The following is a 57,671-nucleotide window of genomic DNA, read 5'->3' as shown; positions in this document are numbered from 1 at the left end:
GCTTGCTGCGGTCGACCTTGGAGCCCACGTAGTCCGCGAGGAGCGGGAGGGCGAAGAGGTGGTCCACGGGGCCGTCGAAGAAGCCCTGGATCTGGTCGGTGTGCAGGTCGACGGTGAGGATGCGGTGGGCACCCGCCGTCTTCATCAGGTCCGCGACCAGGCGGGCCGAGATGGGCTCACGGCCGCGGTGCTTCTTGTCCTGGCGGGCGTAGCCGTAGAAGGGGACGATCACGGTGATGGAGCGGGCCGACGCGCGCTTGAGGGCGTCGATCATGATGAGCTGCTCCATGATCCACTGGTTGATCGGAGCCGTGTGGCTCTGGATCACGAAACAGTCCGCACCGCGCACCGACTCCTCGAAGCGGACGTAGATCTCGCCGTTCGCGAAGTCGAAGGCCTTCGTCGGGACGACCCCGACACCCAGTTGCTGGGCGACCTCCTGGGCAAGCTCGGGGTGGGCGCGGCCGGAGAAGAACATCATCTTCTTCTCGCCGGTCGTCTTGATCCCGGTCACAGCACTGTCTCCTCAGAGGGTTATCAACTGGGTGTGCGTTTATCACGGTACGCCGTGTTCGACGCACCCGTTTCCGGTCAGTCTTCGCTCTCGCCCTGGCGGGAAGCCGTTTCCGCGGCCTTCGCCGCCGCGCTGCCGGGGCGCTTGCGGGCGACCCAACCCTCGATATTCCGCTGCTGGCCACGGGCCACGGCCAGCGAACCGGGCGGTACGTCCTTGGTGATCACGGAGCCGGCGGCGGTGTACGCGCCGTCCCCGACCGTGACGGGTGCCACAAACATATTGTCCGAACCCGTCCGGCAATGCGATCCGACGGTGGTGTGGTGTTTGTCCTGCCCGTCGTAGTTGACGAACACGCTTGCCGCACCGATGTTCGTGTACTCGCCGATCGTCGCGTCCCCGACATAGGAGAGGTGCGGGACCTTCGTGCCCTCGCCGATCGACGCGTTCTTCGTCTCGACGTATGTGCCGATCTTGCCCTTCGCGCCCAGGCGGGTGCCGGGGCGGAGGTAGGCGAACGGGCCTACGGTCGCCTGTGCTCCTACGTGTGCGCTGTCGGCGACTGTGTTGTCGACGCGGGCACCGGCCTCTACGACGGTGTCCTTCAGTCGACTGTTGGGACCTACCTCCGCACTTTCCCCGATGTGCGTGGTGCCGTGCAGCTGGGTGCCCGGGTGGACGATCGCGTCCTGGCCGAACGTGACGTCGACGTCGATCCAGGTCGTCGCCGGGTCGATGACGGTGACCCCGGCGAGCATGGCCTCGGTGAGCAGGCGGTCGTTCAGGATGCGGCGCGCCTCGGACAGCTGGACGCGGTTGTTGATGCCGGCGATCTCGCGGTGGTCGCCCGCGACGGAGGCGCCGACCCGGTGTCCGGCCTCGCGCAGGATGCCGAGGACGTCGGTGAGGTACTCCTCGCCCTGGCTGTTGTCCGTGCGCACCTTGCCGAGGGCGTCCGCGAGCAACTGCCCGTCGAACGCGAAGACTCCGGAGTTGATCTCGCGGATCGCGCGCTGCGAGTCGGAGGCGTCCTTGTGCTCGACGATCGCGGTCACCGCGCCGGAGGCGCCGTCGCGGACGATGCGGCCGTAGCCGGTGGCGTCCGGAACCTCGGCGGTCAGGACCGTCACCGCGTTGCCGTCGGCGGTGTGGTTGGCGGCGAGGGTGCGGAGAGTCTCGCCGCGGAGGAGGGGGGTGTCTCCGCAGACGACCACGACGGTGCCGTCGACCGTGCCGAGTTCTTCGAGCGCCATGCGTACGGCGTGACCCGTGCCGTTCTGCTCGGCCTGGACCGCGGTCCGTACGCCGGGGTCGGTCTCGCCGAGGTGGGCGGTCACCTGCTCGCGGGCGTGGCCCACGACGACGACCAGGTTCTCCGGCTCCAACTCGCGGGCGGCGGCCAGCACATGGCCGACCAGGGTCCGGCCGCAGAGCTCGTGCAGGACCTTCGGTGTGGCCGACTTCATACGGGTGCCCTCACCCGCTGCGAGGACGACGACGGCTGCCGGGCGAATGGCGCTCACGGATTTGCCCTTCGGCTTCGGAATGCTGGGGGGTGGACATTCGCAGGATACCGGGGCGTTTCATGGGGGACATGAGAGTGGGCCCTGACAGTGCTGTCAGGGCCCGAAGTGGGGTACTGGAGAAGGTTGTTGCTCCCCCGCCAGGACTCGAACCCGGACAAATGGCACCAAAAGCCACGGTGCTGCCAATTACACCACGGGGGATCAAACTCGTAGAACCGGACAATTAGTCTGGTCGCCGAGTGGGCACAGAACACTATGCCGTACCGGATGCCCTCCGTGCGACGGGACTTGTCGTGGGTGATCGGTTTCGTGGCTGTTCGATTACGCGCTGTGGTGTTGATCGATACGTGTCGTGGCGGAGGTTCGGTACGCGCCGTGGCGGAGGCACGTCGCGGAAACTCGCCGGAAAAGCGGGCCTGAACGCCCGTAGGCTGGAGGCATGACCACGACGGGGGAAGACCATGCCACGGCCCGGGGAGGGCCGTGGTGGTGGACCAGGTGGCGCAGTGCGGTGCTGGACACGGGGCTCGCGGCGGGGTCCGCCGCGGAGTGCGGGGCGGAGGGGGTTCGGTTCGCGCACGACGCGGGGATTCCGGCCGCGGTGGGAGTCGTCTTCGGGGTGCTGGCCGGGTCGGCGCTGATCGTCCGGCGGAAGTGGCCGATCGCCGTTGTGCTGGTGTCCATCGCCATCACCCCGGCCCAGATGGGTTACCTGATGGGCATCGTGGGGCTGTACACCCTGGCTGCTTCTGAGTTGCCGCGCCGGATCATCGGGTCGCTGGCCGGGATGTCCTTCCTCGGCATGCTGATCGTCATGTTCGTGCGGGTACGGCAGGACATGCAGCGGGGGACGTGGGAACTGGGGGACTGGTTCGTTCCGTTCGCTTCCATTACGACGGCGGTCGGGATGACCGCGCCGCCTGTTCTGCTCGGTATGTACGTGGGTGCCCGGCGGCGGCTGATGGAGAGTCTCCGGGAGCGGGCGGACAGTCTGGAGCGGGAGCTTCAGCTTCTCGCGGAGCGTGCCGAGGAGCGGGCCGAGTGGGCCCGGGGTGAGGAACGGACCCGGATCGCGCGGGAGATGCATGACGTCGTCGCGCATCGGGTGAGTCTGATGGTCGTGCATGCGGCGGCGCTGCAGGCCGTTGCCCGGAAGGATCCCGAGAAAGCCGTCAAGAACGCGGCGCTCGTGGGGGACATGGGGCGGCAGGCGCTCACCGAACTGCGGGAAATGCTGGGGGTGTTGAGGAGCGGGGACAGTCGGGACGCGCGTGAGCGGGCGGCTGTGCCGCTCGTCGCGGTGGGGGTTGCGGCGGCGGCTGCGGCTTCTCGGGCCGTGGAGGACGAGGGGGCGGGGGACGGGCCTTGTCTATCTGACGTGGACGAGTTGCTCGGGCAGTCGGCGGCGGCCGGGATGGCCGTTGATCTGTCGGTGGAGGGTGAGAGTCGGTCGTACGCGGCGGAGATCGAGCAGACCGCGTATCGGGTGGTGCAGGAGGCGTTGACCAACGTCCATAAGCACGCGGCCGGTGCGAAGACGCATGTGCGGCTTGCGCATCGGGTGTCCGAGATTGCTATGCAGGTCGAGAATGAGCCGCCGCCGGAGTTGGCGTCTGCGGCGGCTGCGCGGTTGCCCTCTGGGGGGAACGGGCTGGTGGGGATGCGGGAGCGGGTGCTTGCGTTGGGTGGGGTGTTTGTTTCGGGGCCTACGGACGCCGGGGGGTTTCGGGTTTCGGCGGTTATTCCGGCTGCTTGAGTTGTCGGGTGCGGGTTCGGTGGGGGCTGGTCGCGCAGTTCCCCGCGCCCCTAGGTGGTGCGGGGTGCGGCTTTGTGGCTGGGTGCGGGTGCGTTGTGGTACGCCGGGCTTTTGTCTTGGGTCGGCGCCGCGCCGGGGGGTCTCCGTCCTCGGATCGGCGCGGGGGCGTTTCTCAAGAGTGTGGTGGTGTTGAGCGCCGACCGCTGCGGGCGGACACCCCCCGACACGTCGCCTTCTCGCCGTACGCGGCTTGCGCGTCGCTTGGCTCCGGTCAGCCCGCTGTGAGTCGTACCGGCTCTATGCCCGAGATCAGGGTGGCTAGGGCCTGGTCGATGTCTGGGCCCAGGTACCAGTCGCCCGTGTGGTCCAGGGCGTAGACGCGGCCCTCGGTGTCGATGGCCAGGAGGGACTGGGTGTCCGGCTCCTCGCCCAGGGGGCTGACGTCGGTGTCCAGGGCTCGGCCGAGGTCGCCGAGGGTGCGGGCCATGTGGAGGCCGTGCAGTGGGTCCAGGTGGAGCGCCACGGGGGAGATCTGGCGGCCGGGGCCGGAAGGTGTGATGCGCAGGCCGCCGAACTCGGCCCAGGCCTCGACCGCCGCCGGGAACACGGCGTGCTGGTGTCCCGCGGGCGAGGTGTGGTCGCGCAGGGTGTCCGCCCAGATCTCGGCCTGCTTTATGTCCCAGCGGCCGGGCTGCCAGCCGGCGGCGCGCAGGGCGGCGTCGACGGGCACGGAGAAGCGCGTGGAGTAGTGGCGGTCGCGGTCGGCTTGCATCTGCCTTCGATCGTCGGCGTCAGGGACGGTGGTGCGGTGGTGCGGAGTTCGTGCGGTTGTGTCGTGGTGCGGTGGTGCCGAGTTCTTGTGGTTGTGCTGTGGTGCTGTGGTGCTCAAGTTCCTTGGGGTTTACGGGGGTTGGGTGTCAGGCCGGTTCCGTCGTGGGGTCTACGACTCTGACGCCGAAGTGGGCGCTCAGGGCTGTGCAGGCTTGGCAGGGGGTTGCGAAGCTGCCGTGCAGGGGGTCGCCGTCCTCGCGGATGCGGCGGGCGGTGAGCTTGGCCTGCTTGAGGGTTTTGCGGGCCTCGCCGTTGGTCATCGGCTTGCGGGCGGCGCGTTTGCTGCGGGCCTCGTCCGCCGCGGTGATGTGGCGGGAGATCAGGATCGCCTCGGCGCAGCGGCCGGTGAAGCGGTCGCGCTGGGTGCTGGTGAGGGTGTCCAGGAAGTCCTGCACCAGCGGGTGCAGCGCGGGCGGCTGGTCGCCGCGGGCCGCGGTGCCGGTGAGGGTGGTGGCGCCGCGGACGGAGAGGGCGGCGGCGACGGTCGGAAGTATGCCGTCACGGCGGTGATTGAGGGCCGGTGTGTGCCGTGCCTCGGTGGCGCTCCAGCCGACCCGGGGGTCGCCGGAAGGTCCGGTCTGCGCCCCGGTGTGCGGTCCCGTCTGCGTCGCGTTCATGATCGTCATCCCCTCCCGAGCATCCCCCGGCGGGTCACAGAGTGCCAAATGCCGTGGCTGGTGCGGTAGCTGGGGCGGTGCGACACGCCAGGGCTTCGGCGGGCTGTCACGACGGGGTGACGGCAGGTCACGGAAGTGAAGGTCCGGTGACGAGTGCGGTGCGTTCGGTGACAGGTGCGGTGGGCGGGTGCGGCTCACCGCTGCCGGTGACCGGTGTCGCCGTACGGCATAGGCTGTCCGCACCGCGATCCACGCGTGGAGACATGCGGGGAGACGGTCGAACGTAGACGTCAAGAAGAACAAGAAGAAGACGAGACAGTCGATACGGGGCGTAGTGGGGCTAGTTGGATATTTGGCCCGCTGTGAATCGTACTGAATGCCGCAGGGGGCAACCGCCATGACGACAGGTCGGCTCGGGCAGCGAGCCGTGCCACCGAACGCGGCCTACGCCGGGCAGGTCGTGCACTTCCCGGACCCGGTCCGGGCGGCCCGTCACCCGCGAGGGGTGCGGATGGACGAGCACGGCTATCCCGACTTCTCGCCGTACGCGCGTGCTGCGGCCGAGATCGCCGAGCCCCCGGAGGGGTTCGGAGTCGACGAGCTGAGGCTGACGGATTACGTGTCGGCGAATGCTGCGCTTGCCGCGACCGGTCATGAGTTGTGGGACACCGTGCCCGCGGTGGCCACCCCGCACGGCTGGACCTGGCACCACGTGGTCGGCACCCGGCGCCTCGAACTCGTCCCCGTCGACGTGAAGGCGCTGCTGCGCCACCACGGCGGGATCGCCACGGCCGCCGTCGACCACACCAAGCGTGGAACCCGCCCGCTCCAGGAGACCCGCCCCGCGCACTTCGGACTGCCGAAGTCGACGCTGGCGGTCACCGAGGCGCAGGTGCAGGGTGTCGAGGAGGACCTCGGCTACCGACTCCCGGGCGCCTACCGCTCGTTCCTCAAGGCGGCCGGCGGCTCCGCGCCCATCGGCACCGCCCTGGACGCCGAGTTGGGGCTCCTGGTCGACCAGCCGTTCTTCACGGTGCGTGACGAGGCCGCCGTCAACGACCTTGTGTATGTCAACAAATGTCTGCGCGACCACCTCACCAAGGACTATCTCGGCGTCGGTTTCGTCCAGGGCGGCTTGCTCGCGGTGAAGGTCAAGGGGCAGGCGATCGGCTCGGTCTGGTTCTGCGCCTACGACGATGCCCGCGACGTCGATCCGTCGCAGGCGCCGGCCGACCGCGTGGAGCGGTTGTTGTTGCGTGCCGGGGACGATTTCGACCAGTTCCTCGCCCGACTCGCGGGAAATCCCCCGGAGTTGGAGACGGTGGCGAATCTGATGGTGGACGGCGGGTTCGCCCAGTCCGTTCCGGTGTCGTCCGCGGCGCCTGCGGTGGGGGAGTGAGCTGAACGATGGTGACCTTCGCACAGGCGCAGGAGCGCGCCGAGGAGTGGATCAACGGCGAGGTGCCGTCGTACCAGCATCGCGAGGTGCGGGTACGGGAGTTCGACCTCGGTTTCGTGATCTGGGCCGAGGACCGCGCCGACGGACCGCGTTCGGACGGCGGCGCGCAGCGGATGGTGCTCGCCCGCGACAGCGGCGAGGCCACGCTGTGGCCCTCGCTGCCGGTGGGTGAGGTCATCCGCCGCTACGAGGAGGAGTACGGCCGCGCCGACGAGGTCGCCGACGCCGTACCGGCGGCTCCGGCCGCCCGGGTGGACCTCAACCAGACCTCGTTCCTGCTGAGTCCGCCGGAGTGGTTGCAGGAGGCCGCCGACAAGCTGGGGATTCCGGACAGGCGAGGGAGTTCTTCGTCAACTTCGGCCGGTGGGGCGGGGGTTGGGGCTCAGGGATCAACTCCGGCTGCAGGTGCGGGAGTTGGGACTCCAGGTTCAACTCCGGGTGCAGGTGCGGGGGTTGGGGCTCATGGTTCGTCCGCTCATGGTTCGGCGAGGAGTTCGCTTCCGGAGACTCAGGCCGGGGTGCCCGCCGCTTCCGCTTGGCCGGATGCCGGGGGGTCCGGGGTGTCGGACGACGCGCCCGCCGTGCCTGCCGGGGCTACTCCCTGGGCGGGGACCGACACCAACGCCGATGCCGGCGAGGACCGTTCGGTGCCGCTGCCCGCGACCGTCTTCGCGCCGCCTTTGAGCGAGCCCGAGGACAACACCCCGCCCGACGCCAAGACCGCGCTGATCTCCGGGGGCAGTCAACTCCCGCGTACGGCACTGTCCCCGGCGCTGGACGGGTCCGACTCCGACTCCAATTCCCATTCCAACTCCGGTGGTGGTGCGCCGGGTTCGTCGTCGTACGGGTATCCGCAGGGGCCCGGTGCGCCGGGTGCCGCGTCGGCTCCTGGTGGTGCGCAGGGTGCGCCTCCGCCGGCTCCGTCGTCGTACGGGTATCCCCAGGGGCCCGGTGGCAATGTGCCTCAGCCTCCCGGTGGGCCCGGGGTGCCGGGGCGGGCGCTCGCGCCCAATGCCGGGGACATCGCCGACGCCGCGACCAGCAAGGCGGCGCCTCCGCCGCGCCGGGGCGGTGGGTCGACCACGCCTCCTCCGCCGGGTGCGCCGGGGACTCCGGGTGCGCGGCCGGGTGGTGCGCCTGCCTCGCCTCCGCCGGCTTCTCCGCCGCCGCCCGGTGGGTATGTGGCGACGCAGATGGTGTCTGGGCTCGGGCCGGAGGGGCCTGGAGGTTCGGGCGGTCCCGGGGGTCCGGGTGCTCCGCAGCCGCCGGGTGTGCCCGGCGCGCCGAATACTCCCGGGGGTACTCCTCCGGGTGAGGTGCACCATGCCGCGACGATGTTTGCCGACCCTGGGCAGGGTGGGCCTGGGGCTGCCGGGCCGCGGCCTCCGCAGTCGCCGGGTGCCCCTGGGGTACCCGGGGTTCCGGGTGCGCCCAAGCCGCCCGGGGTTCCCGGCGCTCCCGGCAGCCCCGGTTCGCAGGGGGGTGCCCATGGTGCCGTGCATCACGCGGAGACCATGCTCGCCGGGCCGCCTGCGGGTGGGCCCGGTGTGCCTCCGCCGCCGCAATTCCCGGGCGCGCCCGGTGCGTTGGGCGCTCCCGGTATGCCGCCGGGTGCTCCGCCGCAGCCGATGGCGCCGGGTGCGGTGCCTCCCGGTGCGATGCCGCCGCCGGGGCAGCCCGTGCCCGGTCAGGGGATGCCTCCCATGCCCGCGCCGGGGCAGCCGTTCCCGGGGCAGCAGCAGCCTGCCTACGGTTATCCGCAGCAGGGGCAGCCGACCGTAGGACCGGGTTATCAGGCCGTGTTGCGGTACCGCGCGCCGGACGGGTCCGAGCAGCAGCTGATCCGGCGGTCCGCGCCGGGGACGCCGCACCCGGAGTGGCAGATCTTCCACGAGCTGCGCGGCATGAACATCCCGCCGGACCAAGTCCTCGAACTGCACACGGAGTTGGAGTCCTGCGAACTGCCGGGCGCGTACTGCGCGCGGATGATCCGCGAACAGTGGCCGCAGGCGCGGATCGCCAGCATCGCGCCGTACGGTACGGATCACGCGAGCCGGCAGCAGGGGATGCGTGAACTCCTCGCCCACCAGGGCGAGTTGCACCAGGTCGCCGACGGGCCGGCCCGACTCGCCCCGGTGCGGGCGCCGTTGCCGCCGGTGCAGCCGACGCCGCCGATCCCGCCGGAGGCGATCGCGCAGGAACTGGCGGGCGCGTTCGGGCCGGGAGTCTTCCGGTTCGAGCAGGCGGCGGTGTCCCGGCAGGGCGTACCGCCGGTCGTCGCGCACACGCTGGTCGCGGCGGGGCTGCCGATGGACATGGGCCCGTTCTTCTGGGCGCAGGCCCAACCGGGTCGCCCCGTACCGACGTTGGCCGAACTCGCGCAGGAGCGCGGGGTGCGGCCGTCCGCCGACGCGGGCTCGTACCTCGTCATGGGCAGCGACTTCGGCCGCGCGATCTGCGTCCAGTACGGCACGGCCAACATCGTCGCCGTGCCCGTGGAGGCGGGGCCGGGCGGGGCGCCCGTACCGCCGCAGTTCGTGAACACGGGGCTGCCGGAGTTCGCGCGCTGTCTGGCGCTGCTCGGACGGATGTGGCGACTGCGGTACGGGTTGAACCAGGAGCAGGCGGGCCGTTGGACCGTCGACTTCCAGGCGCAGCTCGCTTCGCTGGATCCGGCGGCGTTGGGGTCGCCGGAGAGCTGGTGGTCCGTGTTGCTGGAGCAGATGTGGGACGGGTTGTTGTGACCCCGATCCGCTGAACAGGCTGTATTGAGCTGTGTTGAAGGGCCGGGCCCGGTCGTGTGATCGGGGTCGGCCCTTTTGCGTTGCCTGATGCCCGTTACCTGTCTGCGGAGTGTCGCGTTATGAACACTTCCGCCCGATCCATCAAGATATGCGGCAAATCATCATGTCGTGTCCGTCGGATGGAGAGGGGTTCCAGGATGAGCAGCGCATCGGTGTCACCACGTGGCTTCGTGGCCGTACGGGGGCGCGGCTACCGCCCCGACCAGGTCGACGCGTACGCGGCGGCGATCTCGCAGTACCGGGACGCCGCGTGGGAACGGGCCGCGCGGCTGACCGTCCTCGCCAAGGACATGGAGGCGGAGGCCGAGCGGATGCGGGTTGCCGTTTCCCGGCTGGCTCCGCAGACGTACGAGGCGCTGGGAGAGCGGGCGCAGCGGTTGTTCCAGCTGGGGGTGGAGGAGGCCGCGGCTCTACGGGATTCCGCGCGGCGTGCGGCGGAAGCCGAGGTTGCGCAGGCCGAGGCGTGCGCCTCGGGTGTGCTTCAGGGGGCGCGGGAGCAGGCGGATGCGCTCCGCGCGGAGGCGGATGAGCGGGCTCGGCAGTTGCTGCTTGCCGCCCGTGCCGAGGCCGATGACATTCGGATCGGGGCTCGGCGGGAGGTGAAGGAGGGGCGGACCGAGGCGTTGTCCGCGTTGCGTGAGGTGCGGCAGCGTACCGCCGGGATGTTGGGGGAGCAGGCGAAGGAGCACGAGGAGCGGTGGGCGTCGGCCGAGCGGGAGGCGTCGTCCCGGGCGGCGGCTCTGGATGCGGAGTATGCCGAGCGCGTCGCTCTTGCGGAGGCTGCGTTGGGGGAGGCTCAACAGGCTTTTGCCGAGGCGGAGTTGTCGGATCGGCGGCTGCAGGAGGAGGCGGCCGCTCGGGCGGCTGAGGTGGTGGCGGAGGCTCGGGTGCGGGCGGAGCGGGTTGCTCGGGATACGGAGCGGGTGCTGCGCGAGCATGGGGAGACCTGGGATGACGTGCAGGCGCATATGGATCATGTGCGGAGTAGTTTGACGGCGCTTACTGGGCGGGCTGCGGCGGAGTGATGTGAACTGGGGCGCGGTTGTGGTTGTGTGCGGGCCCGGTGGGGGCTGGTCGCGCAGTTCCCCGCGCCCCTAGGTAGGTCGGGGTTGGTCGGCGGTTTAAGTCACGGGTGATCCGCGCAGCACGGTGTCGGGTTGGGGACCTCGAAGGGGGCCAGGGCGTTGCCTGCCGCCGGGACCAGGGCCAGGATCAGTTGGCCCTCGCGCCATTCGGGGCGTACGTGGTCCTGGGTGTGTACGGGTGTGACAGGGTCCGGAGCTTCGCCCCACGTGGCGCCCACCACGAACACCCCGTCGATCGCCGTCAGTTGCAGGAGGTCGGCCACCGTGACCGTGCCGGTGAGTTGATCCGAGCCGGGGAAGAGAACGGCTCGGCCGGACCGGCGTGCGGTGTGTTCGGCCGCGGCCAGGGCGGCCGCCTCCGCGGGACCGTGTCTACGGTCGTCCAGGGCCGCGCCCATCTCCGTTGCCGTGAGTCGTTGCCAGGCATCCTCCGCTGAACCCTTCTCCGGCAGGGCAAGCGAGATCGCCGTCCCCCTCCGCGTCTCCGTCCGGATCAGGTGGGTGCAGGCGACCGTCCCGGGTGGAAGGCCCAGTGTGATCGCCAGGTCCCGGATCAGGTGGTCCGCCTCGCGGAGGGTCGCCGTGCCGGCGTCCACCCCTATGACGGGGTGGACGCCGGACGGGTCGTACGGGGTGGTCATGAGGGGAGGACCCACATCGGGTTGGAGTAGAACCAGAGGTCCTTCCACGGGTCGGCGTCGCCGAGGACGTCCATCGCGGGGCCTACGGGGTCTACGGATGCGCCGTTGATGCCTACGGCGGTGCGGTTGCCGTCGGTGCCGCGGAGGCGGACGTAGACCGGCTTGTCGAGGCGGCCGAGGGAGTACGTGAGGCGGACGGTGCCGGTGGACTTGTCGACCTCGAAGGACTTGACGACCTTTGTCTTCGGGGTGGCGAAGGTGTCCTTGTCCGTTACCGGGCCGGTGACGTCGCCCTGGATGACGTCGACTCGGGCCAACTTGGGCTGGAACTGGGCCCAGTTGGGGCCGTTCGCCAGGCTGATCCTGATGGTCAGGTCCACCTGTGCGCCTCGGCGTACGTGCAGCGCGCCGCCGAGGGTGACCTCGCGGCCGCCGTAGGACAGGCGGGCGTCCAGGCCGCTGATCAGGCCGCCGTGGTCGACCCAGACGCGGCCCGCGCGGATGCCGTCCATGACCGCCTTGTACGAGAAGGAGGCCGCGCCTACGTGCGTGCGGGAGTACTGGCCGGGCCAGAAGTCGGTGTCGGTGAGGCTGATGCCGGTGCCGTAAACGGGGTCCTCGTAGCGGCCGTTGGCGTTGAAGTCGCCGCCCGGGCCGCGTACCGCCGTGTCCGCGTAGACGTTGTGGGAGTCGGAGTTGGCGGTGATCCACCACGGCTTGCCCTCGGCGAGGAGGCTGTCCCACAGGCCGCCGACCGTCGATGTCATCCAGTCGAAGCCGCCCCAGGTGCGGTAACTCTCCAGCGGGTACCCGGGGAAGGAGTCGGCGCTGGGGCTGTTGTCATAGATGCCGCGTCCGCTGCCCGGGCCGTTCGGCTTCGGGATGCCGCCCGCCTGGTGGCCGGGGGCGCCCTCCATGCCGACCGCGATCGTGGGCTGCGCGTCGCGCCAGCCGCGGATCTCGTGCGGGGAGTCAATGCCCTTGCGCGCCGGGTGGTTGGCGAGGAACAGCGCGTCCTTGACCTTGCGGCGGCGGACCTGGTCGGCGAGGAAGTTGACGCCCGCGATCGCGAGGGCCTCGTTCGCGGGCGAGTTGCCGCTCGCGTTCTTGACGCTGCCGTCGAAGGAGTTCTCGAACTCCTTGAGTACGGCTACCTCGTTGGAGCCGGGGTGGACGAACACCGTGCCGTGCTCGGCGCCCGGGATGTTCCACTCCAGGCCCTGGAAGACGAGGGTGTCGTCGGTCTGGTCACGGGCGTCGACGATGTCCGGATTGACCTTCTCCACACCGATCTTGGCGTGCGCGACGCTGCCGTGGTCGGTGATGACCATCCAGTCCAGGCCGTGCGCGTTCGCCTGGCGTACGTGGTCGATGACCCGGTACTTCGCGTCGCTGCTGTACTGCGTGTGGATGTGGTGGTCGCCGGCCAGCCACAAGTAGCCACCGCCACGCGACTTCTGGGACGCCTGCTGGGTCGCCTGCTGCACCGACGCGGCTGCCTCCCCCGCACCGGCGAGCACGCTGCCCGCCGCAAGTCCCGCGCCCAGCAGGCCCGTTCGGCGCAGCATGCCTCTGCGCGAGAGCTGACTGGGCGTCAAGTCGGAGTCGGGTATGGACGTGTCGAGGGCGGGCGGCAGTGACGAGGTGTCGCCGTCTCCGTGATGGTGGTGGTGACCGTGGTCGCCGTGACTGTGGCCGTGGCTCATGCTCAACTCCCGCTGATGCAGGGGGACCTTCACGCTCGGACGTGCAGAGTCTGGAAAGGAGCGGTGAACAGCGGGAGTCGAGGTGGTGGTGTGGCAAAGAACGGGTCATGTGCAGCTCACGAGGGGCTCATGGCTGACTGTTGTGCTGGTCATGCGAAACGGGAGGGTCAATCCCGGCGGGTGCAAATGTGCGGGTTTCGCACGGTGTTGACCAGGCGGCTCCGATGCTGCTGTATGCGCCGGGGAATCGTTCCAGCTTGCTTCGGTCGGCCGAGGTGAACGGGGCGGGTGACAAGGTGCCTCATGCAGGGCCGCTGGGATGCACCTTCTCCAATCCGGCGCATTGCGCATTTCATCCTTACCGGCGCATCCGCTGGTGAGCGCGGATAGGAGTCCTGCGCTCTGGTGAGCCTTCTGCCGCCAGTAGAAGGAATACAGGAGGTGAACGGTGTCCTTGGTGCCGTCGGCAGACCTTTTCAGGTCGATTGAGTTGCAGGTTTCGCAGCTCCTTCGTGGGCAGTTGGTCTGTCCTCATCAACTGGGCGAGAGGTGCTCGGTGAGCGAGCACCTCACTCTTTCGGAGGCGAAGGAGGCAGCTGCGCGAGATGCCGTCGATAGTGCGCTGCGCGACGCCTTGTGGCGATGTGTCGGGCGCGATGCCCAAAGCGACGTGCCGAATCTGGCTCGGCGGAGTCAGTTGCTCGCGTTGTACTTCGTTGTGCCCTACCTGCGGAAGTCGGCTGCGAAAGTATCGACGAGGCTGTGCGTCGATGTGGCAGACGTGAGGTCGGCGATGGTGGTCGGTGCGTTGTATGGCTTGGCCGCCGCAGCCGACAGTGACGACATCCGCGACCAGGTGGTCCGAGCCGCTTATGCCGCCGCGTGGGCCGTGGAACGGGCGGATCCGGCGGAGCGGACGAAGGATCCGCAGAGTCTTGTCGCCGGCGCGGGCATCCACCACGACGACTACTCGCCGCTGCGGGATGAATCAGGCATCGAAGCAGTTGGCGAGATGGACGCGTCGTTGCGGGAGCGAATCAGTGGCGAACGTACGGGTGCGACCTTGCATCGTCTCGGCATCCTGGACAAGTTCCTGGCCGCCGGTTCGGAGGGGATGGCCGAAGGCGAACTCGGCGTATCCGAGGAATCCGGGGAGAACGAAAACGTGGAGGAAAGCGAGTGAGCGCGAAGCGGATGTCGCAGTGGTTTGCCGACCCCATGCCCTTGCGGATGGTGGCAGATCTACTCGGACTTGATGCATCCAAGGCACCTGGGCTGGTCAGGGCAGGTCGATTCCCCTGCCGTGTCACCAAAAGGAAGGGGAAATACGAGGCAACCGTTGCAGATGTGATGGAGGCCATGGGGGTTGACGACCCCGTTGTCCGGACTCGCGATCTGTTGGCCGGAGCTGAGTTCGCGAAACGGTGGGACTGAGTCGGGAGGACGGGGCTGGCCACGGAGAGGGGGCGTGCGCATGGGCGGGCGCTCCCAGCCCCAGACAGGCCGCTGCGCTGCACCAACTGGTCGAGATGGAGGAGTAGTTCCAGGCACGGCGTGAACGACAGCGTCGCTTGCGGCTCGTCCATCGCAAAGGGACCGGGGCTGGAGGACCTTCCCCCGGCACGCTGCGAGAAGCCCTCACCGCGACTGGTCGACTCTTCTCGGCCACATGCGTCCATCGACGTCTCCGGGTGAAGGAAGCAGTGGGACCTGGGGCGATGGCAGATATGACGTCAGCTGTGCCAGTCGCCCAATGAGTACAGGCCGCGACTCTCCGCGAAGAACTCGGCAGGTGCAGCTCAGGGGCCGTTGCCACCAGTCAGAGTGCGCAGGACATGGATCGCAGCTATTGCTCCGTGGGACGAGCCGACGCGAACGTACCCTTCGATCGCGCTCACTTCCTCCTCCGTACCGCGCCCGCCAGGATCCAGCCCTCCAACGCGTCGTAGCGGCGGCGCTGTTCCTCCTCCTTGCGGCGGCCCGAGGCGACCGTGCCCAGCCAGCCGCAGGCGAAGCCGAGGGGGATCGTGACGAGGCCCGTCGTGGTGAACGGGAACCAGTTGAAGTCGGCGTTCGGGAAGGCGGCGGTGGGCGAGCCGGAGACCAGGTTCGTGCCCGGCATCAGGAGCAGGACCGCGAGGGTGCCGCCAACCAGCGTGCTGAGCAGGCCTGTTCGGGTGTAGCGGCGCCAGAAGAGGCTGTAGACGAGGGCGGGCGCTATCGCCGAGGCGCCCAGGCAGAAGGAGAGGGTGACGAGGGGTTGCAGGCCCCTGTGCTGGATCAGTGTCGCGAGCACGATCGCCGGAATCCCCACCGCCAGCGCCGAGTAGCGGGCCAGCGTCATCTCGCGGCGGACCGGCATCTCCTGGACCCGGGTCGCGAAGACGTCGTGGGCAAGGGAGTTGGCGCAGGCGAGGATCATCCCGGCGACCGAGGCGAGCAGGGTGAGGAAGACGGCCGTGGTCACGGTGGTGAAGAGGAGGGTCTCCGTCGGGGAGAGGTCGGGCCCGAACACCGCCCGTGAGCCCAGGAGATAGGCCGTGTTGCCCTGCGGGTCCGCCCGCGCGATCGTCGCCCGGCCGATCAGTGCCGTGGCGCCGAAGCCGATGATCGTCACGATCACCACGAACAGCGCCACCCCCGACACCGCCCACGACATCGACCGCCGCACCTGCCGCGCGCTCGACGCGGTGTACATGCGCATCGTTATGTGCGGCAGGCAGGCGCCGCCGATCACCACCGTCAGCTGTGAACTGATCATGTCCAGGCGGGGACTTGGGCCGCCCGCGAACTCGAGTCCCGAGTGCAGAAAGGCCGGTCCGGCCCCGCTCCGCTGTGCCGCCGTGTCGAAGAAGGTGCCCAAGTCCCAGTGGAAACGGTTCAGTAGGAGTACGGCGATCACGGCTCCCGAGCCGAGCAGCATCACGATCTTCAGGATCTGGATGAGGGCGGTGCCCTTCATGCCGCCGATCGCCGCGTAGCTGATCATCAGCGCGCCCAGGCCGATGATGCAGCCGGTCTGCAGGAAGTCGCTGGAGAAGCCGAGGATGAACGCCAACAGCTGTCCCGCGCCCGCGAGTTGGACCAGCATTAGCGGCAGCAGCGCGATGATCGTCACCGTGCACGCGACGATCCGTACCGAACGGCCCGGCATCCGGCGGGCGAGCGCGTCGCCCATCGTGAACCGGCCCGCGTTGCGCAGCGGTTCGGCCAGCAGGAACATCAGCAGGAGCAGGGAAAGGGCTGTGCTCAGGGCCAGGACCACGCCGTCGTAGCCGAACAGGGCGATCACTCCGCCCGTGCCCAGCACGCTTGCCGCGGAGATGTAATCACCGGCTATGGCAAGGCCGTTGCGCAGCGGGGAGAGGGAGCCGTAGCCCGTGTAGAACTCGTCGAGGTCGTCGCGGTCGGGGCCCGTCATCACGCAGAGCAGGAGGGTGATCGTGGCGACGGTGGTGAAGGCGACCAGTGACATGGTCTGCGAGGAGTCCCTGAGGCCGGTCATCCCGGTCACCGTGGTCGCGGTGGCTGTCCCGGTCATCGTGCCGCCTCCCGTCTCGCGTCCAGTTCGGCCTGTCTGCGGAAGCGGTCCGCGAGGGGGTCGACGCGGCTGCGGGCCGTGCGCTCGTAGAGCGCTATCGCCAGCCAGGTGACGGGGAGTTGGACCAGCGCGAGCAGCAGGCCGGTGGGCACGCCGCCGGCGCCGGTGCTCGTCATCAGGGCGGGCGCGAACGCGGACAGGCCGAGGAAGAGACAGAAGTAGCCGAGCGCGGCGGCGGTCGCCACCCGGCGCTGACGGCGGTACGCGCCGCGCAGGATGCGCAGATCGCTGTGGTTGCCGAGGGCGGGGCGAGGGGGGAGACGGCGGCGCTCGGGTGGAGGCGGGGGTGGTTGCCAGGGGTAGGTGACGGTGGGTGGGGAGGGGGGTGGGGGTGGTGTCGGGGGTGGTGTGCGGTCGTACGGGATGTAGGGGGCGGGGTCGGGGTCGTACGGGGTGTAGGGGGAGTTGGCGGTGGTGTCGGGGTCGTACGGGGTGTACGGGTCGGGTGACGAATGCGCATCAACCGGGCGGTACGCATCGTGCGGAGGGTACGGGTCGTAGGACATCCCGTGCTCCTTGCGTGGCTCGGGTCCGTGGCGGCGGACCGCAGGGAGTTGGGCGGAGCGGGTCACGCATGTTACTCGCCGGTTGGGGGATGTGGGTGCTTTTCGCCGAACTGGGCGGTCGGTGCGCGGTCGTTGCGTGCCTGGCGCGTCAATCGGGCGCTGACCTCGGGTGTTGTCCGGGTTGACGGGTTTCCCGGGAACGTCGCAGGCGGGCCCGGCGGTGCCGTCCGCACGGTCGAGCGAAGTGATCACTCGATCGTGAGTTTCTCCTCTCGTCCGCCCGATGTGTCGCGATCCTGACAGGAGGGCGGGTGATCGGAGTCGCCCGGAAGTACTACGGGTGGGGAGTGGCATGACGCGAGCGCCGGAACGGCACGAGGGTCTGGACGAGCGGGCGTTGTTGCTGGTGGCCGGGTTCGCCGGGCTGACGGTGAGCGCGGTGGGGTCGGCCGTGGGGTCCGTGGTGGGCTCGACCCTGGGGGCCGTACGGGGGCTGCTGCGCCGCTCGGACGCCGCGGAGCTGGCGGCTGACGCCGAGCACGAACTCGCGGCGCGCGGGCGCCTGGTGCTCGACCGGTACACCGCCGTGCCCCCGGCCCACTTGGAGACCCTCGCCCGGCACGCCCTCGCCCGTCAGGCCGCCGCCGATGGCGTCTGAGCGCTGGGAACCGGCCGCCTTCAAGAGCCGTGTCGACCGGGTGCTGCAGCGGTTCGTGGCCGAGGAGGCCGAGCGGTTCGCGGAGATCGACCCGGCGCTGGAGCCGGTCGCCGGGCAGCTGGAGGCCGCGGTCGTGGACGGCAAACGGCTGCGGGCGGCGTTCTGTTACTGGGGCTGGCGCGCGGTGGGGCAGCCCGACAGCGACGCGCTGGTGCGGGCGGCGGCCTCGATGGAGCTGGTGCACGCCGCCGCGGTCGTGCACGACGACCTCATCGACGACAGCCCGCTGCGGCACGGCCGCCCCACCGCCCACATCGCGCTGCGCACCGCCGTACGCCGTCGTCCCCGAGCCGTCGCGGCCGCCCGCTCCCTCGCCATGCTGGTCGGGGACCAACTGATGGGCATGGCCGGGCAGTTGTTCACCACCAGCGGGCTGCCGGCCGCGTATCTCGGGCGGGCCCGCCCGCTGTGGGCCGTGCTGGCACGGGAGTTGATCGCCGGTGAGTGTCTGGAGATCCTGCGGACCGGCGCCGAGCCGGACACCGCCGCTTCCCTGAAGGTGATCCGGTACAAGACCGCCAAGTACACCGTGGAACAACCCCTGTTGATCGGCGGCGCCCTCGCCGGAGCCGGCGCTCGGCTGCGCGAGGGGTACTCCGCGTACGGGCTGCCGCTGGGCGAGGCCTTCCAGTTGCGGGACGATCTTCTCGGTCTCTTCGGGAACCCGGAACACACCGGCAAGGCCAACGCCGACGACGTACGCGGCCACCGGCCCACCGCCCTCCTCGCGGAGACCTGGCGCGCCGCGGGCGCCGAGGACCGGGAGCGGTTGCGTGCGCTCATGGGCCAACGCGGACTGGACGGCGTGGAGTTGGACACGGTGCGCGAGACGATGCGCCGGCTGAAGGCGCCCGGCCGCGTCGAGGGCATGATCACCGCCCGGGTCGAGGAAGCGCTCGACGCCCTCCAGGAAATGAACGTCCCCGCCCCCGCCGAGGCCGCGCTCACCGCGCTCGCGCACTCGGCGACGGTCCGCCTGTCCTGACCCGTGACCGCGAACTCCCAGGAGCCCACCGTGACTTACACCGAGACGTCGATGGACGGCCTGCGCCGGGCCGGTGACGAACTCGCCGACGCGACCGTCGCCGCGCTCTTCGAACGCGGGGAGGTGGGCAAGTTCAACACCCTCATGCGCTACGTGTCCGTCGCCGGAGCCCCGCTGCCGGACGGCCTGCCCGCTGTGGCCCTGGAGTACCTCAACGCGACGAGTGCGCCGCCGAGTTGGGTCGACTGGGACGAGATGGAGCGGGCCCGGCTGTTCTTCATCGACAACAACGTGCACATCTCGACCGCGCTGTCCTTCGCCTCCATGCCCGCCTGTTACGTCGTCCCGCCGGTGGCGAAACTCCTGTCGGCCAGCCACGGGCTGCAGTACCCGTCCAAACGCATGGCGGAGACCGGGCAGTTCACCGTCTATCTGATGCAGCCCGACGCCTTCGAGTCCGGCAGCCGTTTCCTCCCCGCCGTACAGAAGGTCCGCCTTCTGCACGCCTCCATCCGCCACCACCTCCTGCGCGAAAACCGTTGGGACGCAGGGGAGTTGGGCACGCCGATCTGCCAGGAGGACATGATCGGCGGGCAGATGTTCTTCTCGATGCTCGTCCTGGACAGCCTGCACCGCCTCGGCATCCACATGTCGACGGAGGGCGCGGAGGCCTACTACTACGCCTGGCGTGTGGTCGGCGCGATGCTCGGCGTCGACCAGGAAGTGGTCCCCAAGTCCCTTGAGGAAGCACGGCAGTTCCTCGACCTCTACATGGTTCGGCACATGGGCCCGTCCGAGGAGGGCGCCCACCTGACCCGCCAGCTCATCGACCTCTACGAGGAGGTCGTCCCCGGGACTTTCTTCGACCCGATCGTCTCCGCCCTCATCCGCCACCTTGTCGGCGACACCTGTGCCGACTGGCTCCAGGTGCCGCGCACCCGCTGGGACACGCTCGTCAAGGCCGTGCCCCACCTCCTCGGCGTGCTGGAGACCATCGAGGACCACTCCCCGCTCGGCGCCTGGGCGTTGGACCGCCTCGGCCACCTCACCACCGTCCTGGAACTGTCCTCCCTCACCCGCGGCCGCGTCATGCACTACGCCATCCCGGAACAGCTCAAGAAGGACTACGGCGTCCCCAACTCGGTTTCTCCCACTCGCCGTTGGACTCCGCCCGCCGCCACCGTCTCCTGAACTACCCGGCCCCTCACTGCTCCTTGAGGACCGGGAACCGTCGCGGTGCCAGGAACAGCAGCACCAGGAAGGCCACCGCGGCGGCGACGCCCGCGCCGATGTACACCGCGTGCACCGCGTCCGCGATCGCCCGCCGGGTCGCCTCGGGGACGGCACCCCCGTCGAGGCCCCGCGTCACCGAGTCCAGGTCGCTCGCGCCGCCCAGTCGGGACGCCAGCACCCCGTTGGCGACCGCCCCGAAGACGGACGCCCCGATCGTCTGACCGGTCTGGCGGCAGAACAGCACGGACGCGGTCGTCACACCCCGCTCCTCCCATCCGACCGTCGACTGCACCCCGACGATCAACGGGAGTTGGAAGAGCCCGAGGGCCGCGCCGAGCAGCAGCATCAGCACCATCGGCTGCCAGGCCGCGCCCGGATACGGCAGGAACGGGAACGCGAACAGGATCAGCGTCGCCGCCCCGATCCCGAGCATCGCCGTATTGCGGAAACCGATCCGCCGGTACACGTGCTGGCTCAACGCGGCCGACACCGGCCAGCTCAACGTCCAGACGGACAGCACGAATCCGGCCGCCACGGGTGCCAGCCCGAGCACCGACTGCGCGTAGGTCGGCAGGAACACGCTCGGCGCCACCATCAGCAACCCCAGTGCGCCCAAAGCCAAGTTGACGGCCGCGATCGTACGGCGCCGCCACACCCACCCCGGGATGATGGGCTCGGCCGCCCGGCGTTCGATCGTGACGACCACTCCGGCCAGCGCAAGTCCCGTGGCGAACAAGGCGATTGAGGGTGCCGAGAGCCAGTCCCACGCGACGCCGCCCTGCACGAGGGCCGTGATCAGTACGCCTCCGCACGCGAACACGGCCAGTGCGCCCGCCCAGTCGATGCGGGGGCGGGAGGTGCGGGCGCGTTCCGGTTCGTGGAGGTGGCGGACGATCAGCCACAACGCCACTGCCCCGACAGGGAGGTTGACGAGGAAGATCCAGCGCCAGCCCGCGTACGCGGCGAGCAGTCCGCCCACTCCCGGGCCCGCGACCGCCGACACCGCCCACACCGTGGACAACTTCGACTGGATCTTGGGGCGTTCCTTCAGCGGGTACAGATCGGCGGCGAGCGTCTGCACCGTGCCCTGCAACGCCCCGCCGCCCAGGCCCTGTACTACCCGGAACGCGATCAGCGCGCCCATGTTCCAGGCCACCGCGCACAGCAGCGAACCCGCGAGGAACACCGCCGCGCCGGTGATCAGCACCGGCTTGCGGCCGAAGGTGTCGGACAGCTTGCCGTAGACGGGCAGCGTGACCGTCACGGCCAGCAGATAGCCCGAGAACAGCCAGGAGAAGACGGAGAAGCCGCCGAGGTCGCCGACGATCTGCGGTACGGCGGTCGAGACGATGGTGGAGTCGAGGGCGGCCAGGGCCATCGCCAGCATGAGGGCGGCGACGACCGCGCGCTTGCGCCGGTCGGGAGGGGCCGGCGTGGGCTGCTCGGGAGGCGTGGGCGTGGGCTGCCCGGCCGCCTCGGGTCGTATCTCGGTGTCGCTGTCCCTGTCCCCCTGGTCCACAGGATTCCTTTCCCCTTGCATCTATCTGCCGCGCACCAGCTTCCCACTTGACCCTCACGTAGCGGCAGGGCGGAACCTGGCCGGGTCACTGGGTGGACCGGCCCCCGAGATCGACTCCACCCGACGGTGGAGAGCCCCTAGGGGTCTCTCCGTACTACGACCCGGGGACGGTTCGTACCGACGGAGGAGGAGAAGGGCAGGGGGTCGTCCTTAACCTGGCTTTATGCCGCTGGGGGGCGGCAGGCCGAACCCAGGAGGGTGGGGTTTTCCCCCGGGAAAGACTGCGCTGAGCACCAGCGCGCCGGACCCCCTCCCACCGACAGACTCATCGTCGTCACCAGTTGACGTAACCAGTTGAACCGCATCGACCGGGCACCGGCACGCTCTGCTGCCGACCGACTTAGGAGACATACCATGACATCGGCTGTGACCATTCCCAGGCACGGGGGTACTGGAGGGCGTACGGCCGTTGCCGCGCGAGCGCGGCAGGTCGTCAAGGCGTACGGAGCCGGGGAGACCCGTGTCGTCGCCCTCGACCATGTCGACGTGGACATCGCCCGCGGTCAGTTCACCGCGATCATGGGCCCCTCGGGGTCCGGCAAGTCCACGCTCATGCACTGCCTCGCCGGGCTCGACACCGTGACCTCCGGGCAGATCTACCTGGACGAGACCGAGATCACCGGCCTCAAGGACAAGAGGCTCACCCAACTCCGCCGGGACCGGATCGGGTTCATCTTCCAGGCGTACAATCTCCTGCCGACGCTGAACGCGCTGGAGAACATCACCCTCCCGATGGACATAGCCGGCCGCAAGCCCGACCAGGGGTGGCTGGCGCAGGTCGTGGAGACGGTCGGTCTGTCGAGCCGGCTCAAGCACCGGCCCAACCAGCTCTCCGGCGGTCAGCAGCAACGCGTCGCCGTGGCACGGGCGTTGGCGGCCCGCCCCGAGATCATCTTCGGCGACGAACCGACCGGAAACCTCGACTCCCGTGCGGGCGCTGAGGTGTTGGGCTTCCTGCGCCGGTCGGTGGACGACCTCGGGCAGACCATCGTGATGGTCACGCACGACCCGGTGGCCGCGTCGTACGCGGACCGCGTCCTGTACCTCGCGGACGGCCGGATCGTCGACGAGATGTTCAAGCCGACCGCCGACGCCGTCCTCGATCGCATGAAGGACTTCGACGCGCGGGGGCGTACGTCATGACCGTCATGAAGACCTCCAGGCGCAACTTCTTCGCGCACAAAGGGCGGATGGCGCTCTCGGCGATAGCCGTCCTGCTGTCGGTCGCCTTCGTCTGCGGCACGCTGGTGTTCACGGACACGATGAACACGACGTTCGACAAGCTCTTCGCGGCCACCGCGTCCGATGTGACGGTCCTGCCGAAGGCGGCCAAGGCCGACGGCGGCACCCCGCAGAACGGACTGCCCGAGTCGCTGCCGGCCTCTGTGCTGGCGCGGACGGCGAAGGCCTCCGGCGTCAAGTCCGTTGAGGGCGGCGTCAGTTCGATGAACGTGACCGTCGTCAACAGCGCCAACAAGAACATGGGCTCTTCGACCGGAGCGCCCACCATCGCGGGCAACTGGACGAAGAACGACCTGCGTTCAATGGAGATCACCTCCGGACACGCCCCGCGCGGCCCGACCGAGACGATGGTCGACGCCGACACCGCCGACAAGCACCACCTGAAGCTGGGCGACTCGCTGCGCACCATCTCGCAGACCGGTGACTTCACCGCGCGGATCGTCGGCATCGCCACCTTCAAGGTGACCAACCCCGGTGCGGCCGTCGTCTACTTCGACACCGCCACCGCGCAGCGCGAACTCTTGGGCGCCACCGGCCGGTTCACCCAGATCGGCGTCACCGCCGCGAGCGGTGTGACGGACAGTCAGCTCAAGCAGAACGTGGCGCAGACCCTCCAGTCGTCGGGGACGTACAAGATCCAGACGGCCAAGGAGAACGCCGACGAGAACCGCCAGGGCGTCGGCCAGTTCATGAACGTCATCAAGTACGCCATGCTCGGCTTCGCCGGGATCGCGTTCCTGGTGGGCATCTTCCTGATCATCAACACCTTCTCGATGCTGGTCGCCCAACGGACCCGCGAAATAGGCCTGATGAGGGCGATCGGCTCCTCCCGCGGGCAGGTCAACCGCTCGGTGCTGGTCGAGGCGACCCTGCTCGGGATCGTCGGTTCGATCCTCGGGGTCGGCGCCGGTGTCGGGATCGCCGTAGGCCTGATGAAGCTGATGAGCGCGGCGGGCATGGACCTGTCGACCCGGGACCTGACGGTGAAGTGGACGACCCCGGTGCTGGGCCTGCTCCTCGGCGTGATCGTCACCGTCCTCGCCGCCTACCTCCCGGCCCGCCGGGCGGGCAAGGTCTCCCCGATGGCCGCACTGCGCGACGCCGGTACGCCGGCCGACGGCAAGGCGGGCTGGGTGCGCGGCCTGATCGGTCTGGTCCTGACGGGTGCGGGTGTCGCGGCTCTGTTCGCGGCGGCCACGGCCAAGAAGGCGACGGATGGTTCGCTGGTACTAGGGGCGGGTGTAGTGCTCTCCCTGATCGGCTTCGTGATCATCGGTCCGCTGCTGGCCAACGGGGTCGTACGGGTCATCAGTGTGGTCCTGCTGCGGGCCTTCGGGCCGGTGGGGCGCCTGGCCGAACGCAACGCGCTCCGCAACCCCAGGCGTACGGGTGCTACGGGTGCGGCCCTGATGATCGGCCTCGCGCTGGTCGCCTGTCTGTCGGTGGTCGGCTCCTCGATGGTCGCCTCGGCGACGAGCGAGCTGGACAAGTCCGTCGGCGCCGACTTCATCGTCCAGGGCAACCAGCGGATCGTGCCGCAGGCCGAGAAGGCGATGGAACAGGCGCCGGACCTCGTCCACGTCACCCGCTACAAGGACATCGACGCCACCCTCACCTCGCCCGACGGCCAGAAGGACACCGACGGCATCACCGCCGCCGACCCGTCCTACGCCCAGGATCTGCGCCGCGCCACCACGGCCGGCGACCTGTCCGCGGCCTACGGCACCAACGCGATGTCGGTCGGCTCCAAGTACGCCAAGAAGCACGGAGTGCATGTCGGTGACACCCTCTCCGTCGCCTTCAAGGGCGGCGAGACGGCGAAGCTGAAGGTCGCGGCGATCACGGACGACGACGTGGCCATCGACCAGGGGGCGCGGTACACCAGCATCGCCACGATGCAGAAGTACCTCCCGGCCAACAAGGTCCCGCCGAACGAGATCATGTTCGCCAAGGCCAAGGACGGCCAGGAGAAGCAGGCGTACGCGGCCCTGAAGAAGGCCATGGCCCCCTACCCGCAGTACCAGGTACGCGACCAGACCGACTACAAGCAGGAACTCAAGGACCAGATCGGCCAGCTCCTGAACATGGTCTACGGTCTGCTGGCTCTGGCGATCATCGTGGCGGTCCTGGGGGTCGTGAACACCCTCGCCCTGTCGGTCGTCGAGCGGACACGCGAGATCGGCCTCATGCGAGCGATCGGCATGTCCCGTCGCCAGCTCCGCCGGATGATCCGCATGGAGTCGGTCGTGATCGCCCTCTTCGGAGCGTTGCTCGGCCTGGGGCTGGGGATGGGCTGGGGTGCGACCGCCCAGCAGCTGCTCGCTCTGGAGGGGCTGAAGGTCCTGGAGATTCCCTGGGGCACGATCATCGCGGTCTTCATCGGTTCGGCGTTCGTGGGACTGTTCGCCGCTTTGATCCCGGCGTTCCGGGCGGGGCGGATGAACGTCCTCAACGCGATCGCCACGGAGTAGCCGACCGAGCCACCGAGCCACTGTCCACAGAGCCACTGTCCAACGGGGGCAGGCCCGGCGCCGAGAAGTCACGGGGGACTTCTTGGCGCCGGGTTTGTTGTTTTTGTTTTTAGGGGGGTCACTTTGTGGCGGACCGAGTCGGGTGGTGGGTGGGCATAGGCCCGGGGGTCCAGGGGGCGGAGCCCCCTGGGCGTCAATACCAGCGCGGGGTGCCGGAAAAGCGAGGTTATCCACAGCCCCGGCGCCAGCCGACGCACCGACGTACGCTGGATACCCCCCGGCCCACCCTCCGCGTCGGGCCCTTCGTGTTGCCCACCCTCAGACGGAAAGCCCTCCATGAGCCTGCACGGTCTGCTCGACGCCGTAGTCAAGGACCCCGCCCTCGCGGAAGCCACCCGCGCCGCGACCGACGGCAACCGCATGCACGTCGACCTGGTCGGCCCCCCGGCGACCCGCCCCTTCGCCGTGGCCGCGCTGGCCCGCGAGACCGGCCGTACGGTCCTCGCGGTGACCGCGACCGGACGCGAGGCCGAGGACCTGGCGGCAGCCCTGCGCTCGCTGCTCCCGTCGGACGGAGTCGTGGACTACCCGTCCTGGGAGACTCTCCCGCACGAGCGGTTGAGCCCGCGCAGCGACACCGTGGGCCGCCGCCTCGCCGTCCTGCGCCGCTTGGCCCACCCGAGGGCGGACGACCCGGAGACGGGCCCGGTCTCCGTCGTCGTGGCGCCTGTGCGGTCCGTGCTGCAACCGCAGGTCAAGGGGCTCGGAGACCTGGAGCCGGTCGCCCTGCGGACGGGCCAGACCGCCGACCTGAACACGATCGTGGACGCGCTCGGCGCCGCCGCGTACGCGCGCGTGGAGCTCGTCGAGAAGCGCGGCGAGTTCGCCGTACGCGGCGGCATCCTGGACGTGTTCCCGCCCACCGAGGAACACCCCCTGCGCATCGAGTTCTGGGGCGACGACGTCGAGGAGATCCGCTACTTCAAGGTCGCCGACCAGCGCTCCCTGGAGGTCGCCGAACACGGCCTGTGGGCACCCCCCTGCCGTGAACTCCTGTTGACGGAAGACGTCCGCACGCGTGCGCGTGCCCTCGCCGAACAGCACCCCGAACTGGGCGAGCTGCTCAACAAGATCGCCGAGGGCATCGCCGTAGAAGGCATGGAGTCGCTGGCTCCGGTGCTCGTCGACGACATGGAACTGCTGCTCGACGTGCTCCCCAAGGGCGCGATGACCGTCGTATGCGATCCGGAGCGGGTACGCACGCGTGCGTCCGATCTGGTCGCCACCTCGCAGGAGTTCCTCCAGGCCTCCTGGGCGGCCACCGCCGGTGGTGGCGAGGCGCCCATCGACGTCGGCGCGGCCTCCTTGTGGGCCATCGCGGACGTACGGGACCGGGCGCGCGAGCTGGACATGATGTGGTGGTCGGTGTCGCCGTTCGCGGCGGACGAGGAGCTCGACGCCGACACCCTGAAGCTCGCGATGCACGCCCCGGAGACCTACCGCGGCGACACCGCGAAGGCTCTCGCCGACACCAAGGGCTGGCTCGCGGACGGCTGGCGCACGGTCTTCGTGACGGAGGCCCACGGCCCCGCCGCCCGCACGGTCGAGGTCCTCGGTACCGAGGGCGTCGCGGCCCGCCTGGAGACGGACCTGGGGACCATCGAGCCCTCCGTGGTCCATGTCGCGACGGGTTCGATCGACTACGGCTTCGTCGATACGGCGCTCAAGCTCGCCGTCCTCACCGAGACCGACCTCTCCGGGCAGAAGGCCGCCGGCAAGGACGGCGCCCGGATGCCGGCCCGCCGTCGCAAGACCATCGACCCGCTCACCCTGGAGGCGGGCGACTACATCGTCCACGAGCAGCACGGTGTGGGCCGTTACATCGAGATGGTGCAGCGCACGGTGCAGGGCGCCACGCGCGAGTACCTGGTCGTCGAGTACGCCCCCGCCAAGCGCGGCCAGCCCGGCGACCGGCTGTACATCCCCACCGACCAGCTGGAGCAGATCACCAAGTACGTCGGCGGCGAGTCCCCCACCCTGCACCGCCTCGGCGGCGCCGACTGGACGAAGACCAAGGCGCGCGCCAAGAAGGCCGTCAAGGAGATCGCGGCCGACCTCATCAAGCTGTACTCGGCCCGGATGGCCGCCCCGGGGCACGCGTTCGGCCCGGACACGCCCTGGCAGCGCGAGCTGGAGGACGCGTTCCCGTACGCCGAGACCCCGGATCAGCTGACCACGATCGCCGAGGTCAAGGACGACATGGAGAAGTCGGTCCCGATGGACCGGCTGGTCTGCGGCGACGTCGGCTACGGCAAGACCGAGATCGCCGTACGGGCCGCCTTCAAGGCCGTCCAGGACGGCAAGCAGGTCGCCGTCCTCGTCCCCACGACGCTGCTCGTGCAGCAGCACTTCGGGACGTTCACCGAGCGGTACTCGCAATTCCCGGTCAACGTACGGGCGTTGAGCCGCTTCCAGACCGACACGGAGGCGAAGGCCACCCTGGAGGGCCTGCGCGAGGGCTCCGTGGACCTCGTCATCGGCACCCACCGCCTGTTCTCCTCCGAGACCAAGTTCAAGGACCTCGGCCTGGTCATCGTCGACGAGGAGCAGCGCTTCGGCGTCGAGCACAAGGAGCAGTTGAAGAAGCTGCGCGCCAACGTCGACGTCCTGACGATGTCCGCCACCCCGATTCCCAGAACCCTGGAGATGGCGGTCACCGGCATCCGCGAGATGTCGACGATCACGACGCCCCCGGAGGAGCGTCACCCTGTGCTGACGTTCGTCGGCCCCTACGAAGAGAAGCAGATCGGCGCCGCGATCCGCCGCGAACTCCTGCGCGAGGGCCAGGTCTTCTACATCCACAACCGCGTCGAATCGATCGACCGCGCGGCGGCCCGATTGCGCGAGATCGTCCCGGAGGCGCGCATCGCGACCGCCCACGGCCAGATGTCGGAGCAGGCGCTGGAGCAGGTGGTCGTCGACTTCTGGGAGAAGAAGTTCGACGTCCTGGTGTCGACGACGATCGTCGAGTCGGGCATCGACATCTCCAACGCGAACACGCTGATCGTGGAGCGCGGTGACAACTTCGGTCTGTCTCAACTCCACCAGCTCCGGGGCCGGGTGGGCCGTGGCCGCGAGCGCGGTTACGCGTACTTCCTGTACCCCCCGGAGAAGCCCCTGACGGAGACGGCCCACGAGCGCCTCGCCACGATCGCCCAGCACACGGAGATGGGCGCGGGCATGTACGTGGCGATGAAGGACCTCGAAATCCGCGGCGCGGGAAACCTGTTGGGCGGCGAGCAGTCCGGCCACATCGCGGGCGTCGGCTTCGACCTGTACGTCCGCATGGTAGGCGAGGCCGTCGCGGACTATCGCGCCTCCCTGGAGGGCGGGGTCGAGGAGGAGCCGCCCCTGGACGTCAAGATCGAGCTCCCGGTCGACGCCCACGTCCCGCACGACTACGCCCCCGGTGAGCGCCTGCGCCTCTCCGCCTACCGGTCCATCGCCTCCGCCAACACGGAGGAGGACATCAAGGCCGTACGCGAGGAACTCGTCGACCGCTACGGCAAGTTGCCCGAGCCGGTGGAGAACCTGCTGCTGGTCGCGGGCCTGCGCATGCTCGCCCGCGCGTGCGGCGTCGGCGACATCGTCCTCCAGGGCACCAACATCCGCTTCGCACCGGTGGAGTTGAGGGAGTCCCAGGAACTGCGCCTCAAGCGCCTCTACCCCGGCACCGTCATCAAGGCGGCCGCCCACCAGGTGCTGGTGCCACGCCCGAAGACGGCCAAGGTGGGCGGGAAGCCGCTGGTCGGGCGGGAGTTGCTCGGGTGGGCGGGGGAGTTCTTGGCGACGATCCTGGGGTCGTAGGTACTCGTAGGAGAGGGCCGGTCGGCCGGGGCGCAGGGAGCCGTAAGGGGACCGGTCGGGCTGGGCGTAGGGGGTCGTAACGGCGCCCGCCCGTCGGTCGCGTCAGGCTGAGCTCGCGCGGAACAGCATCCCCGCCATCACCCGGAACACCTCCTCCGGATCGCGCTCGCCCACCGCCCCGTCCAGGTTGTGGCCCAGTAGCAGCGTCGCGAAGCCGTGTGCCAGGGACCACGCGGCGACACCGGCGAGGCGGGCGTCGGGGCCGCGGCCCTCGGGGGGTACGGCGGAGACGGCGTGGCGCAGGGCGTCGGTGGCGAGGGCGCGGGCCGTGGTGAGTTCGAGGTCGCCGGCGCGCAACAGCTCGGGCGCGAACATCACTTGGAAGTGCGCGGGATGCTCGCGCGCGAAGCGTACGTAGCGGACGCCCGCGTCCTTCAGGTCGGCCGCCTCCCCGACCGCGCTCGCCAAGAGCCCGAAGCCCTCCGCCGCGATCGCCGTCAACAGCCCCGTGCGGTCCTTGAAGTGATGCGCCGGCGCCGCGTGCGAGACACCGGCACGGCGGGCGAGATCCCGCAGGCTCAGCGCGGACGGGCCCTCGGCGGCGATGACGTCGAGCGCGGCGGTGAGGATGGCGCGGCGCAGATCGCCGTGGTGGTAGGGGCGGCGGCTGTCACCGGAAGTCTTGGCTGTGCTCATGGTCAGCAGCGTACGCGGAATCTAGGCATTGACAAGTTCGGGCGGGTGGGGCAATCTAGTCAGTGTCAAGTTGTGGAATTGCCGGGACGCGACGAGGAGTTACGCCATGTCGGAGAACGTGCGGGGAGCGGAGACCGCGGAAAGTCCCGCTGTCGCGGAAAGTCCTGTCCCCGTGGAGCTCGGCCGAGTGCGCCAGCTCTGGCATCTGCTCGAACCGCTGCACGCGGTGCTGTATTACGCGCCGGAGGTCTTCGAGGAGGCGGCCGCGCTCGGATACGACACCGGGGAGCGCTGGCCGAGCTACTTCCCGTTGCGTGCCGCGCCGTTGGGGCCCGTCGGCAGTGAGCGCGTGACCTCCGCCTTCTACAGCTTCAGCCCCCGCATGGTCGCCGAACACATGGACTCGGCGTGGAGCGTCGCGAGCCCGGACGCCGTCCTGGAGGCGAGGCTGCGCGGCATGGACCGGGCGTACCGCGCGATATTCGGTGACCGCGTCGACAGCCCCGAACTGGCGGAGGCCGCCGCCCTCGCCCGCCGCGCCGCCGAGGCGGTGAACACTGCGGGCCGCCCCCTCGCCGCTGCCAACGCCGAGTTGGCCTGGCCCGCGGAACCCCACCTCCAGCTTTGGCAGGCGGCGACGATCCTGCGCGAACACCGCGGCGACGGCCACCTCGCCGCCCTCCTCGTCGCCGGCCTCGACCCGGTCGAGTCCCTGGTCTCCTTCGCCGCGATCGGAGCCGCCTCCGTCCAGCGCTTCGAGAGCCGGGGCTGGAGCCCGGAGGAGTGGGCGGCGGCGCGTGGACGGCTGGTCGCCCGAGGCGTCATAGACGACAGGGGTACGGCGACCCGGGCGGGCCGCGATCTGCGCCAGGAGGTCGAACACCGCACCGACCAACTGGCCTCCGCGCCATGGCAGTTCCTCGGCCGGGCCGACACCGACCGACTCGCCGACCTGCTGGGGGAGTTCTGGGTCGCCGTACTCGGGTCCGGGCTGCTGCCCTCGGAGTCGACGTTGGGCATCGGCAAGGTCTGAGGGAGGGCGGAGGGCGGAGGGGGGAGGGGGGAGGGGGGAGGGGGGAGGGGGCCTGACGGTCTGGCGGTCTGGCGGTCTGAGAGAGCGTGAAATCCGGGGCGGAGTAAGGGGAGTAAGGAGAGGGGGTGAGGGAAGCCGGTACTTCGGCCTGTTCCACCGGTTCGATACAGGCGAGTTGCGTGCCGTACGGGCTTAGGTCCCGTATGCCCGGGACGCGTCCGCCGCTACCGTGGGACCAGGCAATATCCGCCCTCTCAGGGGCGGGGCCGGGTGAGCAAGGGGAGGGGCGCACGTGATGCGTCTGAGGGGTGGGGCGGCCATTGCCGCCCTGGTCATGTTGTCGGTCGCCGGATGCAAGACGGACACCACGGGAACGGGAGACTCCGGGCCCCAGGCGACGGCCGGTGGAGGTGCCGGCACGGGTTCGGGCGGGGGCGCGGCCCTGACCGCCGCCGAGGCTCTGCCTGTGAAGGGGCGTGCGCCGAAGACCGGTTACTCCCGTGAACGGTTCGGCACCGCCTGGGCCGACACGGACTCCAACAGCTGCGACACCAGGGACGACATCCTCAAACGGGACCTGAAGCAGGTGAAGTTCACCGACGGCGACTGCAAGGTGTCGTACGGCGTCCTCGAATCCGATCCGTACTCCGGCAAGGAAGTCATCTACAGGCGCGGCGCCAGCCTCGTCGACATCGACCACCTGGTCGCCCTCTCCGACGCCTGGCAGAAGGGCGCCAAGTACTGGGACGCCAGCAAGCGGATAGCTCTCGCCAACGACCCGCTCAACCTCCTCACCGTCGGCGCCAGCCCCAACCGCAGCAAGGGCGACGGCGACACGGCGACCTGGGTGCCGCCCAAGGCGTACCGGTGCACGTATGTCGCGGCGCAGGTCGCCGTGAAGAAGAAGTACGGGCTGTGGGTCACCTCGGCGGAGAAGGCCGCGATGGTGAAGGTCCTCTCCACCTGCTCCAAGCAGGCCTTGCCGACCGGGGGCAACCCGACGAACGCGCCGGCGAGGTTCCATGCGAACTGAGCAGACACGGGCGCGACTTGGCGGCCTCGACTTGGCGGCCTCGATTTGACGAACTGGACCCGCGGCTACGGCACGCCCCGTGAACGTGCCGTAGCCGCGGGAGATTTGGTGGGTCAGCGGCTCAGTGGCCCCGGGGTCAGTCGCTCAGCTGCCCAGCTTGTCCAGGTCCAGGATCTTGCCGGTGGGCTTGGTCGCCGCCACCGGCTTCTCGTACTCGCCGAACGTGAGCGTCCCCGGGTCCTTGGCGGAGACGCTGTCGATGCGCAGCACATAGGGCTTGCCCTGGGTCGCCACGTACAGCGTGTAGGTGTCCTTGCCGTCCTTCTCGTGCAGGGCGATCGCCGGAGTGCCGTCGAGCGTGGTCGTCTTGCCGCGCGTCGCGTCCGAGTTGCCGTCCGCGGCGTCGCCGAGCATCGAGTTCAGGTCGCAGAAGCTCGCGATGTCCTTGGCGTCCTCGCCCTTCGCGGACATCTTGGTCCACTTCCCGGCCATCATGTCCACGACCGCATCGGTGTCCGCCTTGGACTCGCCGTCGCTCTGCGCCCGCAGGAACGCCTCGTCGTACTTCATGTAGATGGTGTCGCCGACCTTGATCATGTCGGCCTTGCCTTTGCCGTCCAGGCTCAGCGTGCCGGCGCACTCGCCCTTCTTGTCCAGCGCCATGTCGATCAGGATCGTGCCGCCGCTCTCGTCGTCGGGTATGTCGCCCTTCAGTCGTAGCGACGAGGCGTCGGTGGTGGCGGTCAGGGACCGGTCGGCGATCTCGCCACCGGTCAGCCCGGCGAACGGTCCCTTCGGCTTGCTGTCCGCCTTGACCTCACCGGGCAGACACCCGGTGAGTCCGGCGGCGGCCACGGCGGTGAGGCAGAGAGCGGCAAGTGCGGTACGACGCATGGCAGTTCCTTGGGTGAAGTGGTTGGAGGTGAGTGGTGAGAGGTCCGGCGGTGACCAAGTGAGGGGGTGCCCCGAAGCGGGGTCCGGTGAGGTGCCGGGCGGGCCGAAGGGCAGATGGGTGCGCGGGCGGGCGGAGTGCCGTCGGCGCAGTCGGCGTGGGACGGCAGCGCCCGGCGCGGGGCGTCGCTCGGGAGGTCGAGTCCCGTTGCGCGGCGCGAGGGTGGTGAGAGTGGTGAGGCAGAGGAGAGCGGTGCAACCGGCGAGAGGGGCGCGTGCGTCAGCCCGGCTCGGGTGTCAGGCCGTCTTCGTCCAGTCCTTGCAGCCGGTCGTCTTGAAGTAGGCGTCCTTCGCGGTGATCGTGACGACGGCCGTGCCGGTCACGTTGTCGTTCGCGAGGACCGAGTCCGGGTCGTGCTCGGCGTCCTTCGCGCGCTCCCAATAGCACAGGTCGTCCGTGTTGCCGGTGGACCTGTAGGTGCCGGGGGCGATGTCGGCGCCGACCTTGAACATGCCGCCGTCGCCGGCCATCTTCGTGGCGGGGGAGCCCTGAGCCTTCGGGGCGACGGCCTGCCAGTCCTTGCAGCCGCTCGACTTGAAGATCTTGTCGGTGGCCTTGACGGTGACGTAACCGGCGCCGCTCACCTTGTCGTTGGCGAGCAGCGAGTCCGTGTCGCCGGAGGCGTCCTTGGCCCGCTCCCAGTAGCACGTGCCGTCGGTGTTGCCGCTGGTGCGATACGTGCCGGGCTCGATGTCCGCGCCGACCCGGAAGTCGCCGTCCCCGTCGAACGCGGCCTTCTTCTTCGCGGCGGCGGCCTGGGTCCGGGCCGAGCCCTTCTTGGTGGCGGCCCGGTGTTCCGCGGACGCCGAAGAGCCCTTGGCGCTGCTGCTGGCACCACTGCCGGACCCGTTGGCCGACCTACTGCCCGCCCCGCTGCCCGAACTGCCGCCCCCGCCACTGGTGTTGGCGTTCGCCGACACGACCCCGATGACGACGACCCCCACGACAGCGCTCAGCGTGAGCCTGCCCTTCATCCCCATGGCTGTCCCCTCCCCGATGCGGCGGCCGCCTCCCTCCGGCGGCCGTTCGTTCGCTGGGTCAATAAGAGCAGAGGCTGTGAACCGAGTCAACACGATTCACGGGGCATGGTGTGTACACGGGCGTGAAGGGGTAGATCATGCATGCGTCGGTATGCTCGGCGTCACAGACGAACGGCGGGCGCGACCCGGCCACAAGACGCGACTGCGCGACAACTGCGCGACAGAGGCAACGCGGACGCGACGAGGCCGGCGCAACGAGGGGAGTGGGGCGAGTGCAGGACAACGCGACAGAGGTGACCGCCGCCGGTATCGCACGGCTCGCCGGCGTCGGCCGTGCCGCCGTCAGCAACTGGCGCCGCCGTCACGCCGACTTCCCCAAGCCGGTCGGCGGCACCGAGACCAGCCCCGCCTTCGCCCTCGCCGAGATCGAGTCCTGGCTGCGCAAGCAGGGGAAACTCGCCGAAGTCCCGTTGCGCGAACGGGTCTGGCAGCAACTCGTCGGCCACCCCGAGGGCCCGGTCACCGCCCTGGTGTACGCGGGCTGCGCCCTGCTGCTCATCCACGAACGCCCCACCGTCTGGCTGGACGTGAGCGCCGGTTCGGACGAGCGGATGGCCGCGATGCTGCCGGGCGCGCTGGAGCAGGTGCTCGTGCCGCGCTTCGGTGCGGTGCGCGGCCGCGGTGTTCACAGGGGGCGGGAGGGAAGCGCCGCCGCGGCTGTGAACACACCGGCCTCGGCGTCCGCGTCCGCCTCTGCCTCGCTCTCCGCTCCGCCGGTCTCCGCGTCCGCCTCCGGGCCGCCGTCCTCGGTGCACACCCCGTCGGCCGTGAACGCTGTGAACACGCCGAACACGCAGGCCGCCCCGAACACCCGGAACGCTGTGAACACCCCGGCCGACCCGACAACACCCCCGGCCCCCGTGAACACCGCACTCCCTGTGAACACGGCCCTCGCCGCGAACGCCGCCCCCGCCGTTCACACCCCCACCGGCCCCCAACTCCTCCCCTCCGCCCCCCTCCTCCGCGGCACCGCCGAACTCGCCGCCGAGCTGGGCGCACGCCAGACCTTCGAGTTCCTGCTCGGGCGGCATCTCGACGCCAACCCGCGCCAGTACACGCTCACCCCGACCGAACTCGCCCGCCTGATGGCCGAGTTGGCCCAGTCGGCAGGCCCGGCCGGCACCGCGCTCGACCCCGCCTGCGGCACCGGCGCCCTCTTGCGAGCCGTCACCCCCCGCCCCGGGCAGGAGCTGTACGCCCAGGACAACGCCCCCGACCTCGCCGCGCTCACCGCGCTCCGGCTCGCCCTGCGCGCACAGGTCACCGTCCGCGCCACGACCGGCGACACCCTGCGCGCCGACGCGTACCCGGCGCTGCGAGCGGACGTCGTCCTGTGCCATCCGCCGTTCAACGAGCGCAACTGGGGCCACGACGAACTCGCCTACGACCCCCGCTGGGAGTACGGCTTCCCGGCGCGCAACGAGTCCGAACTGGCCTGGGTGCAGCACGCGTTGGCCCGGCTCAAGGACGGCGGTACGGCCGTGCTGCTGATGCCGCCGGCCGCGGCCTCCCGGCGTTCCGGTCGCCGGATCCGCGCCGACCTGCTGCGGCGCGGGGCGCTGAAGGCGGTCGTAGCGTTGCCGATCGGGGCGGCGCCGCCGTACAACATCCCGCTGCACCTGTGGGTGTTGCGGCGGCCGGAGCGGGCCGCCGCGCAGCCCGAGGTGCTGCTGGTGGACACCGGGCGGTTCGCCACCGAGGGGCGCGGCGGGCCGGACTGGCAGGCTGTGCGGGGGGCGGTGCTCGACGCCTGGAAGGCGTTCGACCGGGCAGGGCGGCTGGACGAGAAGCCGGGGCTGGCGCGTTCCGTGCCGGTGATCGAACTCCTCGACGACGACGTCGACCTGGCCCCCGCCCGCCATCTCCCGCCCGCGACCGCGGCCGACGGCGCCGACGAACTCACGGCCGTCCGCGAGCGGCTCGGTGAGACGCTCCGGCTGACCGCCGACCTCACTCCACCACCCGTAGAGCACTCCACCGACTCCGAGCGGCCCACGCGCTGGCCGCACACCACGATCGGTGAACTCGCGCGCGGGGGCGCCCTGGTGATGCGTACCGGCGGAAACGGCGGCCACGCGCGTGTGCCCGTTCTCACCGACCACGACGTCCTCGCCGGAACGGCGCCTTCCGGTCTCCTCCCCGAGAGTGACGAGGACGCCGTCCTCACGGAGGTGGGCGATGTCGTCGTCCCGGTGCTCGGCGGCGGTTCCATGGCGCGCGTGATCGACGACACGACCGCGGGCGCCGCCCTGGGCCGCAGCCTCGTCCTCCTGCGGCCGGATCCCGGCGCGCTGGACCCGTGGTTCCTCGCCGGCTTCCTGCGCGGCACCGCCAACAACCGCCAGGCCAGCAGCTACGCGTCCACGGCGACCCGACTCGACGTCCGCAGGCTCCAGTTGCCCCGCCTCGCCCTGGACGAACAGCGCCGCTACGGAGCACGGTTCCGCGCCCTGGAGGACTTCGAGCGGACACTGCGGCAGGCGGGCCGGCTCGGCGAGCAGCTCGTGCGCGGCATGTACGACGGCCTCACGGACGGCACGGTCATGCCTGAGTAGGAGTTCGTGTCCGCCTCAGTAGAAGTGTGTACGGGTCTGAGTAGGAGTGCGCACCCGCCGGCACCTGCGATGCAGTACGGGAGCGATCACTATGTGATCGGCACGACAACGGTTCGGTACAACCCGGGACCGCTTGTCGGTGTCGGCCTATACGCTCGAAGCGACAATCGGACGACCGGTGTTGCCCGTATCCCGGAGCGCACCGGCCGCGAACCCGTACGCCCTCCGAAGGCACCAGGAGCAGCCATGCAAGGCCACGGCTACCCGCAGCCGGCGAAGCCACCGCCGCCCACCGGGGCGCTGGTCCTCGTGCGCGTGCTGTTCGTGGGGATCTCGTTGTTCTGCATCGGGTTCCTGGCCTGGACGATGCTGCTGCGGCTGGCCATCGTGACCCGCAAGTCCCTGGACTGGGGCCTGTTCGTGGCCGCGCTGGCGGCGGACATCCTCAGCCTCGTGCTGCTCGGCTCCGAGCCCGGCGAGGACGTCCACACCGCCGGCGGCTATCTGGGCATCACCCTGCTCCTGGGCACCCTGGTGGCGTCGATCGCGTACTACCTGGCGGCGGACATACGCCACTTCCAGCAGCTCCGTGAGGGCGCCTACGCCGGACAGCCGTCCCCGGCGTACGGCTATCCGCAGCCCGCGCAGCCCCCGTCGCCGTACACCGCGACGACCTCGCCGCAGCACACCCCGCCGCCGATGCCGCACACGCCCGTGCCGCAGCAGCACACCCCGCCGCCCATGCCGCACACGCCCGTGCCGCAGCCGCCGATGTCCACCCCGCCGCCGGGACAGCGCCCCGCGCCCGCCCGCATCGACCAAGTGCGGGCCGAACTGGACGAGTTGAGTGACTACCTGCGCAAGCACGACGAGGGCGGAAAGTGACCGCGACGGCGGGACGGGTCGTCGCGGACCGCTATGAGCTGTCCACGCTGATCGGGCAGGGCGGCATGGGCCAGGTCTGGACGGCCTACGACCGGCGCCTGGACCGGCGCGTGGCGGTGAAGCTGCTGCGCCCCGACAAGGTGGCCGGTCAGGAGGCCGACGAGCTGCGCCGCCGCTTCGTGCGCGAGTGCCGGGTGACCGCCCAGGTCGACCACCCCGGGCTGGTCACGGTGCACGACGCGGGCAGCGAGGGCGAGGAGTTGTTCCTCGTCATGCAGTACATCGACGGCGCCGACCTCTCCGACCACCTCGCCGAGCAGGACCCGTACCCCTGGCAGTGGGCGGTCGCCGTCGCGGCCCAACTGTGCGCCGTGCTCAGCGCGGTGCACGCCGTGCCGATCGTCCACCGCGACCTGAAGCCGCGCAACGTGATGGTGAAGCAGGACGGCACGGTCACCGTCCTCGACCTGGGTGTCGCCTCCGTGATGGACGCCGACACCACCCGCCTCACCCACACCGGCACACCCATCGGATCGCCCGCCTACATGGCGCCCGAGCAGGCGATGGGCGGCGCGGTCGGCCCGTACACCGACCTGTACGCGCTCGGCGTGGTCCTGCACGAACTCCTCAGCGGGGACGTGCCGTTCGCGGGTTCCACAGCCCTCGGCGTACTGCACCGGCACCTGTACGAGCCGCCGGTGCCCGTCCGCCACATCCGCCCCGAGGTCCCCGAGTCCCTCGAAGCGCTCGTCCTGCACCTGCTCGCCAAGGACCCGCAGCACCGCCCCGGCTCCGCGCAGGAGGTCTACGAGCGGCTCGCGCTGCTGCTGCCCGCGCGCGGGATGCCCAGCGGGGCGCCGCTCGACCCCACGCGCCCGTTCCTGCGCCCGCACGCCCCCTGGCCGGACCGCGCCCGCACCCCCGCGCCGCAGCCCGCCCCGCTCGCACCGCCCGCCGCCGAGAAACGCGATGTCGCAGCCGCCGTCGACGAGGTCAAGCGGCTGCTCGGCGAGGGCCGGATCACCCAGGCCGTCGACATCCTGGGCGCGATCCTGCCCACCGCAGCCGAGCAGCACGGCGTGCACTCCCCGGTCGTCCGCACCCTCCGCAAGCAGTACGCGGCCACACTCATGGACGACGGCCAGTACCGGCGCGCGCTGCCCGAACTGCGCCGCCTCGCCGACGAACGCGCCGCCGAGGCCGGTCCGTCCGACCCGCAGTCCCTGCGCTACCGCTACGAGGCCGCCCAGTGCCTGGAGTCGCTCGGCGACCCGGCGGCGGCCCTCACGGAGTACCGCGCGCTGCTGCCGTACTACGAGAACCAGTACATGGCCGGCGACCCCGAGCTCGCCCACGAGGTCCGCCGCCGCATGGGCCACCTGCTGCTCGCCCTCGGCGACCGCGGCGCGGCCCACGAGACCCTCGCCCGCCTCCTGGTCGACGTCGAACGCAGGCACGGCCCCGGCCACCCGCTCGCGGCGGACATCCGGCGGACCCTGCAGTGGCTGGGGCAGGTGCGCGGCTAGTTTTTGCCGTTCCCTGGGAGAACGTTGTGATCTTCTGGGGGCGGAGTTTCCCGAACGCATGAGCTGCACCGGATAGGTTGCGGTTCACTTTTGCCAGATTCGTACGAACCAGCACGTGTAAACCAGGGGTGGGGTCTTTCATGTCCGAGCACAGGCAGTCGAAGAAGCGCAGATACATAGCCTGGGGCGTCGCCGGAGCAGCCGTCGTCGCCGGCGGCGGTATCGCCGCGACGAACTCGATGGCCGCCACCACCTGGCCCGCCCAGAAGACCTACACCGGCCGCGCCTTCGACACCTGCGCCGCCCCCTCCCTCGCCGCGATGAAGGCCTGGCACACCGACGGCGCCTACGGCGCAGCCGCCGTCTACATCGGCGGCAAGAACCGCGGCTGCAGCCAGCCCAACCTCACCGCCTCCTGGGTCAAGTCCCTCACCACGGTCGGCTGGAAGTTCATCCCGCTCTACGTCGGCTCGCAGCCGTCCTGCGGCTCCGGCGGCTCGGTGAAGATCAGCGCCTCCACCGCCGCGGCCGTCGGCAAGTCCGAGGCGGACGACGCGGTGGCCAAGTCCGCCGCGCTCGGCTTCAAGGCCGGCAGCCCGGTCTACCTGGACATGGAGTCGTACGACATCACCAACACGGCCTGCAACAACGCCGTGTTGACGTACGTCCGCGCCTTCGACAAGGAACTGCACGCCAAGATCTACCGCAGCGGCCTCTACGGCTTCTCCAGCTCCAGCGCCAAGGCGATCGCGACGGCGACCAACAAGACGGACCTGCCGGGCAACCTCTGGTACGCGCTCTGGGACAAGACGTACACCACGACCTCGGACTGGCCCTGGGGCTCCACCCAGTTCACCAACCACAGCCGCGCCCACCAGTACCTGGTCAACAGCAAGGAGACCCGCGGCGGTTACACGATCACCGTGGACCGCGACACGTGGGACGCGCCGGTCGCGATCACCGGCTGAGTCCCGCGCCCGAGCCTCACGCGTGCGTGCCGGTGCCCGAAGTCCTGGTGAATCGTTGGTCGAATGGGTTGGCCCCAGGCGACCCACTGCCTACCATCGATCACCGCAAGACTTTGTGCACCGTCGCACAATCTCCAACGGGAGGCTCCCTTGCACCGCCGCCGTCGCACCGCGCTCGTCCTCACCGCCGTGATCGCCGCCGCGGCCCCCGCCCTGACCGCCTGCGGAAACGATGCGCACCCAGGTGCCGCGGCCGTCGTGGGCGGCCAGCGCATCACCGTCGCGCAGCTGCAGAGCAGGGTCAACGAGGTGCGCACGGCCCAGCGGTCGTCCGTACAGAACCAGGCACAGTACGAGCGCGCCGTCGCCACCACCGGCGGCCTCACCCGTGAGACGCTCTACGGCATGGTCTTCGACCGGGTCGTCCACCGCGCCGCCCAGGACGCCGGAGTCACCGTCACCCGCAAGGACATCCAGGACATGCGGGCCGGCCTCGCCCAGCAGGCGGGCGGCTCCAAGGCCCTGGAGGCGACCTGGCTCGCCCAGTACGGCGTCCCCCCGCAGAGACTCGACGAGAACCTCCGCCTCCAGGTGGAGGGCCGCAAACTCGCCGCGAAACTTGGCACCGACACCACCCAGCCGGCCTTCTGGAAGGCCCTCTCCACCGCCTCCAAGGAACTCCACGTCGACCTGAATCCGCGCTACGGCACGTGGGACGTGGCCAAGAGCAGCCGGGTGGACGCGAAGACGCCGTGGGTGCGGGAAGTTACTGCGGCGGGGACTCAGCAGTCGGCGTGACGGGCGTGACCGGTGTGACTCGCGTGACCGGTGTGACCGCCTGGCCGGCGTAACGGTACGGCGGGGTTGAGCGCCGGTGAGTGTGCGGTACTGGCGGGAGCGCCGACGGGCCTGTGGACAACAGGGCCGCTCGTCGGCCTGTGGATAACTCCGGGGCTGTCGGCGGCGTGGGTTACGTTCGGTGGGTGAACGCAACCAGCTCCGCCCCCGATGGCAACCCGGCCTCCGCCCCCGGCCGCATCGTCCTGCTCACCACCAGCCACCGCGTCGCCCCCGGCCTGCTGTCCTGGCCCGCGTGGCAGGCGCTGCACGACGCCGACCTGGTGTTGTGCGGGGACGGCGCGCATCCGCAGCTGCCGTATCTCCGTGAAGCGGGGATACGGGTGGACGAGGAGTCCCCGACCGCCGAGGAACTGGTCGCGGACTGCGCGGACGGCTCCACGGTGGTGGTCGTGGCCACTGGCGAGGGCGAGCCCACCCTCACCGACGGCCTGGCCCGCCTGGCCGGCTCCGGCCGCGTCCAGATGCCGGACCTGGAACTCCTCCCCGCCTCCTACGACCTCCCGGGCGCCCGCCTCCTCGACCTCGTCCAGGTCATGGACCGCATCCGCGCCGAGTGCCCGTGGTCCTCGCAGCAGACCCACGAAGGCCTGGCGAAGTACGGCATCGAGGAGGCATACGAGCTCGTCGACGCGATCGAGGAGGGCGACCGCGACGAACTCCGCGAGGAACTGGGCGACGTCCTCCTCCAGGTCGTCTTCCACGCCCGCATCGCCGAGGAGGACCCCGACGCCCCCTTCTCCATCGACGACGTGGCCGCCGGCATCATCACCAAGCTGATCCACCGTCACCCCCATGTCTTCGGCGACGAGACTGCTTCAACTCCCGAGGACGTGAAGGCGCATTGGCTCCGCACGAAGGCCGAGGAGAAGCGCCGTACCTCTATTACCGAGGGCATCCCCATCGGCCAGCCCGCCCTGGCCCTCGCCTCGAAGCTGGCATCGCGTGTGCGGACGGCGGGACTTGAGGTGACGTTGCCTACGGGGGACGCCGGCATAGGGATCGGGTACGAGTTGCTGGCGCTGGCTGTGCGGGCTGAGGCGGACGGGGTGGATCCGGAGGCGGCGTTGCGGGCGGCGGGGCGGGCTTATCGGGATGCGATCAGGGAGGTGGAGTCGGGGAGCGGGGCCGGACGGTGAAGGTGAAGTAGGGCGGGTGAGGTCGCTCCGAGGGGCGGATTCGGGGGCGTGGGCTCAGTACCGTGGGGAGTGTTGGGGCAGGGACGGGTTCGGGTGTGGGGGAGTGCGTGGACGACGGGGAGTTGGAGCGGCTGGCTGACGAGGCGGCCGATGTGTTGGCGATGGGATTGGGCTCGCCTGACTGGGCCGCGGTCCAGAGCGAGTTTGTGACCTGGTTCAGACGGCGCGGACTGGACGCGTATGCGGGGGCTATCGGCGCTGTCCAATGGGGGAGGAGACGATCCCCCAGCGAGGAGCGGATGGCACTGTGGCGTCGCCAGCTGCGCGAGGGAATCGGGAGGCCGTCCGACGTCGCGGCGGCCAGCGAACTCCGCTCCCTCACCGATCGGTTGCTCCCGTCCGTGCTGCTGGCGCCCAGCGACGGAGCACTTGTCGACATCGGACGGCCGGCGCCCCTGCCCCTACCCCCCGAGCCCACCGGCGGAGACCTCCTCGACTTCCGCCTCAGCACCTTCAACGGGCAGGTCGTCGGCGTCCAGCACGTGAACAACACGTACGGCGCAGTCCCGCCTTCGGGTGACGCCCAACCAGGCCCGCTCGACTGGCCGTTGGTGAAAGACGTCGAGCCGCGTACACACGGGGTCCGGCCGACCCGCCGGGTGAAGGGGCTGCCCGCGTTGCCGCCGTACGTACGCAGGGACCAGGACGGGATGGTCGACTCGGCTTTGGAGCAGGCGCGTTCGGAGGGCGGATTGGTGGTCGTCCTTGGTCCGGCGTACTCGGGCAAGTCGCGTACCGCCCTGGCTGCGATGGCTCAAGTACTCCCCGAATACCGCGTGTTCGCGCCCGCCCAGCATGAAGACCTACGGAAGCTGCCCGCGCTGCTGCGGGGCCGGGCGGAGCGGTGTGTCGTCTGGCTGGACGACCTCGACGTGCATCTCGGGAACGGTGGTCTGGAGCCGAGACTGCTGGGCCAGTTGACCGGGCTCGAAGCGGTCGTACTGGCGACGATGCGGGAGGAGGCCTACGCCAAGCACGCCCGGAGGACGTCCGCTCAGAGCCGGCTGCTGGGCCTGGCGCAGCTCGTTGAACTTCCTCGCGTCTGGGGGCCCGCCGAACGGAAGCGTGCTGAGGAGATGGGTGATCCCCGGCTCGTCGAGGCTGCCCGCGAGAGCGGCACGGTGGGAGTCGCCACCTACCTCGCCATCGGCCCCCGCCTCTGGAACGACTGGCAACTTGCCCCGAACCGGGAGCGGCACCCTCGCGCCCACGCGCTGGTACGGGCGGCCGTGGATCTGGCCCGGTGCGGGCTGAAGGGGCCTTTGTCGCAGGACCTGTTGGTGATGATGCACGAGAGGTACGACGTCGAGGGGCTGGAGCGGGAGTCTCTGGAAGACGCCTGGGAGTGGGCCGGGCGGAAGCGGTACGGGGTGCTGCGCCTGCTGAGGTGGAGCGAACGGCCGAAGGGATCGTTCGCGGACGTGTTGCCGTATTTCGTGTACACGGCTGACCAGGACGAGACGTTCCCGCCCGTCGCCGACTGGGTGTGGGGGTACGCGCTGGAGGAGGCGCGGGCCAACCCGGCGATGTACGAAGTAGAGAGCGTTGCCGCCAGGGCACGGACGGCATATCTGAGCAAGGCCGAGACGGGGGACGCGTCGGCCATGCACGCCCTCGGCCTGCTCGAAGAGAGCCTTGGGGAGGGGGAGAAGGCCGAGTCGTGGTTCCGACGGGCAGTGGAGGCGGGGTGGGTCGAGTCCGCTGGGTACCTTGGGCGGCTGCTTGTGGAGCGCGGCGAGAGCAGGGAGGCGGAACCCTTCCTGGAGTCGGCCGCCGAAGCCGGGGACGGTGACGCGGCAATGCTGCTCGGAAAGCTCTTGTTGGAGCGAGCCGAAGGGTGGATGTGGGACGGGGCCGAGGCGGGGAACCCGGAGGCCATGCACCGCTTGGGCGATGTGCTGTTCGGAAAGGGGGATGTCGAGGCCGCCGGCGGTCGCTACTTCGAGGCGGCGACCGTGGGATATACCGGGGTCGCCCTGAGCCTGGGTTTGTGGCATCTCCTGCGCAACGAGCGTGACGAAGCCGAGGTGTGGCTGGGTCGCGCGGCGGGAGACGGCAATGAGCGGGCAAGTTACCCGCAAGCACTGTTGAAGCGCGAGCCTGCGGCCCTGGCGGATGTCGCGACCTACTTCAGCGACACCGACGACTGGCCCCTCGATATTGCCCACTACGGCGTCGTACTGGAGAAGCAGGGCGACCTCGACGAAGCCCGTGCCCAATACGAGAAGGCCTACGAGTCCGGCGACTCCTACGGTGCCTACCGACTCGCCACCCTCCTCGAAAAGCAGGGCAACCCCGAAGAAGCCAAGCTCTGGTACCGCAAAGCCGCCGACATGGGACACCCCGCTGCCCTGAATGCCCTCGCCGAGCGCACCCCCACCCCGGATACCGTCAAGGAGTGACAGACCAGCCCAGCCACCCCACCCCGCCGGATCCCGGGACCCCCGCCCCCGAACTCTTCACCTGGGAATTCGCCACCAACCCCTACCCCGCCTACGCCTGGCTCCGCGAACACGCCCCCGTGCACAAGACCCGCCTGCCCAGCGGGGTCGAGGCCTGGTTGGTCACGCGTTACGGCGATGCCAAGCAGGCGCTCGCCGACCCGCGCCTCTCCAAGAACCCCGCTCACCACGACGAACCGGCGCACGCCAAGGGCAAGACCGGGATTCCGGGTGAGCGCAAGGCCGAGTTGATGACGCATCTGCTGAACATCGACCCGCCGGACCACACGCGCCTCCGACGACTGGTCAGCAAGGCGTTCACACCCCGGCGGGTGGCCGAATTTGCGCCCCGGGTGCAGGAGTTGACGAACGATCTGATCGACCGGTTCGCAGCGGAGGGCTCCGCCGACCTCATCCACGACTTCGCCTTCCCGCTCCCCATCTACGCCATCTGCGACCTCCTCGGCGTCCCCCGCGAGGACCAGGACGACTTCCGGGACTGGGCGGGCATGATGATCCGTCACGGGGGCGGGCCGCGAGGCGGAGTCGCGCGGTCCGTCAAGAAGATGCGGAGCTATCTCGCCGAACTCATCCACCGCAAGCGCGAGGCTCTGACCGACGCCCCCACCCCGCACCTTGACGCGAACCTCTCCGGCGCCCCCGCTCAGCAACCCGGCAGGAACCCCTCCGACACCCCCGCCTCCGCCCCCGCCCCCGGCGAAGACCTCCTCTCCGGCCTCATCCGCGCCTCCGACCACGGCGAGCACCTCACCGAGAACGAGGCCGCGGCGATGGCCTTCATCCTCCTCTTCGCCGGGTTCGAGACGACCGTCAATCTGATCGGCAACGGCACGTACGCCCTCCTCACCCACCCCGACCAGCGCACCCGCCTGGAGAAGTCCCTGGCCGCGGGGGAGCACGACCTCCTCGAAACCGGCGTAGAGGAACTCCTGCGCTACGACGGCCCGGTGGAGCTCGCCACCTGGCGGTTCGCCACCCGGCCGCTCACGCTCGGCGGGGAGGACATCGCGGCCGGCGACCCCGTGCTCGTCGTACTCGCCGCCGCGGACCGTGATCCGGAACGGTTCGCCGATCCCGACGTGCTCGATCTCGGGCGGCGTGACAATCAACACCTCGGTTACGGCCACGGGATCCACTACTGCCTCGGCGCCCCGCTCGCCCGCCTGGAGGGCCAGACCGCGCTGGCCACCCTCCTCACCCGCCTCCCCGACCTGCAACTCGCCGTGGATCCGGCCGACTTGCGCTGGCGCGGCGGCCTCATCATGCGCGGACTCCGCACCCTCCCCGTGGAGTTCACCCCAGAGCGCCCCTGAACGGGGTGGTCAGAGCCCGCGAACCCCAAGCCCGAACAGGTCATCCAGCGCCCTAAACCCGAAAGTGACAGTTCTTCAACTCTGTGATCTTCACGTGATCTCCGTGGCATTAACTTGTGACAAGTGATCGACTGTGGATACGTTCACCTACCAGCGCGGCGCCCCGCACCACCCCTCGCACCACCCCGCACGCCCCCCGCCGCGCGGTCCCCCCGCTGTCACGCGAAAGGCCTCCGCATGCTCTCCGGGAACGGTCGTCACCGTCGCCCCCGTCAGGCTCCGGCACTCCTCGTCGCGGCCGGCGTCACCGGCTCCGCCATCGCCATCCCGCTCCTCGGCGCCGCCGCGGCGAACGCCGCCGACGGCACGACCTGGGACAAGGTGGCCAACTGCGAGAGCGGCGGCTCCTGGAGCGAGAACGACGGCAACGGCTACTACGGCGGCCTCCAGGTGACGCAGGACGAATGGGACAAGTACGGCGGCCTCGACTACGCGCCCAGCGCCGACCTGGCCAGCCGCTCCCAGCAGATAGCCGTCGCCGAGAAGATCCTCGCCGACAAGGGCACCTCCGCCTGGACGACCTGCGCGCTGCTCTCCGGCCTCACCACCACCTCGGGTTCGACGAACGTCGACACCGGCCTCGCGAGCGACTCCCCGTCGGGCACCCCGACCGGTTCGTCCGACTCCGACGCGGACTCCGGTTCGTCCGACCCGTCCACTTCCTCCGGGTTGTCCGACTCCGGCGTCACGGACTCGACTTCGTCCGGCACGTCTGGCACCTCCGACGCGTCCGGCGACTCGTCGAGCGACAGCCCCTCGCCCACCGCGACGGACAACTCCGCCAAGTCCGACAAGTCCGCCACTCCTTCGGCCGGTGACGACTCGGTCGCCGCTTCCCCGAAGCTCGACGAATCGGACAACTCGGCCCAGGCGGCGGGCAAGTCGAGCCTCGTCGACACCGGCGCGCTCGGTGATTCCGGCGAGCAGGGGAGCAGTCAGCAGAGTGCCGGGAAGCACCGCGGGGCGAGTGCCGAGGAAAGTGTGACGCCGCAGACGTACACCGTCCGCGCCGGCGACTCCCTCGCGTCCATCGCCGACTCCCTTGGCTTCGACGGCGGATGGCGTGCACTCTACGCCGAGAACAAAAAGGTGATAGGCGCCGATCCGACCCAGATCGCCGCCGGTCAGACCTTGGATGTCGGCACGGAAGCGGACGAAAACTAGCAAGAGGGCGGCGGGAGTTCGCGTCATGCTTCGCTCGGGAATGTCCGGTTTGATCAAAGTGTGGGATGAGTCTCAGAAGGCCTGATCGTCTTTGAAATCCCGTGGATTCTCTGTCTACGGTCAAGGCCGCTCGTCACCACGAGCGTCCGGTTGCCGCAACGCCGAGTCCTGCCAGCGGCCTCCGGGAACAGTCGTCGCGTCAAGCGCCGTAGGCAGGAGCGGGGGACCCAAGGTAAGCGCCGGGCCCGGCAGTTGATGCCGGGTGCGGCTTGGGGTGAAGTCGTGCGCCGAGAGGTGCGCGGCCGGGCAACTCACACGGCCCGAACCCGACAGCTCACCTCGCAGGCGTCGGTGAGGGGATTGGGATTTTCCATGCTGTTTTCCAGCAAGGGCAAGCACCGCCGTCCGTCCAAGGCCACCCGCGTCGCCACGCTCGCCGGCGTCACCGGTGTCGCGATAGCCGCCCCGCTCATGGCGACCGGCAGCGCCTCCGCCGCCACCGCGTCCGAGTGGGACACGGTCGCCAGCTGCGAGTCCGGCGGCAACTGGTCCATCAACACCGGTAACGGCTACTACGGCGGCCTGCAGTTCTCCGCCTCGACGTGGGCCGCGTACGGCGGCACCGCCTACGCCGCGACCGCGAACCAGGCCTCCAAGTCCCAGCAGATCGCCGTGGCCGAGAAGGTTCTCGCCGCCCAGGGCAAGGGCGCCTGGCCCACCTGCGGCACCGGCCTGTCGAGCGCCTCCTACTCCGGCGGCAGCTCCAGCTCCTCCTCGAACAGCTCGTCCGGCACCAGCTCCTCGAAGAGCACCACCGAGCGTTCCACGAGCGACACCACCGCCTCCCGCTCCGCCGAGCGCCCGGCGGCCAAGAAGACCGTCACCACCCCGACCGGCAAGAAGGTCAAGAAGGGTGACGGCGAGTACAAGGTCGTCAAGGGCGACACCCTCAGCTCCATCGCCGAGAAGCACAAGGTGAAGGGCGGCTGGCAGCAGCTGTTCAAGCTGAACAAGGACATCATCGACGACGCCGACTTCATCTTCCCGGGTCAGCAGCTCCACCTTAAGTAGTACTCAGCTGAACCACAGCGCCCTCACATCCGTGGGCTCCATCATGGAGACCTCGTGAGGGTCACCCCCGTCCCCCACGGGCTCCCCGCTCCGGTGCGTGTTCCCCCGTACGCACCGGGGCGGGGCTTTTTGTGCCCGGCTTCTGCAAGCCGCGCGCATTTTTACCGGACTCTTTGTTCCGTTCGGAAACAATTTACTCTCGGTTCTGTCCATCAGGCGGCCGACCGGATGGCCAATCGCCCCGAGCCGGTTAGGCTCGTCTCGCAGAGCCGCTGCGGTGTTGCCGTAGCCGCGTCAGAACCCAAGAAGGAGATGCTCGTGCCGTCCATCGACGTCGTCGTAGCCCGGGAAATCCTGGACTCCCGAGGCAACCCCACGGTCGAGGTCGAGGTCGGCCTCGACGACGGCAGCACGGGTCGTGCCGCCGTTCCGTCCGGCGCCTCCACGGGTGCCTTCGAAGCCATCGAGCTGCGTGACGGCGACCCCAACCGCTACGGCGGCAAGGGTGTCGAGAAGGCCGTCCTCGCCGTCATCGAGCAGATCGGCCCGGAGCTCGTCGGCTACGACGCCACCGAGCAGCGCCTGATCGACCAGGCGATGTTCGACCTGGACGCCACCGACAACAAGGGCTCGCTCGGCGCCAACGCCATCCTCGGCGTCTCCCTCGCCGTCGCGCACGCCGCGTCCGAGGCCAGCGACCTCCCCCTCTTCCGCTACCTCGGCGGCCCGAACGCGCACCTGCTGCCCGTTCCGATGATGAACATCCTGAACGGCGGCTCGCACGCCGACTCGAACGTGGACATCCAGGAGTTCATGATCGCCCCGATCGGCGCGGAGTCCTTCTCCGAGGCGCTGCGCTGGGGCGCCGAGGTCTACCACACCCTCAAGAAGGTGCTGAAGACCAAGGGCCTGTCCACCGGCCTCGGCGACGAGGGCGGCTTCGCCCCGAACCTGGAGTCCAACCGCGCCGCCCTCGACCTCATCATCGAGGCCATCAAGCAGGCCGGTTACATCCCCGGCGAGCAGATCGCGCTCGCGCTCGACGTCGCCGCGTCCGAGTTCTACAAGGACGGCAAGTACGAGTTCGAGGGCAAGTCCCGCTCGGCCGCCGAGATGACCGAGTACTACGAGGAGCTCGTCTCCGCGTACCCGCTCGTCTCCATCGAGGACCCGCTGTACGAGGACGACTGGGCCGGCTGGAAGGTCATCACCGACAAGATCGGCGAGAAGGTCCAGATCGTCGGCGACGACCTCTTCGTCACCAACCCCGAGCGCCTCGCCCGCGGCATCGAGGAGGGCACCGCCAACGCCCTGCTCGTCAAGGTGAACCAGATCGGCTCGCTGACCGAGACCCTGGACGCCGTCGAGATGGCCCAGCGCAACGGCTTCAAGTGCATGATGTCCCACCGCTCCGGCGAGACCGAGGACGTCACCATCGCCGACCTCGCCGTCGCGGTGAACTGCGGCCAGATCAAGACCGGCGCCCCGGCCCGCTCGGACCGCGTCGCCAAGTACAACCAGCTGCTGCGCATCGAGGAGATCCTCGACGACGCGGCCGAGTACGCGGGCCGCAGCGCGTTCCCCCGCTTCAAGGGCTGAGCGGTATCGGGCTGACCCCGGGGATCCACCGGGTCAATCCTTAGCCAGTCGTACGTACGTCCCCGCACCCGGTCCCGTACCGTGTGCGGGGACGTACGCACGTGTGAAGGGGAGGCGGGACATGGCCGTGAAGGACCGGGACCGGTTCTCCACCGCGACCAGGCTCAAGCTGCTCGGCGAGCAGACGGCGGCCCGTGTCTACCGCTCCCAGACCAAACGGCAGGCCCGCCGCTCCCGGCTCACCGGCCGGGCGGCCCTCCTCGCCCTGGTGCTGTGCTCGCTGATCGTGGCGCTGGCGTACCCGATAAGGCAGTACGTCTCCCAGCGCGCCGAGATCTCCGATCTCCAGCGGCAGCAGGACCAGGCACGCCAGCGCGTCGAGCAGCTCCGCGACCTCAAGGCACGCTGGCAGGACGACTCGTACGCGGAGCAGCAGATCCGGCAGCGGCTGCACTATGTGATGCCGGGGGAGACCGGTTACATCGTGATCGACCCGGACGCGGCGAAGCAGTCGCGCGCGGAACTGGGCGCGGCCGACCGTCCCTGGTACGCGAACGTGTGGGACGGCGTCGACAAGTCCGACGCGTCCGACCAGTGAGCACCAGCAGCCAGAACCACCAGCGAGAACTGACCCATAGAAAGACGTCCTGAAGACAGTCATGGAAAAGCCCCCGCCGTCCACTCCGCGCACCGAGCCCACCGACGCCGACGTCGAGGCCTTCAAGCAGCAGCTCGGGCGTCCGCCGCGCGGGCTGCGCGCGATCGCGCACCGTTGCCCGTGCGGACAGCCGGACGTGGTGGAGACGGCCCCCCGCCTCCCCGACGGCACCCCCTTCCCGACGACGTACTACCTCACGTGCCCGCGCGCCGCCTCGGCGATCGGCACGTTGGAGGCGAACGGCGTGATGAAGGAGATGACGGCGAGGCTGGAGACAGACCCCGAACTGGCCGCCGCGTACCGCGCCGCGCACGAGGACTACATCGCGCGCCGTGACGCCATCGAGGTCCTGGAGGGCTTCCCGAGCGCCGGCGGCATGCCGGACCGCGTGAAGTGCCTGCACGTCCTGGTGGGCCACTCCCTGGCCGCGGGCCCGGGCGTCAACCCGCTCGGCGACGAGGCGATCGCGATGCTGCCGGAGTGGTGGGCGAAGGGCCCGTGCGTGACCGTGCCCGGGGTACCGCCGACCGGCGAGGAGCCCGTCGCGTCGAAGGAGGACGACCAGTGACCCGCGTCGCCGCCGTCGACTGCGGTACGAACTCGATCCGCCTCCTCGTGGCAGACGTAGACCCGGCGACGGGTCAACTGGTCGACCTGGACCGGCGGATGACGATCGTCCGGCTCGGCCAGGGTGTCGACAAGACCGGCCGGCTGGCCCCCGAGGCGCTGGAGCGCACGTTCGCGGCCTGCCGTGACTACGCGGCGATCATCAAGGAACTCGGCGCGGAACGCGTCCGCTTCGTCGCCACGTCGGCCTCCCGCGACGCCTCGAACCGCGACGACTTCGTCCGCGGCGTCCTGGACATCCTCGGCGTCGAACCGGAGGTGATCACGGGCGACGAGGAGGCGGAACTCTCCTTCACGGGCGCGACCGCGGAACTCACCGGCCGCGACGACCTGGCCAAGCCGTACCTGGTCGTGGACATCGGCGGCGGCTCGACGGAGTTCGTGGTCGGCGACGACGCCGTCCGCGCCGGCCGCTCCGTGAACATCGGCTGCGTCCGCATGACGGAGCGCCACCTGGTCCGCGACGGCAAGGTCACCGACCCGCCCACCCCGGACCAGATCACGGCCATGCGCGCCGACATCGAGGCCGCCCTCGACCTCGCCGAGGAGACGGTCCCCCTCCGCGAGGCCCGCACCCTGGTAGGCCTGGCCGGCTCGGTCACCACGGTCTCGGCGATCGCCCAGAACCTCCCCGAGTACGACACGGAGGCCATCCACCACTCCCGCGTCTCCTACGACCGGGTCCGCGAGATCACGGAGTCCCTGCTCCGCTCCACCCACGCCGAACGCGCCGCCATCCCCTCCATGCACCCGGGCCGCGTCGACGTCATCGGCGCGGGCGCGCTCGTCCTCCTCTCGATCATGGAGCGGATCGGGGCGAGCGAGGTCGTGGTGAGCGAGCACGACATCCTGGACGGGATCGCGTTCAAGGCGGCGCGAGAGGCCGGGGCGGGCAAGCAGGGCGGCTGAGGCAACAGGCTGGGGGAAGTGGCTGGAGTCTCTGGCCGGGGTCTCTTCATGCCAAGGGTCGAAGCTCAATGAGATTCGCCCCTTGGCCGCATCGCCCGTCGGGCATAGTCGGTGCAGGGAGTTCACGGACCCGTGGTCGGTGAGCGGAACGTGTGCGACGGGGGGTGCGGATGATGGCAGTGATGCCGTTGGCCATCGTGATCGTCGTCCTGATCGGGCTGCTGATCTGGGCATCGGTTCGTTCCGGCAATCGACGTGCCCGAGCGCGACGTCAGGCCGGGACAGGACCGACCGTTCCGCCGCGCGTCCCACAGACACACAACCAAGGGGGCCGTACCCCTTCCGCGGCTTCGCCGGACGGTGCCGCGGGGCGGCGTCCCATGCTGACGGTGGCCGCCGAGATCGCCGGAATCCTCGGGCTGTTCATCGCTCTGATCGCCCTCGTCTCCACTCGCTAGGCAAGGGCGGACGCGGGCGCACCCCGGCATCGAGTCAGAGGCCGGCGTGCTGGTGCCGGACCCGCACCACCAGCTTCCCCGTGGCCCGGTCGTGCTCCATGTCCCCGTGGGCCTGCGGTACTTGCTCCAGTCCGTCGTACACCCGGTCTACAGGGAAGGCGAGTTGGCCGGTGGCAACCGCGTCGAGGATCTCTTGGAACACCGCTGGAGGCAGGTCGGACGCGTCGCCGAAGTAGCCCGCGAGGCGAACTCCCCTCGGCAGGTACTCATTTGGGGAGAAGTCCCGCACCGTCCACTGATTGGAGAGGCTGCCGCCGAAGCAGGCCGTGCCGTGGACGCGTACCGCGCGCAGGGTGTCGGGGAGGGTCGGCGTGCCGACGAGGTCGAGGGCGGCGTCGACACCGGACGGATACAACTCCCGTACGGCGGACGCGACTTCGCCGGTGTCGAGGAGCGGGTGGTCCACGCCCCGTTCCTTCAGCAGAGCCAGGCGATCGGGGCGGCGAGTCGTGGACAGCACCGTCGCTCCGCGCCACGTCGCCAGCGCGGCGGCGGCCAGGCCCACCGAGGACGTGCCGCCCCGGATCAGCACGGTCTGGCCGGGCCGCAGGTCCAGCCCGACCGTGAGCGAGCCGTAGGCCGTCTGCACCATCTCCGGCAGCGCGCCCAGCACCTCCCAGGGCAGCTCGGTATCGACGGGGATCACCTGGGCCGGCGGCACCGACGTGTACTCCGCGTACCCGCCGTCGTAGGTCCGCCCCATGTCCCCCATCATCGCGACGACCTTCTGCCCCCGCACCAGCCCACTGCCGGCCGGAGCCGCGTCGACCGTGCCGGTGGCCTCGATCCCCGGCACCCGGGGGAAACTGACGCCCTCGCTCACCCCCAGCCGCAGCTTCAACTCCGACCGGTTGACCCCGAACGCCTCGACCCGGATCCGCACCCACCCGTCCCGCTCGGGAGGGAGGGGGAGCGTGGTCAGCCGCAGGTTCTCCACGGGGCCGGGGCCGGAGAGCTGGACGGCGCGCATGGTGCTCGGCGTGGAGGTCATGGGGCGTGCCTTCTTCCCAGGGGAGGGGAGACCCGGTCGGGGCTGCACAACATGCGACGTCCGCGGCTTCATTCCCGACTGGGCCTGGATCTACGGCCGTTGGCGCACATGTAGGTCGGTTGATGTACGCGTGGGTCGGAAGTCCGCCACCAGGATCCGGTAGCCGACGTCGACGGTGTCCAGCGCGAGCAGATCGGCGTTCCGCTCGTGCCAGCGGCCCGTCGCGAGGTCGTCGGCGAGCCTCGCCAGGCCGGGCGCGAGGGCGTCCTCCCCGGTCTGCGCCAGCATGGAGATCCCGGCGCGCACCTCGGGGTCGAGGTAGGCGTGCGGGCGGCGCCAGTACGCCGCGCCGAACCCGTCCGTGCAGTCGTGCGGGACCGGGACGGTCTCCACCCGCGCCCCGCCGAGCAGCGCGGCCAGCCGTTCGGGCGGGACGGCGCGGGTGTCGTCGTAGGCCGCGGCCTGGGGGAGGTAGTCGCGGACCAGCCAGAACCGTTCGCGGAAGACCCGCTGGTCCCAGGTCAGGACGACGACGCGGCGGCGCGCGACCCGGCGGAGTTCGGCGAGACCGGCCGCGAGGTCGGTCCAGTGGTGGACGGTCAGCACCGCCATGACGGCGTCGGCGGCGTCGTCGCGCAGCGGCAGGCGTTCGGCCACCGCGCACACGGCGGGCGCGGACCCGGGCGGGCGCTGGGCAAGCATGGTCCGGCTGGGTTCTACGGCGAGCAGCGTGTGCGGCGGTTCGTAGGAGCCGGTGCCCGCGCCCACGTCGATCACGTCCTCCGCGTCCCCGAGCGCGGCCTGGATCCGCGCGGCGATGCGTGGGTCCGGGCGCCGGGTCCTGGCATACGTCGTGCCGAGCGTGTCGTAGACGGCCATGCTTCCGAGTATGGGGAGAAGGCGCGCTCCGGGACCCTCGCGACCCCGAATTATTACCCGCCGGTATTAAACTCCTGAGCAGCCCATATAACGTATGAGCGGGAGCAGGGGCGCTCGCGGACCCCCTTCGGAACGTGTCCGTAAGAAAGTTCGTGAAGTTCTTCACAAGGAATTCTGTCCTGTTGGACGACGAGACTGCCCCGGTTGGCCCTTCCGGGGTCTCGGCGGGGCTGGGAGCGTGTTCCGGGGGGCGGTGCGGGAGTGATTCGGGGGAGTTTCGGGAGGGTGTCGTGGAGGTGTGGTCCAGGGGGGTCGAAGGGGCAGAGCGGCAGCTCACGCGGCCTTGACAACGGGGCGAACCGACCCGTGGTTCCCCGCCCGTGACGTGACCTGGATCATGCGAGTCGCGGAGGATAACACACCCCCCACCGAAGCTTGTGAAGGGGCGCACGAGCGACCCCCCAGGGGCAGGTGGATACTCGATGGCATGAGCACCACGGAGCGTCCCAGGATCCTCGTAGTAGGCGGTGGGTACGTAGGCCTGTACGCAGCTCGGCGCATTCTCAAGAAGATGCGCTACGGCGAGGCGACCGTCACGGTCGTCGACCCCCGGTCGTACATGACCTACCAGCCCTTCCTCCCCGAAGCCGCCGCCGGCAGCATCTCCCCTCGGCACGTCGTCGTCCCGTTGCGACGCGTCCTGCCCAAGGCGGAGGTCCTCACCGGCCGGGTCACCACCATCGACCAGGACCGCAAGGTCGCCACGATCGCCCCCCTCGTGGGCGAGGCGTACGAGCTGCCTTTCGACTACCTCGTCATCGCGATGGGCGCGGTCTCCCGCACCTTCCCGATCCCCGGCCTCGCCGAACAGGGCATCGGCATGAAGGGCATCGAGGAGTCCATCGGCCTGCGCAACCACGTCCTTGAGCAGCTCGACAAGGCCGACTCCACCACCGACGAGGAGATCCGCCGCAAGGCGCTCACCTTCGTCTTCATCGGCGGCGGTTTCGCCGGTGCGGAGACCATCGGCGAGGTCGAGGACATGGCCCGGGACGCGGCCAAGTACTACACCAACGTCTCCCGCGAGGACATGCGCTTCGTCCTCGTCGACGCCGCCGACAAGATCCTCCCGGAGGTCGGCCCCAAGCTCGGCCTCTACGGCAAGGAGCACCTGGAGAGCCGCGGGATCGAGATCTACCTCTCGACCTCGATGGACTCCTGCGTCGACGGTCACGTCGTGCTGAAGAACGGCCTTGAGGTCGACTCCAACACGATCGTGTGGACGGCCGGCGTCAAGCCGAACCCGGTCCTGTCCCGCTTCGGCCTCCCGCTCGGCCCGCGCGGTCACGTCGACGCCCAGCCGACCCTCCAGGTCACCGGCACCGACTACGTCTGGGCCGCCGGCGACAACGCCCAGGTCCCCGACATCGCCAGCCGCAAGGCCGGCGTCGAGAACGCCTGGTGCCCGCCGAACGCCCAGCACGCGCTGCGCCAGGCGAAGGTCCTCGGCGACAACGTGATCTCCGGTATGCGGGGCTTCCCGCAGAAGGAGTACTCGCACGCCAACAAGGGTGCGGTGGCGGGCCTCGGCCTCCACAAGGGCGTCGCGATGATCGTCATGGGCAAGATGAAGATCAAGGTCAAGGGCCGCCTCGCGTGGTACATGCACCGCGGCTACCACGGTCTGGCCATGCCGACCTGGAACCGCAAGATCCGCATCTTCGCCGACTGGACGCTCGCGATGTTCCTCAAGCGCGAGGTCGTCTCGCTCGGCGCCATGGAGAACCCCCGCGAGGAGTTCTACGAGGCCGCCAAGCCGGCGCCGGCTCCGGCCGCTGTCGCCGAGCCCGCTGCGGGCAAGACTGAAGCGAAGGCCAAGGCCTCCTGACCGTCCACGGTCACCTCTGACGACGCGAGAAGACGTAAGAAGCAGTAACCCCGAAGGGGCCGTCCGCCATCCGTGGTGCGGGCGGCCCCTTCGGCGTGCTGCACGTGTCACCTTCATGGCTGCTACATCTATTTTGCTTACTCGTAACGCTCAAGCAGGACTGCGATCGGGCCTGGCCGGTGTTTACGTAGTGATGGACAATTCCGGGATCCGCGTCACGGAGGTGTGCGCCATGGCTGATGCCGCGCTGCGGCTCAAATCCCTCTTCGAACAGCTACTGGGAACCCCCATCCCTGTGCGCATCCGCGCCTGGGACGGTTCCGAGGCAGGGCCGCCCGATGCGCCGACCTTGGTCGTACGCAATCGCCGTGCCCTGCGCCGACTCCTGTGGAAGCCCGGCGAACTGGGCATGGCCCGCGCCTGGGTCTCCGGCGACCTGGGCATCGAAGGCGACCTGTACGCCGCTCTCGACACGATGTCCGAGCTGGTGTGGGAGCGCGGCGAGGACGCCCGCACCCTCGCCCAGGCCCTGCGCGACCCCGACGTACGGTCCGCCGCCCGCGGACTGGTCAAGCTCGCCGGACTCCCGCTGCCGCCCGCCCCGCCCCCGGAGGAGGTCCGCCGCAGCCGCGCCCACCTCCACACCAAACGCACCGACAAACGCGCCATCAGCCACCACTACGACGTCGGCAACGACTTCTACGAGATCGTCCTCGGCCCCTCGATGGTCTACTCGTGCGCCTACTGGGAGTCCCCGGACGGCACGTTGGAGGACGCCCAGCGCGACAAGCTCGAACTCATCTGCCGCAAGCTGGAGTTGACGCCGGGTCAGCGACTCCTCGACGTCGGCTGCGGCTGGGGTTCGATGGCGATCCACGCGGCCCGCGAGTACGGCGTGAGCGTGGTCGGCGTGACCCTCTCCCAGGAACAGGCGGCCTACGCCCGTAAGCGCGTCGCGGGCGAGGGACTCACCGACAAGGTGGAGATCCGGGTGCAGGACTACCGGGACGTCACCGACGGCCCCTACGATGCCATCTCCTCCATCGGCATGGCCGAACACGTGGGCGCCGAGCGGTACTTGGAGTACGCGGGGGTCCTCCACTCGCTGCTCAAACCCGGCGGGCGGCTCCTGAACCACCAGATCGCCCGCCGCCCGCACCGCGACGAATCCTCGTACCACATCGACGAGTTCATCGACTCCTATGTCTTCCCCGACGGCGAACTCGCCCCGATCGGCACCACGGTGGGGCAGTTGGAGCGCGCCGGCCTTGAGGTGCGCGACGTCGAGGTCATCCGCGAGCACTACGCACTCACCCTGCGCCGCTGGGTCGCCAACCTGGAAGCCGAGTGGGCGCGCGCCGCCAAGCTCGCCGGGGCCGGCCGGGCCCGGGTCTGGCGCCTGTACATGGCGGCCTCCGCACTCGCCTTCGAGCGCAACCGCATCGGCGTCAACCAGGTCCTGGCCGTCCGCACCCCCGACGGCGGGAACTCCGGGATGCCGTTGCGCGCCCGAACCTGGAACTGACCACATGAGTCGGGGGGGGGGGGGGGGCCGCGGCGGCGGGGGGGGGGCGGGCGGGGGGGCCCGGCGGGGGGGGGGGCGGCCCCCCGCCCGCGCGGGGCCCCCGGGGGCCCGGCCCCGCCGC

The 57,671-nt window shown here is 70.0% G+C and carries 44 protein-coding genes, 1 tRNA gene and 1 riboswitch (1 of these 46 only partly in view); of the genes, 30 read left to right on the top strand and 15 right to left on the bottom strand.

The annotated features are described in order from the left end of the window. The 3 genes from ACIBK4_RS18985 to ACIBK4_RS18975 all read right to left on the bottom strand — a co-directional run. Nucleotides 1–514: the 5' portion of a ribose-phosphate diphosphokinase gene (locus tag ACIBK4_RS18985; RefSeq protein ID WP_398995908.1), read on the bottom strand. It extends 467 nt beyond the left edge of the window; the window shows 514 of its 981 coding nt (coding positions 1–514); the start codon lies at nt 512–514; its stop codon lies beyond the left edge, outside the window. Between the two features lie 77 nt (nt 515–591). Further along, entirely contained in the window at nt 592–2,037 is a 1,446-nt protein-coding gene (gene glmU / locus ACIBK4_RS18980) for a bifunctional UDP-N-acetylglucosamine diphosphorylase/glucosamine-1-phosphate N-acetyltransferase GlmU (RefSeq protein ID WP_398995907.1), read from the bottom strand. Between the two features lie 132 nt (nt 2,038–2,169). Then, nucleotides 2,170–2,241 (bottom strand) — tRNA-Gln (locus ACIBK4_RS18975). Nucleotides 2,242–2,479: 238 nt separating this feature from the next. Here ACIBK4_RS18975 and ACIBK4_RS18970 point away from each other — a divergent pair. Further along, nucleotides 2,480–3,796, top strand: coding sequence for a sensor histidine kinase (locus ACIBK4_RS18970; RefSeq protein ID WP_398995906.1), 1,317 nt, complete (start codon nt 2,480–2,482; stop codon nt 3,794–3,796). A 271-nt stretch (nt 3,797–4,067) separates the two neighbouring features. Here ACIBK4_RS18970 and ACIBK4_RS18965 read toward each other — a convergent pair whose 3' ends face one another. Both ACIBK4_RS18965 and ACIBK4_RS18960 read right to left on the bottom strand, forming a co-directional pair. Then, nucleotides 4,068–4,568, bottom strand: coding sequence for an SUKH-3 domain-containing protein (locus ACIBK4_RS18965; RefSeq protein ID WP_398995905.1), 501 nt, complete (start codon nt 4,566–4,568; stop codon nt 4,068–4,070). Nucleotides 4,569–4,713: 145 nt separating this feature from the next. Continuing rightward, nucleotides 4,714–5,253 (bottom strand): YwqJ-related putative deaminase, encoded by a 540-nt coding sequence (locus ACIBK4_RS18960; RefSeq protein WP_398995904.1) that lies wholly within the window; start codon nt 5,251–5,253, stop codon nt 4,714–4,716. 388 nt (nt 5,254–5,641) lie between these two features. On the opposite strand from ACIBK4_RS18960, the gene ACIBK4_RS18955 reads away from it, so the two are divergent. The 3 genes from ACIBK4_RS18955 to ACIBK4_RS18945 all read left to right on the top strand — a co-directional run bounded on the left by ACIBK4_RS18955 (nt 5,642) and on the right by ACIBK4_RS18945 (nt 10,532). Continuing rightward, nucleotides 5,642–6,643 carry an SMI1/KNR4 family protein gene (locus ACIBK4_RS18955; protein ID WP_398995903.1) on the top strand — a complete coding sequence of 334 codons (1,002 nt, stop codon included), beginning with the start codon at nt 5,642–5,644 and terminating at the stop codon, nt 6,641–6,643. Between the two features lie 8 nt (nt 6,644–6,651). Then, nucleotides 6,652–9,447, top strand: a complete 2,796-nt coding sequence (locus ACIBK4_RS18950) for an SUKH-4 family immunity protein (RefSeq protein ID WP_398995902.1) — start codon at nt 6,652–6,654, stop codon at nt 9,445–9,447. Between the two features lie 197 nt (nt 9,448–9,644). Continuing rightward, complete coding sequence (locus ACIBK4_RS18945; protein ID WP_398995901.1) at nt 9,645–10,532, top strand: cellulose-binding protein; 888 nt, start codon at nt 9,645–9,647, stop codon at nt 10,530–10,532. A 101-nt stretch (nt 10,533–10,633) separates the two neighbouring features. Here the strand turns inward: ACIBK4_RS18945 and ACIBK4_RS18940 are convergent, their stop codons facing one another. Further along, entirely contained in the window at nt 10,634–11,233 is a 600-nt protein-coding gene (locus ACIBK4_RS18940; protein WP_398995900.1) for a hypothetical protein, read from the bottom strand. Further along, complete coding sequence (locus tag ACIBK4_RS18935) at nt 11,230–12,939, bottom strand: PHP domain-containing protein (protein WP_398995899.1); 1,710 nt, start codon at nt 12,937–12,939, stop codon at nt 11,230–11,232. Before ACIBK4_RS18935 ends, ACIBK4_RS18940 begins: the two co-directional genes overlap by 4 nt. Nucleotides 12,940–13,495: 556 nt before the next feature. Here ACIBK4_RS18935 and ACIBK4_RS18930 point away from each other — a divergent pair. Beyond that, the gene (locus ACIBK4_RS18930) at nt 13,496–14,122 is read left to right on the top strand and encodes a hypothetical protein (protein ID WP_398995898.1); all 627 of its coding nucleotides are present in this window, start codon (nt 13,496–13,498) and stop codon (nt 14,120–14,122) included. A 711-nt stretch (nt 14,123–14,833) separates the two neighbouring features. Here ACIBK4_RS18930 and ACIBK4_RS18925 read toward each other — a convergent pair. Together ACIBK4_RS18925 and ACIBK4_RS18920 are read right to left on the bottom strand one after the other, a co-directional pair. Then, nucleotides 14,834–16,480: a cation acetate symporter gene (locus tag ACIBK4_RS18925; protein ID WP_398995897.1), complete on the bottom strand. Its 1,647-nt coding sequence runs from the start codon at nt 16,478–16,480 to the stop codon at nt 14,834–14,836. Beyond that, entirely contained in the window at nt 16,477–17,046 is a 570-nt protein-coding gene (locus ACIBK4_RS18920) for a DUF485 domain-containing protein (RefSeq protein WP_398995896.1), read from the bottom strand. Before ACIBK4_RS18920 ends, ACIBK4_RS18925 begins: the two co-directional genes overlap by 4 nt. 352 nt (nt 17,047–17,398) lie before the next feature. Here ACIBK4_RS18920 and ACIBK4_RS18915 point away from each other — a divergent pair, with 352 nt between their 5' ends. The 3 genes from ACIBK4_RS18915 to ACIBK4_RS18905 are packed head-to-tail and all read left to right on the top strand — an operon-like array spanning nt 17,399 to nt 19,940. Beyond that, a complete protein-coding gene (locus ACIBK4_RS18915; protein WP_398995895.1) occupies nt 17,399–17,704 on the top strand; it encodes a polyprenyl synthetase in 306 nt (101 codons plus the stop codon). Then, nucleotides 17,694–18,749, top strand: coding sequence for a polyprenyl synthetase family protein (locus ACIBK4_RS18910; RefSeq protein WP_398995894.1), 1,056 nt, complete (start codon nt 17,694–17,696; stop codon nt 18,747–18,749). Before ACIBK4_RS18915 ends, ACIBK4_RS18910 begins: the two co-directional genes overlap by 11 nt. Nucleotides 18,750–18,779: 30 nt before the next feature. Continuing rightward, nucleotides 18,780–19,940: an oxygenase MpaB family protein gene (locus tag ACIBK4_RS18905; protein WP_398995893.1), complete on the top strand. Its 1,161-nt coding sequence runs from the start codon at nt 18,780–18,782 to the stop codon at nt 19,938–19,940. A gap of 13 nt (nt 19,941–19,953) precedes the next feature. Here the strand turns inward: ACIBK4_RS18905 and ACIBK4_RS18900 are convergent, their stop codons facing one another. Next, on the bottom strand, nt 19,954–21,522 hold the full coding sequence (locus ACIBK4_RS18900) for an MFS transporter (protein ID WP_398995892.1): 1,569 nt from the start codon (nt 21,520–21,522) through the stop codon (nt 19,954–19,956). 393 nt (nt 21,523–21,915) lie between these two features. Here ACIBK4_RS18900 and ACIBK4_RS18895 point away from each other — a divergent pair, with 393 nt between their 5' ends. The 3 genes from ACIBK4_RS18895 (at nt 21,916) to mfd (ending at nt 29,141) form a co-directional block, all read left to right on the top strand. Then, nucleotides 21,916–22,704 (top strand): ABC transporter ATP-binding protein, encoded by a 789-nt coding sequence (locus ACIBK4_RS18895; RefSeq protein WP_398995891.1) that lies wholly within the window; start codon nt 21,916–21,918, stop codon nt 22,702–22,704. Further along, nucleotides 22,701–25,274, top strand: a complete 2,574-nt coding sequence (locus ACIBK4_RS18890; RefSeq protein WP_398995890.1) for an ABC transporter permease — start codon at nt 22,701–22,703, stop codon at nt 25,272–25,274. Before ACIBK4_RS18895 ends, ACIBK4_RS18890 begins: the two co-directional genes overlap by 4 nt. A 336-nt stretch (nt 25,275–25,610) precedes the next feature. Beyond that, nucleotides 25,611–29,141, top strand: coding sequence for a transcription-repair coupling factor (gene mfd / locus ACIBK4_RS18885; RefSeq protein ID WP_398995889.1), 3,531 nt, complete (start codon nt 25,611–25,613; stop codon nt 29,139–29,141). A gap of 102 nt (nt 29,142–29,243) precedes the next feature. Here mfd and ACIBK4_RS18880 read toward each other — a convergent pair whose 3' ends face one another. Continuing rightward, on the bottom strand, nt 29,244–29,837 hold the full coding sequence (locus ACIBK4_RS18880; protein WP_398995888.1) for a TetR/AcrR family transcriptional regulator: 594 nt from the start codon (nt 29,835–29,837) through the stop codon (nt 29,244–29,246). A 106-nt stretch (nt 29,838–29,943) separates the two neighbouring features. Here ACIBK4_RS18880 and ACIBK4_RS18875 point away from each other — a divergent pair, with 106 nt between their 5' ends. After that, nucleotides 29,944–30,870 carry a hypothetical protein gene (locus tag ACIBK4_RS18875; protein WP_398995887.1) on the top strand — a complete coding sequence of 309 codons (927 nt, stop codon included), beginning with the start codon at nt 29,944–29,946 and terminating at the stop codon, nt 30,868–30,870. A 295-nt stretch (nt 30,871–31,165) separates the two neighbouring features. Further along, nucleotides 31,166–31,903 (top strand): HNH endonuclease family protein, encoded by a 738-nt coding sequence (locus ACIBK4_RS18870; protein WP_398996431.1) that lies wholly within the window; start codon nt 31,166–31,168, stop codon nt 31,901–31,903. A gap of 144 nt (nt 31,904–32,047) precedes the next feature. Here the strand turns inward: ACIBK4_RS18870 and ACIBK4_RS18865 are convergent, their stop codons facing one another. Continuing rightward, the gene (locus tag ACIBK4_RS18865) at nt 32,048–32,797 is read right to left on the bottom strand and encodes a hypothetical protein (RefSeq protein WP_398995886.1); all 750 of its coding nucleotides are present in this window, start codon (nt 32,795–32,797) and stop codon (nt 32,048–32,050) included. A 294-nt stretch (nt 32,798–33,091) separates the two neighbouring features. After that, nucleotides 33,092–33,835, bottom strand: coding sequence for a hypothetical protein (locus ACIBK4_RS18860; RefSeq protein ID WP_398995885.1), 744 nt, complete (start codon nt 33,833–33,835; stop codon nt 33,092–33,094). Between the two features lie 272 nt (nt 33,836–34,107). Between ACIBK4_RS18860 and ACIBK4_RS18855 the strand changes: the two genes are divergently transcribed. From ACIBK4_RS18855 to ACIBK4_RS18785, 15 genes are all read left to right on the top strand, one after another. Beyond that, nucleotides 34,108–36,450 carry an N-6 DNA methylase gene (locus tag ACIBK4_RS18855; protein ID WP_398995884.1) on the top strand — a complete coding sequence of 781 codons (2,343 nt, stop codon included), beginning with the start codon at nt 34,108–34,110 and terminating at the stop codon, nt 36,448–36,450. A 246-nt stretch (nt 36,451–36,696) separates the two neighbouring features. Then, nucleotides 36,697–37,335 (top strand): hypothetical protein, encoded by a 639-nt coding sequence (locus tag ACIBK4_RS18850; RefSeq protein ID WP_398995883.1) that lies wholly within the window; start codon nt 36,697–36,699, stop codon nt 37,333–37,335. 38 nt (nt 37,336–37,373) lie between these two features. Beyond that, the gene (locus ACIBK4_RS18845; RefSeq protein ID WP_398996429.1) at nt 37,374–38,861 is read left to right on the top strand and encodes a protein kinase; all 1,488 of its coding nucleotides are present in this window, start codon (nt 37,374–37,376) and stop codon (nt 38,859–38,861) included. Between the two features lie 140 nt (nt 38,862–39,001). Further along, nucleotides 39,002–39,829 (top strand): glycoside hydrolase domain-containing protein, encoded by an 828-nt coding sequence (locus ACIBK4_RS18840; RefSeq protein WP_366436487.1) that lies wholly within the window; start codon nt 39,002–39,004, stop codon nt 39,827–39,829. A 150-nt stretch (nt 39,830–39,979) separates the two neighbouring features. Continuing rightward, nucleotides 39,980–40,627 carry a SurA N-terminal domain-containing protein gene (locus ACIBK4_RS18835; protein ID WP_398995882.1) on the top strand — a complete coding sequence of 216 codons (648 nt, stop codon included), beginning with the start codon at nt 39,980–39,982 and terminating at the stop codon, nt 40,625–40,627. Between the two features lie 185 nt (nt 40,628–40,812). Next, nucleotides 40,813–41,826 carry a nucleoside triphosphate pyrophosphohydrolase gene (locus ACIBK4_RS18830; protein WP_398995881.1) on the top strand — a complete coding sequence of 338 codons (1,014 nt, stop codon included), beginning with the start codon at nt 40,813–40,815 and terminating at the stop codon, nt 41,824–41,826. Nucleotides 41,827–42,125: 299 nt separating this feature from the next. Next, the gene (locus ACIBK4_RS18825; RefSeq protein ID WP_398995880.1) at nt 42,126–44,288 is read left to right on the top strand and encodes a tetratricopeptide repeat protein; all 2,163 of its coding nucleotides are present in this window, start codon (nt 42,126–42,128) and stop codon (nt 44,286–44,288) included. Further along, nucleotides 44,285–45,661, top strand: a complete 1,377-nt coding sequence (locus tag ACIBK4_RS18820; protein ID WP_398995879.1) for a cytochrome P450 — start codon at nt 44,285–44,287, stop codon at nt 45,659–45,661. Before ACIBK4_RS18825 ends, ACIBK4_RS18820 begins: the two co-directional genes overlap by 4 nt. Before the next feature lie 237 nt (nt 45,662–45,898). Further along, complete coding sequence (locus tag ACIBK4_RS18815; RefSeq protein ID WP_398995878.1) at nt 45,899–46,885, top strand: transglycosylase family protein; 987 nt, start codon at nt 45,899–45,901, stop codon at nt 46,883–46,885. A 194-nt stretch (nt 46,886–47,079) separates the two neighbouring features. Continuing rightward, a riboswitch (cyclic di-AMP (ydaO/yuaA leader) is annotated at nt 47,080–47,248 on the top strand. A gap of 9 nt (nt 47,249–47,257) precedes the next feature. Beyond that, complete coding sequence (locus tag ACIBK4_RS18810) at nt 47,258–47,956, top strand: transglycosylase family protein (protein ID WP_398995877.1); 699 nt, start codon at nt 47,258–47,260, stop codon at nt 47,954–47,956. Nucleotides 47,957–48,268: 312 nt separating this feature from the next. Further along, a complete protein-coding gene (gene eno / locus ACIBK4_RS18805; protein WP_398996427.1) occupies nt 48,269–49,555 on the top strand; it encodes a phosphopyruvate hydratase in 1,287 nt (428 codons plus the stop codon). A gap of 121 nt (nt 49,556–49,676) precedes the next feature. Further along, on the top strand, nt 49,677–50,153 hold the full coding sequence (locus tag ACIBK4_RS18800; RefSeq protein WP_329553378.1) for a septum formation initiator family protein: 477 nt from the start codon (nt 49,677–49,679) through the stop codon (nt 50,151–50,153). Nucleotides 50,154–50,214: 61 nt separating this feature from the next. After that, nucleotides 50,215–50,781: a DUF501 domain-containing protein gene (locus tag ACIBK4_RS18795; protein ID WP_398995876.1), complete on the top strand. Its 567-nt coding sequence runs from the start codon at nt 50,215–50,217 to the stop codon at nt 50,779–50,781. Then, nucleotides 50,778–51,749 (top strand): exopolyphosphatase, encoded by a 972-nt coding sequence (locus ACIBK4_RS18790; RefSeq protein ID WP_398995875.1) that lies wholly within the window; start codon nt 50,778–50,780, stop codon nt 51,747–51,749. The genes ACIBK4_RS18795 and ACIBK4_RS18790 overlap by 4 nt, the downstream gene beginning before the upstream one ends. Nucleotides 51,750–51,931: 182 nt before the next feature. Continuing rightward, nucleotides 51,932–52,207 (top strand): hypothetical protein, encoded by a 276-nt coding sequence (locus tag ACIBK4_RS18785; protein WP_398995874.1) that lies wholly within the window; start codon nt 51,932–51,934, stop codon nt 52,205–52,207. A 34-nt stretch (nt 52,208–52,241) separates the two neighbouring features. On the opposite strand, the gene ACIBK4_RS18780 is transcribed toward ACIBK4_RS18785, so the two are convergent. Further along, complete coding sequence (locus ACIBK4_RS18780) at nt 52,242–53,258, bottom strand: zinc-binding dehydrogenase (protein WP_398995873.1); 1,017 nt, start codon at nt 53,256–53,258, stop codon at nt 52,242–52,244. Nucleotides 53,259–53,348: 90 nt separating this feature from the next. After that, nucleotides 53,349–54,137 (bottom strand): class I SAM-dependent methyltransferase, encoded by a 789-nt coding sequence (locus ACIBK4_RS18775; protein ID WP_398995872.1) that lies wholly within the window; start codon nt 54,135–54,137, stop codon nt 53,349–53,351. A 487-nt stretch (nt 54,138–54,624) separates the two neighbouring features. Between ACIBK4_RS18775 and ACIBK4_RS18770 the strand changes: the two genes are divergently transcribed. Then, a complete protein-coding gene (locus tag ACIBK4_RS18770) occupies nt 54,625–56,025 on the top strand; it encodes an NAD(P)/FAD-dependent oxidoreductase (protein WP_398995871.1) in 1,401 nt (466 codons plus the stop codon). Nucleotides 56,026–56,257: 232 nt separating this feature from the next. Then, nucleotides 56,258–57,550, top strand: coding sequence for a class I SAM-dependent methyltransferase (locus tag ACIBK4_RS18765; protein ID WP_398995870.1), 1,293 nt, complete (start codon nt 56,258–56,260; stop codon nt 57,548–57,550). Nucleotides 57,551–57,671 lie beyond the last annotated feature (121 nt).

It is taken from the genome of Streptomyces sp. NPDC050528, assembly GCF_044457795.1.
Classification (GTDB): domain Bacteria; phylum Actinomycetota; class Actinomycetes; order Streptomycetales; family Streptomycetaceae; genus Streptomyces.
The sequence above is the reverse complement of the archived record's forward strand: the minus strand, read 5'-3'. Positions and strand labels throughout refer to the sequence as shown.

Bases quoted from the DNA above. Each gene is read 5' to 3' on its own strand.
- ACIBK4_RS18970 (WP_398995906.1), top strand. From the start codon at position 2,480: ATGACCACGACGGGGGAAGACCATGCCACGGCCCGGGGAGGGCCGTGG.
- ACIBK4_RS18965 (WP_398995905.1), bottom strand. From the start codon at position 4,568: ATGCAAGCCGACCGCGACCGCCACTACTCCACGCGCTTCTCCGTGCCC.
- ACIBK4_RS18960 (WP_398995904.1), bottom strand. From the start codon at position 5,253: ATGACGATCATGAACGCGACGCAGACGGGACCGCACACCGGGGCGCAG.
- ACIBK4_RS18955 (WP_398995903.1), top strand. From the start codon at position 5,642: ATGACGACAGGTCGGCTCGGGCAGCGAGCCGTGCCACCGAACGCGGCC.
- ACIBK4_RS18950 (WP_398995902.1), top strand. From the start codon at position 6,652: ATGGTGACCTTCGCACAGGCGCAGGAGCGCGCCGAGGAGTGGATCAAC.
- ACIBK4_RS18945 (WP_398995901.1), top strand. From the start codon at position 9,645: ATGAGCAGCGCATCGGTGTCACCACGTGGCTTCGTGGCCGTACGGGGG.
- ACIBK4_RS18940 (WP_398995900.1), bottom strand. From the start codon at position 11,233: ATGACCACCCCGTACGACCCGTCCGGCGTCCACCCCGTCATAGGGGTG.
- ACIBK4_RS18935 (WP_398995899.1), bottom strand. From the start codon at position 12,939: ATGAGCCACGGCCACAGTCACGGCGACCACGGTCACCACCACCATCAC.
- ACIBK4_RS18925 (WP_398995897.1), bottom strand. From the start codon at position 16,480: ATGACCGGGACAGCCACCGCGACCACGGTGACCGGGATGACCGGCCTC.
- ACIBK4_RS18920 (WP_398995896.1), bottom strand. From the start codon at position 17,046: ATGTCCTACGACCCGTACCCTCCGCACGATGCGTACCGCCCGGTTGAT.
- ACIBK4_RS18915 (WP_398995895.1), top strand. From the start codon at position 17,399: ATGACGCGAGCGCCGGAACGGCACGAGGGTCTGGACGAGCGGGCGTTG.
- ACIBK4_RS18910 (WP_398995894.1), top strand. From the start codon at position 17,694: ATGGCGTCTGAGCGCTGGGAACCGGCCGCCTTCAAGAGCCGTGTCGAC.
- ACIBK4_RS18900 (WP_398995892.1), bottom strand. From the start codon at position 21,522: ATGCAAGGGGAAAGGAATCCTGTGGACCAGGGGGACAGGGACAGCGAC.
- ACIBK4_RS18895 (WP_398995891.1), top strand. From the start codon at position 21,916: ATGACATCGGCTGTGACCATTCCCAGGCACGGGGGTACTGGAGGGCGT.
- ACIBK4_RS18890 (WP_398995890.1), top strand. From the start codon at position 22,701: ATGACCGTCATGAAGACCTCCAGGCGCAACTTCTTCGCGCACAAAGGG.
- mfd (WP_398995889.1), top strand. From the start codon at position 25,611: ATGAGCCTGCACGGTCTGCTCGACGCCGTAGTCAAGGACCCCGCCCTC.
- ACIBK4_RS18880 (WP_398995888.1), bottom strand. From the start codon at position 29,837: ATGAGCACAGCCAAGACTTCCGGTGACAGCCGCCGCCCCTACCACCAC.
- ACIBK4_RS18875 (WP_398995887.1), top strand. From the start codon at position 29,944: ATGTCGGAGAACGTGCGGGGAGCGGAGACCGCGGAAAGTCCCGCTGTC.
- ACIBK4_RS18870 (WP_398996431.1), top strand. From the start codon at position 31,166: ATGCGTCTGAGGGGTGGGGCGGCCATTGCCGCCCTGGTCATGTTGTCG.
- ACIBK4_RS18865 (WP_398995886.1), bottom strand. From the start codon at position 32,797: ATGCGTCGTACCGCACTTGCCGCTCTCTGCCTCACCGCCGTGGCCGCC.
- ACIBK4_RS18860 (WP_398995885.1), bottom strand. From the start codon at position 33,835: ATGGGGATGAAGGGCAGGCTCACGCTGAGCGCTGTCGTGGGGGTCGTC.
- ACIBK4_RS18850 (WP_398995883.1), top strand. From the start codon at position 36,697: ATGCAAGGCCACGGCTACCCGCAGCCGGCGAAGCCACCGCCGCCCACC.
- ACIBK4_RS18840 (WP_366436487.1), top strand. From the start codon at position 39,002: ATGTCCGAGCACAGGCAGTCGAAGAAGCGCAGATACATAGCCTGGGGC.
- ACIBK4_RS18825 (WP_398995880.1), top strand. From the start codon at position 42,126: ATGGCACTGTGGCGTCGCCAGCTGCGCGAGGGAATCGGGAGGCCGTCC.
- ACIBK4_RS18815 (WP_398995878.1), top strand. From the start codon at position 45,899: ATGCTCTCCGGGAACGGTCGTCACCGTCGCCCCCGTCAGGCTCCGGCA.
- ACIBK4_RS18810 (WP_398995877.1), top strand. From the start codon at position 47,258: ATGCTGTTTTCCAGCAAGGGCAAGCACCGCCGTCCGTCCAAGGCCACC.
- eno (WP_398996427.1), top strand. From the start codon at position 48,269: ATGCTCGTGCCGTCCATCGACGTCGTCGTAGCCCGGGAAATCCTGGAC.
- ACIBK4_RS18800 (WP_329553378.1), top strand. From the start codon at position 49,677: ATGGCCGTGAAGGACCGGGACCGGTTCTCCACCGCGACCAGGCTCAAG.
- ACIBK4_RS18795 (WP_398995876.1), top strand. From the start codon at position 50,215: ATGGAAAAGCCCCCGCCGTCCACTCCGCGCACCGAGCCCACCGACGCC.
- ACIBK4_RS18785 (WP_398995874.1), top strand. From the start codon at position 51,932: ATGCCGTTGGCCATCGTGATCGTCGTCCTGATCGGGCTGCTGATCTGG.
- ACIBK4_RS18780 (WP_398995873.1), bottom strand. From the start codon at position 53,258: ATGACCTCCACGCCGAGCACCATGCGCGCCGTCCAGCTCTCCGGCCCC.
- ACIBK4_RS18775 (WP_398995872.1), bottom strand. From the start codon at position 54,137: ATGGCCGTCTACGACACGCTCGGCACGACGTATGCCAGGACCCGGCGC.
- ACIBK4_RS18770 (WP_398995871.1), top strand. From the start codon at position 54,625: ATGAGCACCACGGAGCGTCCCAGGATCCTCGTAGTAGGCGGTGGGTAC.
- ACIBK4_RS18765 (WP_398995870.1), top strand. From the start codon at position 56,258: ATGGCTGATGCCGCGCTGCGGCTCAAATCCCTCTTCGAACAGCTACTG.